Below are 56,633 nucleotides of genomic sequence, written 5' to 3'. Positions count from 1 at the left end.
TTTTCCAGCAGTTTGGCGAGACGCTCGCGTTCTTCGGCAGACAACTCATTGGCGCCCTGCACGGCCGTACCACGGCGCCGGCGCACGATCACCGCCAACACCACGAAGCCACCGGCCAGCAAAATCCCCGGGCCAAACCACAGCAGCCAGGTACGCCCGCTGAGTGCCGGCTTGTAGCGCACGAAATCGCCATAGCGGTCGACCATGAAGTCGATGATCTGCTGATTGCTCTGGCCTTCGCCAAGCATGCGGAAAATTTCCCGGCGCAGGTCGGCGGCAATCGGTGCGTTGGAGTCGGCAATGTCCTGGTTCTGGCACTTGGGGCAGCGCAGTTCCTTGGTCAATTGCTGGTAACGCTCGCGCTCGGCCTCATCGCGGAACTGGTAGGTGTCGATGGCCGCCTTGGCCACACCGGCCAGGCTCAGGCCCAGCACGGCAGCTGCCAACCAGCGCTTCATGGCTTGGCCTCGTCGACCAGGCCCTGGTACAGCGGTGCCAACTGCTCACGCCATACGGTGGCGTCGACAATGCCCACGTGCTTGTAACGGATGATGCCCTTGGCATCGATCAGGAAGGTTTCCGGCGCGCCATACACGCCCAGGTCCAGGCCCAGGCTGCCCTGCTCGTCACGGATATCCAGCTGGTAGGGGTTATGGAACTCGGCCAGCCATTTCTGCGCGGCGGCGTTGTCGTCCTTGTAGTTGACCCCATGAATCACCACGCCCTGCTGGGCCAGCTGGTTCAGGTACGGGTGCTCGACCTTGCACGACGGGCACCAGGTGGCCCATACGTTGACCAGTGCCGGGCGCCCCTGCAAGTCCGCCTGGGTCAAGGTACGGTCGCCCTGGGTCGAGGCCAGGGAAAACGCCGGGAACGGTTTGCCGATCATTGCCGAGGGCAGCTCGTCGGGCTTGAGGAACAACCCTTTGTAGAGGAACACCGCCACCAGCAGGAACACTGCCAGGGGGACTACCATGATCCAACGCTTCATGCAGCTGCTCCAGACACGCCCAGGGCATCACGCACCCGGGTCTTGACCTTGACGCGGTAGCGCCGGTCGAGGGCCGCCAGCAACCCGCCCAGGCCGGTCAACAGACCGCCCAGCCAGATCCAGCGGACGTAAGGCTTGATATGCACGCGCACGGCCCAGGCGCCGTTCTCCAGCGGCTCGCCAAGGGCGACGTACAGGTCGCGGGTAAAGCCGGCGTCGATGCCTGCTTCGGTCATCATCGACTGCTGCACGGTGTACAGGCGCTTCTCCGGGTGCAAGGTGGTCACTTCGCGGCCATCGCGGCTGACCACGACAGTGCCCTTGTCAGAGATGAAGTTCGGCCCTTCGAAGTGCTTGGCGCCCTGGAACAGGAAGTGGTAGCCACCCAGCTCCACACTTTCGCCCGGAGCCATACGCAGGTCGCGTTCGGCGCTGTTGTTGCTCGACAGCACCACGCCCAGCGCACATACCGCCAGCCCCAGGTGCGCCAACTGCATGCCCCAATAGCTGCGCCCCAAGCCCGGCAGGCCCTTGACCAGGCCTTTGTGACGGGTTTTGTCGAGAATGTCACGCAGCCCGCCAAGCACCACCCAGGCGGCCAGGGCGAAGGCCGTCAGGGTCGGCCAGTCGAAGTCGTCGACGATAAAGCCGGCAACCGGGGCAAGGATGGCACTGCCGATCAGCACCGGGGTCATCATGCTAACCAGCCATTTGCCAGGGGTGTCTTTCCAGCGCACCACCACGCCAATGCTCAGCACCACCATAAGCAGCGCCATCAGCGGCAGGAACAAGGCATCGAAGTACGGCGGGCCGACCGACAGCTTGGCGCCCGTCAAGGCATCGAGCACCAGCGGGTACAGGGTGCCGAGCAGAATCATCGAAGCCGCTACCACCAGCACCAGGTTGTTGGCCAGCAGCAGGGTTTCCCGCGACCACAGGGCGAAACCGACCTGGCTCTTGACCACCGGCGCGCGCAGGGCGAACAGGGTAAGCGAACCACCGACCACGAACAGCAGGAAGATCAGAATGAAAATGCCCCGCGACGGGTCGGCGGCAAATGCGTGCACCGAGGTCAACACACCGGAGCGCACCAGGAACGTACCCAACAGGCTCAGCGAGAATGCGGCAATCGCCAACAGCACGGTCCAGCTCTTGAACACCCCGCGCTTTTCCGTCACTGCCAGCGAGTGGATCAGCGCCGTACCCACCAGCCAAGGCATGAACGAAGCGTTTTCCACCGGGTCCCAGAACCACCAGCCACCCCAGCCCAGCTCGTAGTAGGCCCACCATGAGCCCAGCGTGATACCCACGCCAAGGAAGGCCCAGGCGACAATGGTCCACGGCCGCGACCAGCGCGCCCAGGCGGCGTCCAGGCGGCCACCGAGCAAGGCGGCAATGGCGAAGGCGAAGGCCACCGAGAAGCCCACGTAGCCCATGTACAACATCGGCGGGTGAACGATCAGGCCAAAGTCCTGCAGCAGCGGGTTGAGGTCACGGCCATCGGTGGGCACCTGCGGCAGCAGGCGCTGGAACGGGTTGGACGTGATGATCAAAAAACTCAGGAAGCCCACGCTGATCATGCCCATGACCGCCAGCACCCGGGCCAGCATCACCTGCGGCAACTGCCGCGAGAACACCGACACGGCAAAGGTCCAGCCGCCAAGGATCAGTGCCCACAGCAGCAACGAGCCTTCGTGGGCGCCCCATACCGCACTGAACTTGTAGTACCAAGGTAAGGCGCTGTTGGAGTTGCTGGCCACATAGGCGACCGAGAAGTTGTCGGTCATGAAGGCATGGGTCAGGCAGGCGAAGGCAAACGCCAGGAAGGCAAACTGCCCCCATGCCGCCGGCCGTGCCAGGCTCATCCACAGGCTGTCGCCACGCCAGGCGCCGAGCAGCGGCACACTGGCCTGCACGGCGGCGAAACAGATGGCCAGGATCATTGCCAACTGGCCCAGTTCAGGGATCACCAACGCCGCGTTCATGGCTTGACCTCCCCGCCCGTGGCGGCCTGGCCGCTTTCCTTCAAGGCTTTGCTGACCTCGGGCGGCATGTACTTCTCGTCGTGCTTGGCCAGCACTTCATCGGCCACCACCACGCCATCGGCGTTGACCTTGCCAAGGGCGACGATGCCCTGCCCTTCACGGAACAGGTCGGGCAGGATGCCACGGTAGGTGATGGCTACCGACTTGTTGAAGTCGGTGACCACGAAGCGCACGTCCAGCGAGTCGGACGAGCGCTGCACCGAGCCTTTCTCGACCATGCCACCCGCGCGGATACGCGTGTCCAGCGGTGCTTCGCCGTTGGCGATCTGGGTCGGTGTGTAGAACAGGTTGATGTTCTGCTGCAATGCGCTCAAGGCAAAGCCGACGGCAACCCCGACGCCGACCAGCAGGCCGACGATGAGCAACAGGCGTTTCTTGCGCTGCGGATTCACTGGTTGTTCTCCCGGCGCAAACGGCGCGCCTCTTCTTGCAGGTAGCGACGGCGGGCCAGCAGTGGCGCGGCGACGTTCAGCGCCAGCACCGCCAGGCAGATGCCATAGGCCGACCACACGTACAGGCCATGGTGGCCCATGGCGAGAAAGTCACCGAAGGTGGCAAAGCTCATTGTGCGGCCCTCCGCCCCAGGCTGTTCAACACTTCATCCTTGACCCAACTGGCGCGCGCCTCGCGCTTGAGCACTTCAAGGCGCATGCGCAGCAGCAGCACGGCACCGAAGAAGCAGTAGAAGCCCAGCGCCGTGCACAGCAGCGGCAGCCACATTTCTGCAGGCATCGCCGGCTTTTCGGTCAGGGTGAACGTGGCGCCCTGGTGCAGGGTGTTCCACCACTCCACCGAATACTTGATGATCGGAATGTTCACCACGCCGACAATCGCCAGCACCGCACAGGCCTTGGCCGCACTGTCACGATTACTGATCGCCTGGCCCAGCGCAATGATGCCGAAGTACAGAAACAGCAGGATGAGCATGGACGTAAGGCGGGCATCCCACACCCACCAGCTACCCCACGTCGGCTTGCCCCAAATGGCACCGGTCACCAGCGCCACGGCGGTCATCCAGGCACCGATGGGCGCGGCGCATTGCAGGGCGACGTCGGCCAGTTTCATCTTCCACACCAGCCCTACCACGCCGGCCACGGCCAGCAGCACGTAGCAGGATTGCGCCAGCATCGCCGCCGGCACGTGAATGTAGATGATGCGGAAGCTGTTGCCTTGCTGGTAGTCCTGGGGCGCGAAGGCCAGGCCCCAGGTGATACCGACCAGCAGCAGGAGCACGGCAGCGCCGGCCAGCCATGGCAGCATGCGGCCGCTGATGGCATAGAACCATTTCGGGGAGCCCAGCTTGTGGAACCACGTCCAGCTTATTTTCATCAGGGTACATCCAGGGTATTTGCCGGGCTTGAGAGCCCGGGACTCGTTATTCGCCAACGCTGATTTTCAGGCCGGCCGCTATCGCAAAGGGTGCCAGGGTCACGGCCAGTGCCGTGAGGCTGGCGAGCCAGAGCAGGTGGCCGGTTGCCGGCATATTTTGCAACGCCGCTTGCAACGCACCACTGCCCAGGATCAATACAGGGATATACAACGGCAGAATCAGCAACGCCAGTAACAAACCACCGCGTTTCAGGCCGACCGTCAGCGCCGCGCCCACTGCACCCAGCAGGCTCAATACCGGCGTGCCCAGCAGCAGAGAGCCAAGCAGCACCGGCAGGCAATGGCTCGGCAGCCCCAGCATCAGCGCCAGCAACGGCGCCAACAATACCAGCGCCAGCCCGGAAAAGATCCAGTGCGCCAGCACCTTGGCCAGCACCAGCAGCGCCAGTGGGTGTGGCGACAGCACCCATTGCTCCAGCGAGCCGTCTTCGAAATCGCTGCGGAACAGGCCGTCCAGCGACAGCAGTACCGCCAGCAATGCCGCCACCCAGACCAGGCCCGGCGACAAGGTTTGCAACAATTGGCTTTCCGGGCCGACCGCCAGCGGGAACAAGGCTACGACGATGGCGAAGAACACCAGTGGGTTGGCCAGCTCGGCCGGGCGACGGAACAGCAAGCGCGCTTCGCGGCGCAGCAACAAGATGAATACACTCATGCCGCCCATTGCCCCAGGTTCAGTTCACGGTAACCGGAGGGCTTGCGTTCCAGCGTGTGGTGGGTGGTCAGCACCACTGTGCCGCCCTGCTCGCAATGGGCCGCCAGGTGCGCTTCAAGCTGCGCCACACCTTGCTTGTCGAGGGCGGTGAATGGCTCGTCGAGAATCCACAGCGGCGGGCAGGCCAGGTGCAAGCGGGCCAAGGCCACACGGCGCTGCTGGCCGGCCGACAGGGTATGGCAGGGTACGTCTTCGAAACCGCGCAGGCCGACGGCCTCCAGCGCCGCCCAGATCGCCTCGCGACTGGCCGGTTGGTGCAGGGCGCACAACCAGGTGAGGTTTTCCTCGGCGGTGAGCAGGTCCTTGATGCCGGCGGCGTGGCCAATCCACAGCAGGATGCTGGCCAACGCATGGCGCTGCTCGGCCAGGGGCTTGCCGCCCAGCAGGATCTGCCCGGCGGTCGGCTGCATCAGCCCGGCCAAAAGGCGCAGCAGGCTGGTCTTGCCGCTGCCGTTGGGGCCGCTGATCTGCAGCATGTCGCCGGCGCCCAGCTCGAAATCGAGCTGCTCGAACAGCAGGCGCCAGTCGCGCTCGCAGGCCAGGCCCGCGGCTTGGAGGTGAAGGGTCACGGTTTCGCCTTATCTTTGTAGGGCTTCGGGCCGGCGTCGCCTGCTTCAAAGCCCTTGTGTCTCAAGTCGCCCCACGCGCTGCCGTTATACTGGCAACCACGGGCGCTCGGCATTATTACACGCGCCGCCGCGCTGCCAAGAGGCCGGGCTCGACAGGTTGTATACAATCATGACTGAAATCAATAGTCTCGGCGCACAAACCGCGACAAACAGCCAAGCCCTGAAGGCAGGCATGACCGGCGAACTGCTGCGCCTGATCCAGGCGCAGCCCGGCTTGCTGGCCCCCGGCGAGACCGCGCAGGCTGAAGTGGTGTCGTTGCGCCAGACGGGTCAGGAATTTCAGCTGGTGTTGCGCTTGATACAGGCCAACGGCGTGCAGACCCAGCTACAGGCCAGCGCCAGTCAACCCTTGCCCCAGGGTAGCCAGGTCACGGTCAGCCAGACCGAAAGCAACCGCCTGGCGATCATGCTGCAGCAGGCCAATGCCAGCCAGATCGCCACCCTCACTCGCCTGGACACCAATAAAGTGCCGGTCGGCACCCTGCTGCAAGGCAAAGTCCTGACCAATCAGGCATTGGCCCAGGCGCCCGGCCAACCCACGGTCTACCGGGCGCTGGTCAGCCTGCTCAACAGCACGCAAGCCGGTGCCACCCTGAGCGTCGACAGCCCGCGCCCCTTGGCCATTGGCAGCCTGCTCAGCGCGCTGGTGCAGGGTGACCAATCGCTGCGTTTTGTGCCGCTTAGCGGCAGGCAGGACCAACTGAGCATTGCCCAGCAGTTGCTGACCCAGCAAAACCGCCAGGCCTCGCTGCCTGGCCTGCTCAACGCTCTGCAGCAGCTCACCCGCGACCCGAGCGCCGATGGCGACCTGCGCGCCAGTGCCGAACGCCTGCTGGCTGGCCTGCCGGACGCCCGGCAACTGGGCGATGCCAAGGGTATGGCCCAGGCCCTGAACAACAGCGGTGCCTTCCTCGAAGCGAAATTGCTGGGTGGCTTCCCCACCAGCGTCGCCACCGACCTCAAGGCACACTTGCTACGGCTGGTCGCCCAGGCGCCGGCCCTTCCGGCGGGTACCCCAAGCCTGGCCCCCGCCAGCCTGGCCGTGACCATGCCGGGGCTGGCGCGCAGTGCCTTGGGCATGCTTGAGCGGGTCAGCCCGAAACCGCAGCCCGGGGCCTTTCCGTTACCTTCGCGCCTGCTCAAGGCCCTGGAAGACGAAGGCGACCTGCAGCAGCTGCTGCGCCTGGCCGCAGCTGCCGTTTCTCGCCTGCAAAGCCACGCCATGAGCAGCCTGCAACAAACCGGTACGCTGGAAAACGGTAACCTGCAAACCACCTGGCAAACCGAAGTACCGATCCGTCACGGCCAGGAATTCGTCCCGCTGCAGGTCAAACTGCAACGTGAGGAAACCCCGCAACAGCAGGCCGACCGCCAACATGAAGCACAAGACCCACTGCAAGCCTTGTGGCGCATCGAGCTGGCCTTCGATCTATCACCACTGGGCCCCATGCAGGTGCAGGCGCAACTGAGCCAGGGCCGGCTGAACGGGCAACTGTGGGCGGAGCGCGAGCAAACCGCGCGGCTGATCGACACCCAGCTCGGGGCATTGCGCGAGCGCCTGCTGGCACGCGGCCTGGATGTTGGGGACCTGGAATGCCACCCTGGCACCCCGCCACAAGGCCCGCGCACACGCTTGGAACAACGCTGGGTGGATGAAAACGCATGAGCCAGAAGCACACACGCCAGGCCATTGCCCTGAGCTACGATGGCCAGCAGGCCCCTACCCTCAGCGCCAAAGGTGACGATGCGCTGGCCGAGGCCATCCTGGCCCTGGCCCGCGAGCACGAGGTGCCGATCTACGAAAACGCCGAGCTGGTGCGGCTGCTTGCGCGCCTGGAGTTGGGTGAGCAGATTCCAGAGGCACTGTACCTGACCATTGCCGAAATCATTGCCTTCGCCTGGCAACTGCGCGGCAAAGTGCCTGTTGGCTTCAGCGACGAACCCGATGGGCCGCGCGACATCACCCCGGTAACCGCGCTACTGCCACCGGGCAAGCACCGATAGTTATCTACCACCGCGCCTGGCGTCAGCCATTCAGCCTTGCCATTCCCGTCAATGAGCAAGGTGAACACCATGTCCACAAGCCGCATCAACGCTGCCGGCGAGCAGTACGTTCGCAACCACCTGCGCCACATCCCCCGCCCTGACCGCGAAGCCAACCGTGCAATCCACCAATGGCTGGCGCAGCACGGTCATGACCTTGACCCCGACCAGACCGACGTCGTCACCCTGCATTACCGTGACAACCAGGCAGTCATCGTCCAGCGCCTTTCACTTACCCAAGCAGTGCTTTCGGACTGGCAAGGTGAAACAGCCAAAAACCTGATCGGCCAGTTGCTCCCGGGCCACTGGGCGGGCACTTTGCCAAGTGGCCCGCTGGCTATCGTCGAGCGTTTGCCGGAACCCGGAGTATTTGACAACAGCGCCCGTTTCTCGGTGTTCAACGGCCTGTTTCGCAGGACTGCACCGGCCCGCTACGACAGCAGCACTCACCTGCCGGTCGACGTCGAAGCCATGCAGCAATTCATCTGGAATCTGGACTTTCACAGCCGCTTCGTCGCCATGCTCGATGATTACTGGCAACAGGCTGAAGCCACACACCAACAATCACTGCAAATCAGTTTCATCGCGGCCTGCAACAAACAGGTTCAGGAAGGCTCGTTGAGCGATGCAGGCCGCCGACTGGCCTGGCAAGCGGCAGGGCTCATGGCAAAAGCGCCCGGCCTGCAGGCAAGGCCCTTGAACGTTTACGGCTACGCTGCCACCGACCTGATCTACATCACTGACAAGGCACAGCCACACGTACTGTTGTACCTGCCAGGCAATGCATCGCCCTTGCACGCGTTCGACAGCATGCCTGCCATGCAGGGCTGGTTCGCCGAACAGTGCCGCAACCCACACAAGCGCCTGAGCCTACGCCAGTATTTCAAACTGGCCGATACCCCCGACGGCCTGGATTTCAGTGGCCTGGATACCGCACTGGACGGCCTTGGCGCCTATCCGGGCTTTCACACGCGCTCGCCCAACCGCCCAGGCTTCACCGTCGACGGTCGCTGGCCCCCCAGCGAGTACATCAACTACAAGGCGGATAAGTACAGCCCGTCGCTCGAAGGTGACCTGTTCGCAGCCCTTACCCAACGCCAGCGCGAGCGCAGCTATGCCGATGCCGACTTCATCGTCACCAGCGATACGCAAGTGACCAAGGCGCGCTGGCGTGGCTACCTGGTGACCTCGCTCAACCTGCTGGCCCCCCTGGCCCTGGTCGTACCCGAGCTCGTACCGCTACTGGCTGTAGGCGGTGCAGCACAATTCGGCCTGGGGCTCGATCAGGCGATCAACGGCAAAACACTTGAGGACAAGGACGCAGGCGTCGGCAACATCACCTTCGGCCTGCTCAATGCCGCGCCATTGGCGTTGCTGCCAGCGACCGGCCCGCGAATGCTGTTCCCTGGCAAAAGTTCGCGATTCGTCATGCCCACACGACTGAACGATCAGTGGGGCTACCCGCTGAGCCCTGTCAGCCCTCCCCTGTTACCTGGCGAAGCGCTGGCGGATTACTTCTCGCCGCCTGAGCCCGCAGTGCCGGCCACACGCATTATCAGAGGAGCGTTGAATCGAGCAACCGGCATCAACCCGCTGCTGGCGCTGCGGGGCGAAAATGAAGTCAAAGTACTGTATGACACTGAACACGATGCGTTCATCCTTGAATCGGATGCCAACGAGGTGCTGCCGACCTACTATCAAGTCTCCGACGAGGGGCGTGGTCTGGCTGCAGTGGACCCGGCCAACCGCCCCGTCACCAACCAGATGCGCATGGACACGCTGCGCGCATTGGGTGTGAACATAGAACTGCCCATCACGATACCCACCGTCAACAGCGCAGAAGTACGACCAACTCCCAAGCAAATCCTCAGCATCTGGGTCGGCGACAAGAGCATCCCCGATGAACTGCTGGACACCGTTGCCACCAACGCACAGCGCCTGGAGCACACCCAGTTTTCCTACCGGTTATACCTGTCGAAGTCCAATCCGAAAGTGTTCAAGAGCAACTACGCCAGGCTGACCGGAAAAGCCCCCCCGGCTGCAGGTACTTACGCTGGAAGAGCAACCCCTCTTCGATGACTTCAGGGCAACCGCGCACTTCCAGCAATATGAACAGGCCCTGGAGGGCTCCGGGGCAAACTTCTCTTCGGCGTGCGACATATTGCGCTACCCACTGCTTCACGCGGAGGGCGGCATCTATATGGACATCGATGACACCTTGCGCACCTTGGGTGACAACCCGCAAGCCTACGCGGTGATCGACTCAACCCCGCTGGCCACGACGCCTGACGGCTTGGTACTGGGTGGCCCGGTGAACAACGAACTGCTGGGCATGCACTGCGCCTACAACACCAACATGATCGGCAGCCATGCAGGCAACCCGACCCTGCGCCTGATCGCAGACACGATGCACCAACGTTTTCTGGACAACCTTGGGTTCTATGACACCCGGCCGCTACGCGGCGATGCCGGATACGAAGCATACGCCCTGGCATTGAGCCGAATGACCGGACCCGGCGTGTTCAACGACGTGGTTGACCTGCAACTGCCGAGGCTGCGCACCCTGCGCCAGATCAGCAACTTGGAGTCAACGCCGCTCAACGATCCCGGGTTCATATTCGCAGACCAGACCTTTGCGATTTTCCAGGCCAGACACCGCGATCAGGCGCTGAGTTACGTCGCGAACATCGGTAACTACCATTCGTGGAGCAAGCCCTGAAAAAAAAGCGGGCGACTTGCGTCGCCCGTTTCATCAGCCGCTGCGATGCAGCTTGCTCATCAATTCCGCCTCGGCCTGGGTCAGCCCGCAGCTTTCGGTGAGCTCGGCCACACTGGCGCCCATCCCGACCAGCTTGGCCGCCTGGGAAAACGTGACGTTATTGGGGTCGCGCTGCTCCAGCTGCTGGATCTTGTCGGGCAGCGGGGCCATCGTCACACTCAGCTCGTGCAGCGCCTCGCCCATGCGCACGGTACCGTTCTGGTAGTCGTCCAAACGCTTGGCCAAGTCCTTGATGCGCTGGTCACGCAGCGCATCGCCCTCGGCCTGCTGCGCTGCCAGCTCGCGCTGGCGCTTGCTGTAGTTGAGGAAGAACCACAGGCTCAGCGCCCAAACCAGCGCCAGGAAGATGACAGCAACCTGTAGGATCAACTCAGATGTTCTCCAGCTCGGACCACTCTTCCTCGGTCATCATCTTGTCCAGTTCGACCAGAATCAGCAGTTCGCCATTCTTGTTGCACACGCCTTGGATGAACTTGGCCGACTCCTCGTTACCCACGTTCGGCGCGGTCTCGATTTCCGACTGACGCAGGTAGACCACCTCGGCCACGCTGTCGACCAGGATGCCGACCACTTGCTTGTCGGCTTCGATGATGACGATACGGGTATTGTCGGTGACTTCGGTCGGCATCAGGCCAAAACGCTGACGGGTGTCGATCACCGTCACCACGTTGCCGCGCAGGTTGATGATGCCCAGCACATAGCTTGGCGCGCCAGGCACCGGGGCGATCTCGGTGTAGCGCAGCACTTCCTGCACCTGCATCACATTGATGCCGTAGGACTCGTTGTCCAGACGGAAGGTAACCCACTGCAGGATCGGATCTTCAGAACCTTGTGCAGACGACTTTTTCATTCCCCTACCCTCAAAATCCGCCGTTGGCGGTGTGTTCGGTGTCATTTCTGTTTGGCATGCATCTGCTTGACCGCACCGCTGGCGATCAGCTCGGCCAGTGCGGCGACGTCGAGCAGTGCACACATGTGTTCGATTACGGTGCCGGCCAGCCACGGGCGCTGGCCACGCTGGCTGCGCCACTTGATCTCGGACGGGTCCAGGCGCAACGAGCGGCTGACCTGGTGCACCGCCAGGCCCCACTCGTAGCCCTGCACGGAGATCACGTATTGCAGGCCCTGGCGAAAATCATCGCGGTAGCGGTCGGGCATCACCCAGCGCGCGGTGTCCAGCACCTTCAGGTTGCCAGCCTGGCAGGTCAGGATGCCGAGGAACCAGTCAGGCTGGCCGAACAGCGGCGTCAGCTCCTGACCGGCCAGGGTGTAGATCGAGCCCAGGCACACCAACGGCACCGCCAGGGTCAGGCCGGCAACGTCGAACAACAGGCATTCGAACGGCTCGGCTGCCCACACCGGGCGACCGTCGACAGTGGCCGGGGGCACAGGCAGGCTGGGTGCAGGCAGGTGCACATCGACCAGCGGCACAGCGGGTTCCACGGTTGTTTCTTCGACGGTTTCCTCGACCAGAACCGCAATGGTGGCCTCGGCCACCACCGCCTGCTCGACCACCGTCACCACCGGCGCTTGAACCGACATGACGCTGGGCAGTGCCGCCAATTTGGGCTCAGCGAACGGCCGCTGGGTAAGCTTGGCAGCGGCCTCGGCTGGCTCCGGCTGGGCCGGCAGGCGGGCATCGCGTGCCTGCTCCTCGCGCACCGCCTCGGCGAACTCATCCGCCACTGCCGGCGACTCGCTCAGGCCTTCTGCCTCGGTGGCCTCCTGCAGCAGGCCGTCAAGATACGATTGCAGTGCCATCTGTGGCCGGCTGCTGGCTTGCCGAATCTGGGTCATCAGGCCACCTGCACTGCGGTCTTGTAAGTCAGCAGGTGCTTGAGCAGCGCCCGGTAGGCAATCAACCCGCGGCTCTTGCTGTCGAACTGCGAAGGGGTAACGCCTTTGCGGCTGGCATCGCGCAGACGCGTATCCACCGGGATGTAGCCCTGCCACACATGCTGCCCGTAAGTGTCACGCAGCAGCTTGAGCGTGCCCAGCGAAGCCTGGGTACGGCGGTCGAACAGGGTTGGGACGATCTGGTACGGCAGCGCCTGTTTGCGTGAGCGGTTGACCATGGCCAGGGTGCCGGCCATGCGTTCCAGGCCTTTCACCGCGAGAAATTCGGTTTGCACCGGGATCACCAACTGTTGGCTGGCGGCCAAGGCATTGACCATCAGCACCCCCAGCAAAGGTGGGCTGTCGATCAGGGCGAAGTCGAAATCCTGCCACAGCTGCGCCAGACTCTTGGCGATGACCAGGCCCAGGCCATTCTGCCCCGGCGACTGGCGCTCCAGCACCGCCAGCGCGGTGCTCGACGGCAGCAGCGAAATACGCTCATCGCTGGTGGGCAGCAGCAATTGCCCGGGCAAGCCCTCGGGCACCGCGCCCTTGTGCAGGAACAAGTCGTAGCAGCTGTGCTCCAGGGCATCGGGGTTATGCCCGAAATAACTGGTCATCGAGCCGTGCGGGTCGAGGTCGACGACGACCACACGCTTGCCGGCCTCGGCCAGCAGGCCGGCCAGGGCGATGGTAGTGGTGGTCTTGCCGACGCCACCTTTTTGATTGGCTACTGCCCAGACTCTCATAGGACAAATTCTATCTCATTGATCTTGCGCGAGACTCTGTAGGAGCGGGCTTGCCCGCGAACACCGGCGAAGCCGGTGCCATTCACTGTGTCGCCTGATTCGCGGGCAAGCCCGCTCCTACAGGGGGGCGGCAGCAACCTTCCGAACCCATTTCACGGTGACAGAGAATTGACGAGTTACTGCCCCGCCACCGTTGCTGGCGTTGCCGGTGCACTTTGTGTGCCAGCCCGGCGCAATGCGGCATCCGGCGTAGCATTGGCACTGCCCGAACCGGTCAGGCTGCGACGTACTTCGAGGTTACGGGAAATCACCAGTACCACTCGGCGGTTGCGTGCGCGGCCATCGGCGGTGTCGTTGCTGGCCACCGGCTGGTACTCGCCATAGCCAACCGAGGCCATGCGCGCCGGGTTGACCCCTTCCATGGCCAGCAGGCGCACGATGCTCGCCGCCCGCGCCGACGACAGCTCCCAGTTGGTCGGGTACTGCGCGGTGCGGATCGGCAAGTTGTCGGTGAACCCTTCGACATGCACCGGGTTGGCGAACGGCTTGAGAATGTTGCCCACCTTGTCGATGATGGCGAACGCCTTGTCACTGGGCATGGCATCGCCACTGCCAAACAGCAGCGACGAACTCAATTCGATCTCGATCCACAGTTCGTTGCCGCGTACGGTCATCTGGTTACTGTTGATCAGGTCGCCAAAAGCGTCGCGCACATCATCGCTGATGGTTTTCAGCGGGTCGACATTGGTCGCCGCCAGGCCCGCCTCGGTCTGCTCGCTGTCTTTGACCAGCGGTTCGGCCGGGCGCACGCTCAGCGGCCGCTCATCGCCAATGGGGATTGGCTTGACGCTGCGCTCGGGGTCGTTGAAAACCCCGAGCAAGGCCTGGGAAATGACCTTGTACTTACCCTCGTTGATCGAGGAAATCGAGTACATCACCACGAAAAAGGCGAACAGCAAGGTGATGAAGTCGGCGTACGACACCAGCCAGCGTTCGTGGTTTTCGTGTTCCTCGGTATGACGACGGCGACGCATGGGTTACTCCATGAAGCCTTGCAGCTTCAGCTCGATCGAGCGCGGGTTTTCACCCTCGGCAATCGACAGCAGGCCTTCGAGCAGCATTTCGCGATAGCGCGACTGGCGCATGACGATGGCTTTGAGCTTGTTGGCGACCGGCAACAGCACCAGGTTGGCACTGGCCACACCGTAGATGGTGGCGACGAAGGCCACGGCAATGCCGTTACCCAGTTGCGACGGGTCGGCCAGGTTGCCCATCACATGAATCAGGCCCATTACCGCACCGATGATGCCGATGGTCGGCGCATAGCCGCCCATGCTTTCGAATACCTTGGCCGCCTGGATGTCACGGCCTTCCTGGGTCAGGAAGTCGACCTCAAGGATGCTGCGGATGGCTTCCGGCTCAGCGCCGTCCACCAACAGCTGCAAGCCCTTGCGCGCATACGGGTCGGGCTCGCTGTCGGCTACCCCTTCCAGGCCCAGCAGGCCTTCCTTGCGTGCGGTCAGGCTCCAGTTCACCACGCGGTCGATGCCGCCCGCCAAGTCGACCCGTGGCGGGAAGAGAATCCAGCGCAAAATCTGCAAGGCGCGCTTGAACGACGACAGCGGCGACTGCAGCAACGCCGCCGCCAGTGTGCCACCCAACACGATCAGTGCGGCCGGGCCGTTGATCAGGGCCCCGACATGGCCGCCTTCGAGGAAGTTGCCACCGACGATGGCAACAAAGGCGAGGATCAGGCCGATGAGGCTGAGGACGTCCATCAGACGCACGCCTCCACCAAGTGCTTGCCGATCTCGTCCAGGCTGTACACCGCATCGGCCAGGTTGGCCTTGACGATGGCCATGGGCATGCCATAAATCACGCAGCTGGCTTCATCCTGGGCCCACACCGTGCTGCCACCCTGCTTGAGCAGGCGCGCGCCTTCGCGGCCATCGGCGCCCATGCCGGTGAGCACCACCGACAACACTTTGTCGCCGTAGGACTTGGCCGCCGAACCGAAGGTGATGTCCACGCACGGTTTGTAGTTCAGGCGCTCGTCACCGGGCAGGATTTTCACCGTGCCACGACCGTCGATCATCATCTGCTTGCCACCGGGAGCCAGCAGCGCCAGACCCGGGCGCAGCATGTCGCCGTCCTCGGCTTCCTTGACGCTGATGCGGCACAGCTTGTCCAGGCGCTCGGCGAAGGCCTTGGTGAAAGCCGCCGGCATGTGCTGGATCAGCACGATCGGCGCCGGGAAGTTGGCAGGCAATTGGGTCAGCACCCGCTGCAGAGCGACCGGGCCACCTGTGGAGGTGCCGATGGCCACCAGCTTGTAGGGTTTGCGCTTGGGGGCTGGTGAGTGCGAGGCCGCCGGGGCCGGGGCTGCTGCACGCGCAGGCGCAGCCGGGCGCGCCTGCCCCTGGCTGGCCAGGGTGCTGGCGGGCACGTGGCTGCTTACAGGCGCAGGCGTGCTGAGCGGTGCCGTTCTGGCATAGCTGCCGATCCGGCGGTTGCTGCGGGAAATGGTGTGCACCTTCTCGCACAGCAGTTGCTTGACCTTGTCGGGGTTGCGCGAGATGTCTTCAAAGTTTTTCGGCAGGTAATCCACCGCGCCGGCATCCAGCGCGTCGAGGGTGACGCGGGCACCTTCATGGGTCAGCGAAGAGAACATCAACACCGGCGTCGGGCAGCGCTGCATGATGTGCCGCACGGCGGTAATGCCATCCATCATGGGCATTTCGTAGTCCATGGTGATGACATCCGGCTTGAGCGCCAGCGCCTGGTCGATTGCTTCCTTGCCGTTGGTCGCGGTACCCACTACCTGGATCGTCGGATCCGCCGAGAGGATTTCCGAGACGCGGCGGCGGAAGAAACCGGAATCATCCACCACCAGGACCTTGACTGCCATAAACACTCCATTAGGCGGCGCAACCCGCCAGGGTGCGCCACCGAAATCAAATACGCCGCGCGGCGTAACGCTTGAGCATGCTCGGGACGTCGAGAATCAACGCGATGCGACCGTCACCGGTGATGGTGGCCCCGGACATGCCCGGGGTGCCCTGCAGCATCTTGCCCAGCGGCTTGATTACCACTTCTTCCTGGCCAACCAGTTGATCGACGACAAAGCCGATGCGTTGGGTGCCAACCGACAGGATCACCACGTGGCCCTCGTGCTGCTCTTCGTGCACCTGGCCCTGCACCAGCCAACGCTTGAGGTAGAACAACGGCAGTGCCTTGTCGCGCACGATCACCACTTCCTGGCCGTCGACCACGTTGGTACGCGACAAGTCGAGGTGGAAGATTTCGTTGACGTTGACCAGCGGGAAGGCAAATGCCTGGTTGCCCAGCATCACCATCAGGGTGGGCATGATCGCCAGGGTCAGCGGCACCTTGATGACGATCTTCGAACCCTGGCCCTTGGCCGAGAAGATGTTGATCGAACCGTTGAGCTGGGAGATCTTGGTTTTCACCACGTCCATGCCCACACCACGGCCCGACACATCGGAAATCTCGGTCTTGGTCGAGAAGCCAGGGGCGAAGATCAGGTTGTAGCAATCCGACTCGCTCAGGCGCTCGGCGGCGTCCTTGTCCATCAGGCCCTTTTCCACGGCCTTGGCACGCAGGATGTTGGGGTCCATGCCCTTGCCGTCGTCCGAGATCGACAACAGGATGTGGTCGCCTTCCTGTTCGGCCGACAGCACGACGCGGCCAGTGCGCGCCTTGCCAGAGCCTTCACGCTCATCGGGCATCTCGATACCGTGGTCGACGGCGTTGCGCACCAAGTGCACCAACGGGTCGGCCAGGGCCTCGACCAGGTTCTTGTCCAGGTCGGTTTCTTCACCGACCAGTTCCAGGTTGATCTCTTTTTTCAACTGACGAGCCAGGTCGCGGACCAGGCGCGGGAAGCGGCCGAACACTTTCTTGATCGGCTGCATGCGGGTTTTCATCACCGCGGTCTGCAGGTCGGCGGTGACCACGTCGAGGTTGGACACGGCCTTGGACATGGCTTCGTCGCCGCTGTTCAGGCCCAGGCGCACCAGGCGGTTACGCACCAGAACCAGTTCGCCGACCATGTTCATGATCTCGTCCAGGCGCGCGGTATCGACGCGCACGGTGGTTTCTGCCTCGCTGACGGCATGCTTGTCGGCGCTCGGCGCTGGTGCGCGCGGTGCGGAAGCAGGCTTGCTGACCGGCGCGGGCGCGGCGGCTGGCTTGGCCAACGGCTGGCTGTCGACCTTGGCGGCAGCTGGCGCTTGCACGCTGGCCGCAGCCGGGGCTTCGGCAGCGGCGACATCGCCCCCGAACTTGCCCTTGCCGTGCAACTGGTCCAACAGGGCTTCGAACTCGTGTTCGCTGATTTCATCGCTGGCGACGCTGTCGTCAACCACGACAGGTGCCGGCACCGGCGCTTTGGCGGCCGGCAAGGCGTCGGCCTGGAAGGTGCCCTTGCCGTGCAGCTGGTCGAGCAGCGATTCGAATTCGGCGTCGGTGATTTCGTCACTGAGCGGTTCGGCGCTGACGGCGGCCGGCGGCGCAGCGACCTCGACACTGAACTGGCCTTTGCCGTGCAACTGGTCGAGCAGCGATTCGAACTCGGCGTCGGTGATTTCGTCACCGCCGCCACTGACGGCCTCGCCCTGCATCTGCTCGTCGGCCGCGGCTTGTGCCTTGACCGCATCGAGTGAATCGAGCAGCTGTTCGAACTCGCTGTCGGTGATGTCCTGGTGCTGCTCCTCGGCCTCGGCCGGGGCCGCCACCGCCACCTCGGCAACCGGCGCCGGCGCTGCAACAGCTGGCGCCCCACCCGGTTCGGCCAGGCGCGACAACGCCGCCAGCAGCTCGGGGGTGGCCGGGGTCACTTCGGCGCGCTCGCGCACCTGCCCAAACATGCTGTTGACCGTATCCAGTGCCTCGAGCACTACGTCCATCAGTTCCGCGTCGACCCGGCGCTCACCTTTGCGCAGGACGTCGAACACGTTCTCGGCGATATGGCAGCACTCCACCAGCTCGTTCAGCTGAAGGAAGCCGGCGCCCCCTTTTACAGTGTGGAAACCGCGAAAGATCGCATTGAGCAGGTCGGCATCGTCGGGCCGGCTTTCCAGCTCGACCAGTTGCTCGGACAGTTGCTCAAGAATTTCGCCGGCTTCTACCAGGAAATCCTGGAGGATTTCTTCATCGGCGCCGAAGCTCATCAAACGTGCTCCTTAAAAACCCAGGCTGGACAGCAGATCATCGACATCGTCCTGACCGGACACGACGTCTTCACGCTTATCGGCATGAATCTGCGGACCTTCACCCCGAGTCGGATGTTTTTCTCGATCTTTTTCTGCGCGCAATTGATCGTGGTCATGCTGAATGCCCGCAAAACGGTCGACCTGGCTAGCCATCAGCACCAGTTTCAGCAGGTTGCTTTCCACTTCGGTCACCAGGCTGGTAACGCGCTTGATCACCTGGCCGGTCAGGTCCTGATAGTCCTGGGCCAGCAAAATGTCATTGAGGTGGCCGGCGACCTTGCGGTTACCTTCAGCGCTGTGCGTCAGGAAACTGTCGACACGCTTGACCAGATCACGGAATTCCGGCGCAGCCACTTCGCGGCGCATGAAACGCTGCCAATCGGTACTCAAGGCCTTGGCCTCGCTGGCCAGGTCGTTGAGCACCGGGGTGCTTTCCTCGACCAGGTCCATGGTGCGGTTGGCCGCGCCTTCGGTCAGCTTGACCACATACGACAGGCGCTCGGTGGCGTCGGTAATCTGCGACACCTCTTCGGCTTGCGGTATGGTCGGGTCGATCTGGAAGCTGACGATGGCGCTGTGCAGCTCACGGGTCAGCTTGCCGACTTCCTGGTACAGGCCGCGGTCGCGGGTCTGGTTCAGCTCGTGAATCAGCTGCACCGCCTCGCCGAAACGGCCCCGCTCCAGGCTTTCGACCAACTCCTGGGCATGCTTCTTCAGGGTCGATTCGAACTCGCCCAAAGACGTTTGTGATGAATCCATGGCGCGCCCCCTGACGTGACTCAGCCGTTGACGCGTTCGAAGATCTTCTCGATCTTTTCTTTGAGCACCTGAGCGGTGAACGGCTTGACCACGTAACCATTGACGCCGGCCTGGGCCGCTTCGATGATCTGGTCACGCTTGGCTTCAGCGGTCACCATCAGTACCGGCATGCTTTTCAACTTGTCGCTGGCACGCACTTTACGCAGCAGGTCGATGCCGGACATGCCCGGCATGTTCCAGTCGGTCACCAGGAAATCGTAGTGGCCGTTTTCCAGCATCGGCAGCGCCGTGGTGCCGTCATCGGCTTCGTCGGTGTTGGTGAAGCCCAGGTCACGCAACAGGTTCTTGATGATCCGCCGCATCGTCGAAAAGTCGTCAACGATGAGGATTTTCATGTTCTTGTCCAATTAGACCTCCAAGCAGTCTCAAACGCGCTCGGCCTACCGAGCACGCACTCATTCAATTCGGTACAACGTGGAAAACGACTGCAACGACAGCGGGCTCAACGCGCCCGCCATTCCCCCAGGCGGCTGCGCAGACGCGCGGCACACTGGCTGTGCAACTGGCTGACCCGCGACTCGCTGACACCCAGCACCTCACCGATTTCCTTGAGGTTCAGCTCTTCGTCGTAGTACAGCGCCAGCACCAGGCGCTCGCGCTCCGGCAGGTTGGCGATCGCCTCGGTCAAGGCAACCTGGAAGCGCTCGTCTTCCAGGCCACGCGCAGGTTCGACATGGCCACTGGCGCCATCCTCATGCAGCCCTTCGTGCTCGCCGTCCTGCAACAGGTCGTCGAAGCTGAACAGGCGGCTGCCCAGGGTATCGTTCAAGATCCCGTAGTAATCATCGAGACTCAATTGGAGTTCGGCAGCAACTTCATGATCTTTAGCGTCGCGGCCCGTTCTGGCTTCAACCGCACGCATCGCGTCACTGACCATACGGGTGTTGCGGTGGACCGAACGCGGCGCCCAATCGCCTTTGCGCACCTCGTCCAGCATGGCCCCGCGGATACGGATGCCGGCGTAGGTTTCAAAGCTGGCGCCCTTGCTGGCGTCGTACTTGTTGGCCACTTCCAGCAGGCCGATCATGCCGGCCTGGATCAAGTCCTCGACCTGCACGTTGGCCGGCAAGCGCGCCAGCAAGTGGTAAGCAATGCGCTTGACCAGCGGGGCGTAGCGTTCGATCAGCTCATACTGGGCGTCTTTCGCCGCCCGGCTGTACATCTTGAAGCCGCTGGCGTTCATAGCACGGGTCCCGCGCTGGTGGGTTGCACCAAGCGCTCGACGAAGAACTCCAGGTGGCCGCGCGGATTGGCCGGCAGCGGCCAGCTGTCGACCTTCTGCGCAATCGCCTTGAAGGCCAGCGCACACTTGGAGCGAGGGAAGGCTTCGTAGACAGCGCGCTGCTTCTGCACCGCCTTGCGCACGCACTCGTCGTACGGCACGGCGCCCACGTACTGCAGGGCAACGTCAAGGAAGCGGTCGGTGACCTTGGTCAGCTTGGCGAACAGGTTGCGCCCTTCTTGCGGGCTCTGCGCCATGTTGGCCAACACGCGGAAACGATTCATGCCGTAATCGCGGTTGAGCAGCTTGATCAGGGCGTAGGCGTCGGTGATCGAGGTAGGCTCGTCACACACCACCAGCAGCACTTCCTGGGCGGCGCGAACGAAGCTGACCACCGAGTCACCGATACCCGCAGCGGTATCGATCACCAGCACATCGAGGTTGTCGCCGATTTCGCTGAACGCCTGGATCAGCCCGGCATGCTGGGCCGGGGCCAGGTGCACCATGCTCTGGGTGCCCGAGGCCGCCGGCACGATGCGCACACCGCCGGGCCCCTGCAGCATCACGTCACGCAGCTCGCAGCGCCCTTCGATGACATCGGCCAGGGTGCGTTTGGGCGTAAGGCCCAGCAACACGTCGACATTGGCCAGGCCCAGGTCGGCGTCCAGCAGCATGACCCTGCGGCCAAGCTCGGCCAGCGCCAGGGACAAGTTCACTGAAACGTTAGTCTTGCCGACGCCACCTTTGCCACCGGTCACGGCGATCACCTGTACGGGATGCATGCTACCCATGTCTGTTCTTTACCTTGTCTCGCTGGGACTCAGGCCACACGTAGGGCAATTCTGCGTGCCCCTTGGCATAGCTACTTTGCACACGCTTCATGCTCAACCCGCTCGCCGTGGGTTGTGATAGAGATCAGCGAACATGTCGGCCATGGCCTCTTCGCTGGGCTCGTCCTGCTGCTGCACATTCACCGCCCGGGTCACCAACTGGTGGCCCCGTGGCAGGTGCAGGTCGTCAGGAATGCGCGGGCCGTCGGTCAGGTAGGCCACGGGCAGTTCATGACTGATGGCAAGGCTCAGCACATCGCCAAGGCTCGCCGTTTCATCGAGTTTGGTCAGGATGCAGCCGGCCAGGCCACAGCGTTTGTAGCTGTGGTAGGCGGCGGTCAGCACCTGCTTCTGGCTGGTGGTGGCCAGCACCAGGTAGTTCTTCGCGGCAATGCCACGCCCGGCCAGGGTTTCCAGTTGCATGCGCAGCGCCGGGTCACTGGCCTGCAGGCCGGCGGTATCGATCAGTACCACGCGCTTGCGCAGCAGCGGCTCCAGCGCGGCGGCCAGCGACTGGCCCGGGTCGACGTAGGTCACCGGCACATTGAGAATGCGACCGAGGGTCTTGAGCTGCTCCTGGGCACCGATGCGGAAGCTGTCCATGCTGACCAGCGCCAGGTTCTGCGCGCCGTACTTGAGCACGTAGCGCGCAGCCAGCTTGGCCAGGGTGGTGGTCTTGCCCATGCCGGCCGGGCCGACCATGGCGATGACCCCGCCCTCCTCGATCGGCTCGATTTCAGGAATCTCGATCATCCGCGCCAGGTGCGCCAGCAGCATGCGCCAGGCCTGACGCGGCTCTTCGATCTCGGCGGTCAGGTCCAGCAATTCGCGGGCGATCGGCCCGGACAGGCCGATGCGCTGCAGGCGGCGCCAGAGGTTGGCCTGCTGCGGCTTGCTGCCCTGCAGCTGGGTCCAGGCCAGCGAGCCAAGCTGCACTTCCAGCAGTTCGCGCAGGCCCGACAGCTCGGAGCGCATGGCATCGAACAGACGCGGGTCGACCGGCGCGGCCGCCGGTGCGGCGACAGCCTCAGGCGCATCGACGTGCGGCTCGATCAGCGGTTCGGCGGCGGTCAGCGACTGCCCGGCGAACAGTTGGCGGTTGTTGTCGCTGCTGTCCTGGCGGTGGTCCAGCTCGGCCTGGGCAGTGGCGATGCGCGTATGGGTCTTGCGCAGCTCTTCTTCCAGCTCGGCGTTGGGCACACGTGGGGCCAGGGCGGACAGCTTGTAGTCCAGCGCGGCCGTCAGTTCGACACCACCGGCAATGCGGCGGTTGCCAATGATCGCGGCATCGGCGCCCAGCTCGTCACGGACCAGTTTCATGGCCTGACGCATATCGGCGGCGAAAAATCGCTTAACTTGCATTATCCACTACCTCAGCCGTTAGGGCCCACGGTGGCAACGATGGTGACTTGCTTGTTGTCCGGTATTTCCTGATACGCCAGAACATGCAAATTCGGTACAGCCAGGCGACCGAAACGCGACAGCATGGCGCGGATCGGGCCGGCGACCAGCAGGATGGCCGGTTGGCCCTGCATTTCCTGGCGCTGGGCCGCTTCGATCAGCGAACGTTGCAGCTTCTCGGCCATGCTCGGTTCCAGAAGAACACCCTCTTCCTGACCCTGCCCGGCCCTTTGCAGACTATTCAGCAAAATCTGTTCCAACCTTGGCTCCAGGGTAATCACTGGCAGCTCCGACTCAACGCCGACAATGCTTTGCACGATGGCGCGACACAATCCGACGCGCACCACCGCCACCAGCGCGGCGGTATCTTGACTCTTGCCGGCATTGTTCGCGATGGCCTCGGCAATACTGCGAATATCGCGCACAGGCACCTGCTCCGACAACAGCGCTTGCAGCACCTTGAGCAGCCCCGACAAGGAAATGACACCCGGCACGAGCTCCTCTGCCAGTTTAGGCGATGCCTTGGCCAACACCTGCAGCAGTTGCTGCACCTCTTCATGGCCGATCAGCTCGTGGCAGTGCTTCTGCAGAATCTGGTTCAGGTGGGTGGCCACCACGGTGCTGGCGTCGACCACGGTGTAGCCCAGCGACTGCGCCTGCGAACGCTGGCCGACGTCGATCCACACGGCTTCCAGGCCGAACGCCGGGTCGCGCGCGGCAATGCCGTTGAGGGTGCCGAACACCTGCCCCGGGTTGATCGCCAGCTCGCGGTCCGGGTAGATCTCCGCCTCGGCCAGGATCACGCCCATCAGCGTCAAGCGGTAGGCACTGGGTTGCAGGTCGAGGTTGTCACGAATATGCACGGTGGGCATGAGGAAACCCAGGTCCTGCGACAGCTTCTTGCGCACGCCCTTGATCCGCGCCAACAACTGGCCGCCCTGGTTGCGGTCGACCAACGGGATCAGCCGGTAGCCGACCTCCAGGCCGATCATGTCGATCGGCGTGACGTCATCCCAGCCCAGCTCCTTGGTTTCCAGCGCACGCTGTGGCGAAGGCAGCAGGTCCTGCTGGCGCTGCGCCTCTTCCTGGGCCTTGGCCTTGACCTGTTGCTGCTTCTTCCACACCAGGTAGGCGCCGCCACCGGCCAGAAGGCCGAGGCTGAGGAACGCCACATGCGGCATGCCCGGCACCAACCCCATGACGATCATCAGCGCACCGGACACCGCCAGGGCCTTGGGCGAATCGAACATCTGCCGATTGATCAGCTTGCCCATGTCCTCGGAGCCCGAGGCACGGGTGACCATGATCGCAGCGGCGGTGGACAGCAACAGTGATGGCAATTGCGCCACCAAACCGTCACCGATGGTCAGCAGGGCGTAGACCTTGCCGGCGTCGCCGAAGCTCATGCCGTGCTGCAGCATGCCGATCAGCATGCCACCAATCAGGTTGATGAACAGGATCAGCAAGCCGGCGATGGCGTCGCCGCGCACAAACTTGCTGGCACCGTCCATCGAACCGTAGAACTCGGCCTCCTGGGCCACTTCGGCACGGCGGTGCTTGGCCTGGGCCTGGTCGATCAGGCCGGCGTTGAGGTCGGCGTCGATAGCCATCTGCTTGCCGGGCATGGCGTCGAGGGTGAAACGCGCGCTCACTTCCGAGATACGCCCGGCGCCCTTGGTCACTACCACGAAGTTGATGATCATGAGGATGGCGAACACCACGCCACCGACCACGTAGTTGCCGCCGATCACCACCTCACCGAACGCCTGGATCACCTTGCCGGCGGCGCCATGGCCTTCCTGGCCATGCAGCATGACCACGCGCGTGGAGGCCACGTTCAGCGCCAGCCTTAGCAACGTGGCCACCAGCAGGATGGTGGGGAAGGCAGCGAAGTCGAGCGGGCGCAGGGCATACACACAGACCAGCAGGACCACGATCGACAGGGCGATGTTGAAGGTGAAGAACACGTCGAGCAGGAACGGCGGTATCGGCAACATCATCATTGCCAACATCACCAGCAGCAACAGCGGCACACCCAGGTTGCCCCGGCCGAGCCCGGCCAGGTTGTTACGGGCGTTGCTGATTAACTGAGTGCGATCCACCGCGAGTCCTCTTGATGCAAAACTTTGACGCCCAGGGGGCGCCTGGGCGTGGCTTTGCAAGAAGCCTTCCAACTTTGCATGGTGGGTGCTCGCCTTGAGATTTTTTGCGCCCTTGAGATCGAGCGCCGCCCGCGCGGCGCATCGCGAGCAAGCTCGCTCCTACATCTGTTTCGGGCCAGTAACGCCTGCGGCAGGCGCGCGCGACCGCCCGGTTTGTACCACGCGATATCGCGCCATGCGCCAAGGCGTTCGCGCGCAAATCCCACAGGCAAAACTGGCCCGAAACAGATGTAGGAGCGAGCTTGCTCGCGATGCGCCGCGCGGGCGGCGCTCGATCTCACAGGCACTGCAAAACCACCGACAAGCCCATCAGCTGTCGCGGCGCAGGTCCGGCGGGATCGGCAGGTCGTCGTTGAGCGGCTCGGGCCGCTTGCCCTTGCCAGCGCGGTACTGGCGGATCTGGAACACATAGGCCAGCACCTGCGCCACCGCCAGGTACAAGCCCGCGGGAATTTCCTGCTCAAGCTCGGTGGAGTAATAGATCGCCCGCGCCAGCGCCGGCGATTCGAGAATCTGGATCTTGTGCTCCACGCCAATTTCGCGAATTTTCAACGCCATGAAGTCGCTGCCCTTGGCCAGCAGCAACGGCGCCGCACCACCCTTCTCCGGGTCGTACTGCAAAGCCACCGCATAGTGCGTCGGGTTGGTGATGATCACGTCGGCCTGCGGCACCGCCGCCATCATGCGCCGCTGCGACACCTCGCGCTGCAGCTGACGAATGCGCTGCTTGACCTCCGGCTTGCCCTCGCTGTCCTTGTACTCGTCGCGCACTTCCTGCTTGGTCATCTTCATTTTCTTGTGCGTCTGGTACAGCTGGAACGGCACGTCCGCCGCGGCGATCAGCAACAGCCCGGCCGACATCCACAAGGCACTCCAGCCCACCACCTGCAGGCTGTGAATGATCGCCTGCTCCAGCGGCTCATTGGCAATCGACAGCAAGGCCTGACGATCGTTGGACAGCACCACCACCGCCACGATCAGGATCACGAAGAACTTGGCCAGCGCCTTGAGCAGCTCGGTCAGGCTGTTCATCGAGAACATGCGCTTGATCCCCGACAGCGGGTTCATGCGGCTGAATTTTGGCTGCAGCAGGCTACCGGAGAACAGGAAGCCACTGAGGGCGATGGGGGCCACGAAGGAAATCACGAACAGCAGGATCAAAACCGGCTGCACGGCCCATATCGCCATCTTGCCCGAGGCCAGCAGGAAGGCACCCATGGCCCGCTCGTCGACGATGATCTCGCGGGTCAGGCTGAAGTTCATGCGCATCATGGTCAGCAACGTCTCGGCCAGATGGCCGCCGAACGCCAACAGGCCACCCGCGCCAGCCAAGGTCACCGCCACCGTGTTCAGCTCCTTGGAGCGGGCGATCTCGCCTTTCTCGCGCGCATCGCGTTTGCGCTTTTCGGTGGGGTCTTCTGTCTTGTCCTGACCGCTCTCGCTTTCCGCCATGCTCAGCGCGCCCTCGCCAGTTCACGCAGCCATTGCAGCGCTTCGCTGGCCAATGCCTGGTAATGGGACAACACATCGGCCAGGCCGACCCAAAAGATGAACATGCCCAGCACCAAGGTGAGCGGGAAGCCGATGGAGAAGATATTCAGCTGCGGCGCGGCACGGGTCATCACGCCAAAGGCGATGTTCACCACCAGCAAGGCGGCGATCACCGGCAAAATCAACAGCAGGCCGGCGGCGAACACCCAGCCCATGCGCCCGGCCAGCTCCCAGAAATGGTTGACCATCAGCGCACTGCCCACCGGCAGGGTGGTGAAGCTTTCGGTCAGCACCTCGAACACCACCAGGTGGCCGTTCATCAACAGGAACAGCACACTCACCAGCATGGTCATGAATTGGCTGATCACCGTGACGTTGACGCCGTTGGCGGGGTCGACCATCGAGGCGAAGGCCATGCCCATCTGCACCGCGACGATCTGCCCGGCAATCACGAAGGCCTGGAACAACAGCTGCAAGGCCAGGCCGAACAGCGCGCCGACGATGATCTGCTCGGCGCACAGCAGCAAACCGCGCAGGCTCAGCGGGTCGAACTCAGGCAGCGGCGGCAGTGCCGGCACGATCACCACGGTAATCGCCACCGCCACGTACAGGCGCACCCGCGCCGGCAACATGCGAGTACCGAAGATCGGCATGGTCATCAGCACCGCCGTCACCCTGAACAGCGGCAGGATGAAGGTGGCGACCCAGGTGCCGATCTGCGTGTCGGTCAGCTCCAGCATCGGCGCATCAACCAATGAGCTGCGGGATGTTGGTGTAGAGGGTGGTGATGTACTCCATGAACTTCTGCACCAGCCACGGCCCGGCGACGATCAGGGTAATCAGCATCACCAGCAGGCGCGGCAGAAAGCTCAAGGTCTGTTCGTTGATCTGCGTGGCAGCCTGGAACATCGCCACCACCAGGCCCACCAACAGGCTCGGCACCACCAGCACAGCGACCATCAGGGTGGTCAGCCAGAGGGCATCACGGAACAGGTCGACAGCTACTTCAGGTGTCATCGGCGGCTCTCCTTGACGGCGTCAGACGCCGCCGAAACTGCTGGCCAGGGTACCCATGATCAGCGCCCAGCCATCGACCAGCACGAACAGCATGATCTTGAACGGCAGCGAGATGATCAGCGGCGACAGCATCATCATACCCATGGCCATCAGCACACTGGCCACCACCATGTCGATGATCAGGAACGGGATGAAGATCATGAAACCGATCTGGAACGCCGTTTTCAGCTCGGATGTGACGAACGCTGGCACCAGAATGGTCAGCGGCACCTGGTCGGGGCCTGCGATGTCGGTACGCTTGGACAAGCGCATGAACAAGTCGAGGTCGCTTTGCCGGGTTTGCGCCAACATGAAGTCCTTGAGCGGGCCCTGGGCTTTGTCGATGGCCTGCTGGGCAGTCATCTGCTCTTTCAGGTAGGGCTGCAGGGCGTCCTGGTTCACCCGGTCGAACACCGGGGCCATGATGAACATGGTCAGGAACAGTGCCATGCCGGTCAGCAGTTGGTTCGACGGTGTCTGCTGCAAGCCCAGGGCCTGGCGCAGAATAGAGAACACGATGATGATGCGGGTGAAGCTGGTCATAAGGATGACGAACGCCGGGATGAAACTCAGCGCAGTCATGATCAGCAGGATTTGCAGGCTGACCGAATATTCCTGCTGCCCGTCCGGGGTATTGGACAGGGTAATGGCCGGGATCGACAGTGGGTCGGCGGCCAGGGCCAGCGGCGCGGCCAGCAGCAGCGCCAGAGTCAACAACGTACGCAGCGCGCCGCTCATCACTTGTTGTCCTTAGGGTCCTTGCCCATCAGCTCCATCAGCCGTTGGGCAAACTCCGGCGCCGCCTGACGGGCGCTTGCCGGCACTTCCACGGGTTCGGCCAGCACATGCAGGGCCTCGATGCTGCCGGGGCTATGGCCGATCAGGATCTGCTCCTTGCCCACCTGCACCAGCAGCAGGCGATCACGCGGGCCGATGGCACGGCTGCCGACGATCTCGATCACCTGCCCACCCTTCACCGCCGTGCTCTGCAGGCGCCGCAGCAGCCAGGCCAGGAAGAAGATCAGGCCCACGACCAGCAGCAGGCCGAAGACCATCTGCGCCAACTGCCCACCGAGGCTGCCTGGTGCCGCTGCCGGGGTCGCCGCCGGCGTGGCCGCAGCCAGGCAGGCGTGGCTGGCAAGCAGTGCCGCAAGCGCCGCGATGGCGCGCATCGTGCCCTTCACTCAGCGCAGCTTCTTGATACGTTCGCTGGGGCTGATCACGTCAGTCAGGCGAATGCCGAACTTTTCGTTGACCACGACCACTTCGCCATGGGCGATCAGCGTGCCGTTGACCAGCACATCGAGTGGCTCGCCGGCCAGGCGGTCGAGCTCGATCACCGAACCCTGGTTGAGTTGCAGCAGGTTGCGAATGTTGATCTCGGTGCTGCCCACTTCCATGGAGATGTTCACCGGGATGTCCAGGATCACGTCCAGGTTCGGCCCTTCGAGGCTGACGTTTTCGTTCGGCTTTGGCGAGCTGGCGAACTCTTCCATCGGCAGGCGGCCCGGGCCGCCAGCGCTACCGGAGTCACCGCCCAGCAGCGCATCGATGTCGGCCTGCCCGGCCGAGCCGGTTTCTTCAAGGGCCGCAGCCCACTCATCGGCCAGCGCCTGGTCCTCTGCGGAGGTGATCTCGTTTTCGTTAGCCATGGTTTCCTCGACAGGCATTCAATTCGTTATGAGCGACCGGCACGCCATCAACGGCGTTCGATCGGGTCGATGATCTGCAGGGCCAGGTTGCCCTTGTGCGAACCCAGGCGCGCCTTGAACGCCGGCACGCCGTTGGCGCGCAGCACCAGGTGCTCGGGCAGCTCCACCGGGATCACGTCACCCGGCTGCATGTGCAGGATGTCACGCAGCTTCAGCTGACGCCGGGCGACCGTGGCGGTCATTGGCACGGCCACGTCCAGCACGTCCTCGCGCAAGGCCTTGACCCAGCGCTCGTCCTGGTCGTCCAGGTCGGACTGGAAGCCGGCATCGAGCATTTCCCGCACCGGCTCGATCATCGAGTACGGCATGGTCACGTGCAGGTCGCCGCCACCGCCGTCCAGCTCGATGTGGAAGGTGGACACCACCACCGCCTCGCTGGGGCCGACGATGTTGGCCATGGCCGGGTTGACCTCGGAGTTCATGTACTCGAAGGTGACCGGCATGATTGCCTGCCAGGCCTCCTTGAGGTCGACGAAGCACTGATCCAGCACCATGCGTACCACGCGCAGCTCGGTCGGCGTGAACTCACGGCCTTCGATCTTGGCATGACGGCCATCGCCACCGAAGAAGTTGTCCACCAGCTTGAACACCAGTTTGGCGTCGAGGATGAACAGCGCGGTACCGCGCAGCGGTTTGATCTTGACCAGGTTGAGGCTGGTCGGCACATACAACGAGTGCACGTATTCGCCGAATTTCATCACCTGCACGCCACCCACGGCCACGTCGGCGGAGCGGCGCAACAGGTTGAACATGCTGATGCGGGTGTAACGGGCGAAACGCTCGTTGATCATTTCCAGGGTCGGCATGCGACCCCGCACGATACGGTCCTGGCTGGTCAGGTCGTAGCTTTTGATGCTGCCAGGCTCGGATGCACTTTCGGTCTGCACCAGCCCGTCGTCGACGCCGTGCAACAGGGCATCGATTTCATCCTGGGACAGCAGGTCCTGTACGGCCATTGCGGACTCCTACTGCAATACGAAATTGGTGAACAGCAACTGGTCGATGACCGGCTTGCCGACTTCCTTCTGCGCTACTTCCTGGACCACCGCGGTGGCCTTCTGGCGCAGCATCTCCTGCCCGACCGGGCTGCTGGCGAGGGTGTCGAAGCCTTGCCCGGAGAACATCATCACCAGGTTGTTGCGGATCACCGGCATGTGCACCTTGAGTGCATCCAGGTCGGCCTGGTTACGCGCCTGCATGGTGATGCTCAGCTGCATGTAGCGCTGGCGGCCGTTCTGGTTGAAGTTGACCACGAAGGCCGGGGTCAGCGCCTCGTAGATGGCCGCAGGCTTGACGTTGCCGGCCGCAGCCTCGGCGGCCGGGGCCGGCTCGCTCTTGTGCATGATGAACCAGGTAGCGCCCACCGAAAGGCCGATCGCCAGCAACAGGCCTACGACGGCCAGCAGGATCAGCTTGAGTTTGCCTTTAGTGGCGGGGTCTTTGACTGCTTCGCTCTTCGCCATGCCAATAATCCGTCGTCCATCGGGGGTTCAAGGGAGGATGGCTTGGCTTGAGCAAGTGTTATGCCAGATTTCGTCTTGCGAGATGTTGCGCTTGTGAGATCGAGCGCCGCCCGCGCGGCGCATCGCGAGCGAAGCTCGCTCCTACATTTGTTTCGGGCCAATTATTCCTGTGAAGGTCGCGCGCGCGCCCTTTGCGTATGGCGCGATATCGCGTCGTACAAACAAGGCGGTCGCGCGCGCCTGCCACAGGCGATACTGGCCCGAAACAAATGTAGGAGCGAGCTTCGCTCGCGATGCGCCGCGCGGGCGGCGCTCGATCTCACAGACACCAAAAAACCCGAGCCATACACCCGGCATCAGGCGTAATAATCGACCGCGCTGTCGCCGATAACCACCTGCTGCTCCACAGGCCGCACACTGTCGGCAACCTCACCCCCTCCCTGTTCGCCCCGGCGCGCCGCCACCCCGGACAGATTGCTGCCCTGCGCCTGCCCCTGCTGCTGTTGCTGCCCGCGCGACTGGTCGGCCACGTTCACATCCGGCTGCGCCAGCCCTTGCTGGGCAAACAGTTCGCGCAGGCGGTGCACCTGGCTGTCGAGGGCATCCCGCACGCCGGCGTGGCCGCTGATGAAGGTCACCTGGGTGGCCTGGTCCGCCGCAACATTGACGCGAATGTCCAGGCGGCCCAGCTCTGCGGGCTCCAGCTGGATATCTGCCGACTTGAGGTTCTGGCTGGACAGGTACATGACCCGATTGACCAGGCCTTCGGCCCAGGCATTCTGATTCATCGGCAACGGTTGATGCAGCGGGCTGGCATTGGCCGGCACGGCGTTGGCGGTCTTGGCCGTGGCGGCCTGGGTCAAACTGGCCAGACGGTTGGCGAAATCATCGACACGGGTGTCGCTGCTGGCACTCTTGGTGTCCTTCAAACCATCTTCGAGCAAGGCACCAAAGGCCTTGTCACCGGATTCGGTGCTATCGCCCTCGGCATTCTCGACCAAATTCGCCAAGGTATTGACGGCTGCCCGCCCCTCTTCGCCCTGGGCCTGGGCGGGGTCCAAGGCATGTGCCGAAGTAGCGCCCTTGGCCTGAGCACTGTGCTCCAGCGCCAAGCGCAGGGTCGGCAGGTTGGCCAGGGGGTCTGCATCCGGGTCGAAAGCTTCCTCGGCAGAGGGCTCTTCAGGCAACGTTGCGGCAACCTGGGTTTGCGCGGTGGCGGCCTGCAGCACGGGTGCCACCGTCTCGGCCTGGGCCTGGATCAGTTGCGCGCCGGGCTGGGCATCGGTGACCTGGCCGGCCACCAAGCTGGCATCGCGCAACCCGGTGTCAGCTTGAGCCGCATCGTCCGCAGGCAATTTGTTGCCGTCATCGGCAACCGCCGTTTTGTCAGCCGGGTCTTTCTTGCCGCTCGCGGCCGTTTCAGGTTTATCCTTGGGCTTGGCTTGGGCGAGCTTGTCCTCCTGCCCGGCAACCTTGTCGCGCCCTTGCCTGGCCATCACCTGGCCAAAGCCGTCACCCTTGCCGCCCAGTGCCTGCAACGGTTTGTCCGCCTGCACGGCGGCCGAACGCGAGGTGTTGGTAACGCCATTGGCTTGCAACAAGGGGTTGGGTGCGACAGGCATCGAGCGGTCTCCGCGCCAGAAACAAAAAAATCATCCGGGCAGAGACAGGCAAGACTCGCGCCAACTCGCGTATCAGCCTGCGGAAATACGCTGTTGCTCACCACGGTAGAAGCGTTGCACCTCGACGAACTCCAGGTCGATACGGCGGATCAGGTCCTCGATGCCGTACAGCGGGGGCCGCCGCGCGCGCTCTTCCAGCTGCTGACACAGGTTGGCCAAGGCCACTGCGCCCATGTTGCTGCTGCTGCCCTTGAAACTGTGAGCGGCGGCGCCGAGTTCTTCGGCACTTTTGGCCGCGTGCAGTTGACCCAGGCGCCGCTCGGAGTCGTCGAGAAAGGTTTGTACCAACTGCAGGTAGCCGTCTTCCATGACTTCACGCAGGTCACTGAGTACCTTGTGGTCAATATGCAGGTCAGTCACTTGTTCACTCCTTGATCAAGCCAGATTATGCCCGAGCCAGCCCGTGGCTCACCATACGAACGCCACATGCGCGCAACGCCCACCCTCACTCCAGCGCGCGTCGCTGGCCAGCCGCCGCACCAGGTTCAGACCGCGACCGCTCAGCCCCTGGTCCCGCGAGGGCCGCGCAAGCACCCGCTGCACATCGAAGCCGGCACCGCTGTCGCGGACCTGAATCATCAGACGGCCACCGTCGCCATGGGGTTCAACCTTGAAATCGATGCTTACAAAGCCGTCGGTCAGCGAGCCCAGCCGCCGGGCGCGCTCCTGATAATAGTCGGCAAAGCCCTGCACATCGCGCTTGAGCTGAGAATCCAGGCCCAGCACGCCATGCTCCAGGGCGTTGGAGTACAACTCGCTGAGCACACTGTGCAGGTTGCCGGTACGCGCGCGCAGCCCGTGAATCTCTTGCAACAACTGCACCAGGTACGGCACCGGGTTGAAGCGCTTCAGGCTCTCGCCTCGCACCTCGAAGCCTAGCGACCAATCCAGTGGGCTGGAGCGGCCGCTATCAGAGTAGATCATCGGCGCCGGTACGCGCTCCTCGGCAGTGAACATACGAATATCACACAAGCTGATGTCGTCGCGCGGGCGCCCGCCAAAGCGCTCCAGGGCCTGCATCAGCTCATCGAACAAGCGGGCCGGCTCACGGTTGTCGGCCAGCACCGCGCGCAGGCGCTTTACGCCAAACAGGCGCTCCTGGTCGTCGGCGGTATCGAGCACGCCGTCCGACAGCAGCAATAGGCGCTCGCCCGGCGCCAGCGGCAGCACCTCGGTGCTGTCATCGAAGCGCTCGGCAGCCAGAATGCCCAGCGGCAGGTGCCGCGAACTCAGCGTCGACAATACCTGGCCATCCACCGACAGGCGATAGCCATCAGGCATGCCGCCATTCCACACCTCCACCGAGCCACGCTGCATGCTCAGGTTGAGCAGCAATGCGCAGCAGAACATGTCCACCGGCAGGATGCGTTTGAGCTTGGCGTTCATCTCCCGCAGGATCTGTGCCATGCCGTAGCCCTTGGCGGTCATGCCGTAGAACACCTCGGCCATTGGCATGGCGCCGACCGCCGCCGGCAAGCCGTGGCCGGTGAAATCGCCGAGCAGCACGCGCATGTCGCCGGCCGGGGTGAATGCCGCCAGCATCAGGTCGCCATTGAACAGCGCGTAGGGCGATTGCAGGTAGCGGATGTTGGGCGCGGAAAGGCAGCCGGAGTGGGCCACCTTGTCGAACACCGCCTTGGCCACCCGCTGCTCGTTGAGCAGGTGGTGATGGTGCCGGGTGATCTGGTCGCGCTGCTCCAGCACGGTGGCCTGCAACCTGCGCAGGCGGTCCATGGCGCGTATCTTGGCCGCGAGGATCACTGCGCTGTAGGGCTTGGCCATGAAGTCATCGCCGCCGGCCTCCAGGCAGCGCACCAGGCCCTCCTCCTCGTTCAGCGAGGTCAGGAAAATGATCGGCACCAGCGCTTCGCCAGCCAAGGCCTTGATCCGCCGTGCCGCCTCGAAGCCGTCCATTACCGGCATCAACGCATCCAACAACACCAGTTGCGGGCGCCGCTCGATGAACAACGCTACCGCCTGCTCGCCGTTTTCCGCGGTGACTACCTGGTGGCCCTGGCGACGAACGATCTGTGCGAGCAGCAGGCGGTCGGCGGCGCCGTCTTCGGCGACCAGCACGGTCAATGCCTGTTCGACCGGCATGTCGGTGCTCAACTGATATCGAAGAGTTTTTCGAAATTGGAGATAGCGAGGATCTTGCGCACGTCGGAGCTGGCATGTACCACGCGCACATCCGACTCATCGCCGCCCGCGTGATCGCGCAGCAACAGCAGCATGCCGAGCGCGGAACTGTCGAGGTAGGTGGTGTCCTTCAGGTCAACGACCACCGAATCGGGCCGGTTGGGCTGGCGCTCGTAGGCGTCACGAAACTCCTGGTGCTTGCCGAAATCGAAGCGCCCCTTGATCTTGATCGTCAGCTTTTTCCCGTCCTGCGAAAAATCAGTCTCGACTGCCATGCTAGCGATTCCTTCGATGATGGCGGATGCAACTCCTTAAAGGTTTAGCAGGCGATACCGGGGGTAGCAAGCCGCGACCTGGAGGCAGGCCAGGCTCTTGTGTAGGAGCAGCCTTGTGCTGCGAAGAGGCCAGTGCATGGAGGGAAGTTATCGGCACTCGCCACTGGCCTCTTCGCAGCACAAGGCTGCTCCTACAGGCCAGTGTCAGATTCAGAGGTGGTTCTGCCGCGGCAGGCGCTGGGACAGCTCGTCGAGCAACCGCTGCTCGCGCTTGTCTTCAGCGCGCCGGGCCTCATCCATGTAGCGCTGCACCAGCTTGCGCAAGCCCTCGACCCGGGCATAGGCCTGCTGCCAGACACCACGGGCGTTGTTGAGGTTGTTCTGGTGCCAGACCAGGCTCTGGCGCTGCTGGGTCATGGCCGTTTCCAACTGCCCGAGAAAACGCTGGTAGTTGACCAACCAGCTGCCATTGACGCCCTGCCCGCCGCGGTTGATCCACTGCAACTGGTAATCCTCGCGAAAGCGTTCCAGCTCGGCCAGCTTGGCCTGGGCCGTGGCCACCTGCTGCTGGAAGTGCCCAAGGCGCTGGGCGGCCTTGCGCTCGGCCTCTTCGGCCATGTCCACCACCGGCGCCAGGCGCGCGGCGCGACCGGGCAGCGCCATGGCTTATCAGCCTGCCGGGGGCGTGAAAATCGCCCCCAGCTGTTCGCGACTTTGCGCCATGCCCACGTTCTCGCGCAGCCCTTGGCGCAGAAACTCCACCAACTTCGATTGCAAGGCGATGGCCAGGTCGGTCTCCGGATCACCGCCAGCCACGTAGGCACCCACGCTGATCAGGTCGCGGCTTTGCGACAGGCGTGACCACAGCTGCTTGAACTTCTGCGCCTGACGCAAATGATCGGCATCGACCACTTGCGGCATGACCCGGCTGATCGACGCTTCGATGTCGATGGCCGGGTAATGGCCTTCCTCGGCCAACCGGCGCGACAGCACGAAGTGGCCATCGAGCACACCCCGCGCCGAGTCGGCGATCGGGTCCTGCTGGTCGTCGCCCTCCGACAGCACGGTATAGAACGCCGTGATCGACCCACCGCCCGGCTCGCCATTGCCCGCCCGTTCCACCAGCTTGGGCAGTTTGGCGAACACCGATGGCGGGTAACCGCGGGTGGCCGGCGGCTCGCCGATGGCCAGGGCAATTTCCCGCTGGGCCTGGGCGAAACGGGTCAACGAGTCCATCAGCAACAGCACATTCTTGCCTTTGTCGCGGAAGTACTCGGCGATACGCGTGCAGTACATGGCGGCACGCAGGCGCATCAGCGGCGCATCGTCGGCCGGTGAGGCCACCACCACCGAGCGCTTGAGGCCCTCTTCACCGAGGATATGCTCGATGAATTCCTTCACTTCGCGGCCCCGCTCACCAATCAGCCCGACCACGATGATCTCGGCTTCGGTGAAGCGGGTCATCATGCCCAGCAGCACCGACTTACCCACGCCAGTACCGGCAAACAGGCCCAACCGCTGGCCACGGCCGACGGTAAGCAGGCCATTGATGCTGCGAATGCCCACGTCCAGCGGCTTGCTGATAGGGTCGCGGTTGAGCGGGTTGATCACCGGGCCGTCCATCGGCACCCAGTCCTCGGCCTTCATCCCGCCCTTGCCATCCAGCGCGCGGCCGGCACCGTCGAGCACGCGGCCCAGCATGCTCATACCCATGGGCAGGCGGCCGCCGTCATCCAGCGGCACCACCCGCGCCCCTGGCGCAATACCGACGATGCTGCCCACCGGCATGAGGAACACCTTGGGCCCGGCAAAGCCCATGACTTCAGCCTCGACCTGTACCGGGTGGTAACTGTCGTCGTTGATCACCAGGCAACGGCTGCCTACTGCGGCGCGCAGGCCTTCGGCTTCCAGGGTGAGGCCGACCATGCGCAGCAGACGGCCTTCGACGGTAGGCTGGACCGGCAGCGCGATGGCCTCGGCGTAGCTGCCCAGGCGCTTGCCGAAACTGGTGCGATCAAGGCGCATCAGGGTCGCCCACAGCGCGCTCTACCGGAACATCCAGGTCTACCGACAGGTCTGGTGCCGCGGGGTGCAGGGAATGGTCGTGCAACTGGTCGAACAGTTGTGCAACAGCCTTCTCGATACGCGTTTCCATGCTCGCGTCGATGCGGCTATGGGCAGTCTCGATACGGCAGCCACCCGGCAGCAGCGCGCTGTCTTCCAACAGCCGCCAGTTTTCTTCGTGGCGTTCGCGCAGGGCCTTGGCCAGCTCGAAATCCTGCGGGTTGAGGTGGATGCGGATATTGTCCGCACCCATGGGCAGCAGCTTGAGCGCTTCGCGCAGCACTTGGGTGATCTGGCTGGAATCGTTGCGCAGCTCGCGGCCGATCACCTGGCGCGTCATGTGCGCCACCAAGTGCACCAGCGACTTCTCGATGTGCGTGTCCTGCTCGGCGATCGGCTCCATCAGGTTGGCCATCAGCCGCTCAAGGCTTTCCAGCTTGGCCTTCAGGGCCTCCTCGGCTTCCTGTCGAACCTTGAGCTGAGTGCTGTGGAAACCCTCGCGCTCACCGGTGGCGAAGCCCTCGTTGTAGGCCTCCTGGCGGATGGCTTCGAGTTCTTCCAGGGTCAGCGGCTGGACTTCTTCCAGCGGCACTTCCTCGACTTCTTCCTCGATGACTTCGGGCTCAGGCTCTGGTTCGGGCTCAGGCTCTGGTTCCGGGTCGAAGCTGGGCAGCGCCCACACGTCCACGCCCTCTAGGTCGCAGGCGCGGATCAGGTCGCTGGGATGATGTTCTTTGGTGGACATTGAAATGCCTGTTGGTCAAAGCGTGAAGCTTGCCGCTTAAATCATTTCCTCGGCGCCCTTGCCACCGAGCACGATCTCGCCGGCCTCAGCCATGCGGCGGGCGATGGTGAGGATTTCCTTCTGCGCCGTCTCCACGTCGCTGACCCGTACCGGCCCCTTGGCCTCCAGGTCGTCGCGCAGCAACTCCGAAGCACGTTTGGACATGTTCTTGAAGATCTTGTCCTTGACCCGCTCGTCGGCGCCCTTGAGCGACACCACCAGCACGTCGGACGACACTTCGCGCAGCAGAGCCTGGATACCGCGGTCGTCGACGTCGGCCAGGTTGTTGAAGACGAACATCAGGTCCTCGATCTGCTCCGACAGGTCGCTGTCGATTTCGCGGATCGCGTCCATCAGCGCACCTTCCACGGAGCTATCGAGGAAGTTCATGATGTCGGCAGCACGCTTGATACCACCCAGGGTGGTGCGCGCGGCGTTGGAGTTGCCCGAGAACTGCTTCTCGAGAATCTGGTTCAGTTCCTTCAGCGCCGCTGGCTGTACGGTGTTCAGCGACGACACGCGCAAGACGATGTCCAGGCGCACTTTGTGGTCGAAGTTGCTCAGCACTTCGCCGGCCTGGTCAGGGTCGAGGTAGGCCACCACGATGGCCTGGATCTGCGGGTGCTCGTAGCGGATCACGTCGGCCACGGCGCGTGGCTCCATCCACTTGAGGCTGTCCAGGCCGCTGGTGTTGCCGCCAAGCAGGATGCGGTCGACCAGGCCATTGGCCTTGTCCTCGCCCAACGCCTGGTTGAGCATCTTGCGGATGTACGCGTCAGAACCCACGCCCAGGCTGGTCTGGTCGCCGACGATGTCGACGAACTCGCTCATTACCTGTTCGACCTGGTCACGGTGCACATTGCCCATCTGCGCCATGGCCACACCCACCCGCTGCACTTCCTTGGGCCCCATGTGCCGCAGCACCTGGGCCGCATCGGTCTCGCCCAGCGAGAGCAGAAGGATCGCCGCCTTGTCGACGCGGCTCAGCTTGGCGGTAACGGCTCGGTTATCACTCATCGGCGTTGATCCAGTCTTTCACGACCTGGGCGACACGGCCCGGGTCTTCGGCCACCAGGCCTTTGATTGCGTTGAGCTGTGCCTCGTAACCCTCGCTCGGGCTAGGCAGCAGAATGCTTGTCGGGCCACCCAGGCTGACGCGGTCGTTGGCCAGTTCGCCATCCAGACCCATCATGCCGCCCAGCTCCATGTCGCTATCCGAGGCAGCCTGCTTGCCGCCCCCTGTAATGTTGTTCAACACCGGGCGCAGTACACCGAACACCAGCACCAGGATGAACACCACGCCCAACACCTGCTTGACGATGTCCCAGAACCACGGCTGCTGGTAGAAGGCGATGTCGGCGATTTCTTCGCCACGGTCAGCGGCGAACGGCACGTTGATTACCGTCACGCTGTCGCCACGGCTGGCGTCGAAGCCAACGGCGTCCTGCACCAGGCGGGTAAAGCGTGCCAGATCCTCGGCGGCCCACGGCGCACGGGTGGCGTCACCGGTGGCCGGATCGAGCTTGACCTGGTCGTCCACCACCACCGCCACCGACAGGCGGGTCATGCGCCCTTGCTGCTGGCGAGTGTGGCTGATGGAGCGGTCCAACTCGAAGTTCTTGGTGCTTTGCTGACGTTTATCCGACGGGTACGGCGCGAGCATCGGCTGGCCGGTGGCCGGGTCCATGATCTGTTGGCCGTTGGCATCCACCAGCGGCTGGCCAGGCTGAATGGCCGCAGCCGGGGTGGCGGCGCCACCGGTGGTCTGCGGTGCCGAAGCAGCGCCGGGCGGCTGGTTGCTCAGGGCACCGGGCACACCTTGCGGGCCTTGGCTGCTGGCGCGCTGTTCGTCGACCGACTGCTCGCTGCGCAGCGCCGGCTGGTCGGGGTTGAACTGTTCGGAAGTGGACTCGACCGCACTGAAGTCGAGGTCGGCGGACACTTCGGCCTTGTAGCGGTCGTTGCCCAGCACCGGCTGCAGGATATTGTGCACACGCTGGGTGAGCATGCTTTCCACCCGGCGGCTGTAGTCGAACTGCTTGCCGGCCTGGGTCAGCGAAGAGTCCTGGATCTGCTCGGACAGCAGGTTGCCCTTCTGGTCGACGACGGTGACCTGGGACTTGTCCAGCTCCGGCACACTGGTGGCGACCAGGTTGACGATGGCCATCACCTGCCCGGCTTCCAGGCCGCGGCCTGGGTACAGCTCGACCAGTACCGAGGCGCTGGGCTTGCGCTCGTCGCGCACGAACACCGAGCTTTTCGGAATGGCCAGGTGCACGCGCGCGGCCTTGACGTTGTTAAGGCTGGAAACGGTACGCGCCAACTCGCCTTCCAGGCCGCGGCGGTAGCGGGTGGCTTCCATGAACTGGCTGGTGCCCAGCCCCTGCTCCTTGTCGAGCAGCTCGAAGCCGACATTGCCGTCGCTCGGCGCCACACCCGCGGCTGCCAGTTTCAGGCGCGCACGGGAGAGGTCGTCGGCCTTGACCAGCAGTGCACCCGAGTTGGGCTCCACGTTATAAGGGATGTCAGCAGCGGCCAGGGTGTCCATGACCTGCTTGGTGTCCATGCCCGACAGGCTGCCGTACAGCGGACGGTAATCGGGTTGTTGCGACCACAGTACCACGGCAAAGCCGATGGCCACGCTGGCCGCCAAGCCGACCATGAGGCCGATCTGGCGCAGCATGGGCATCTGCGCGATGTTTTCCAGAAACGCCATGCCGAATAGCGGCGGTTTGGCCGCTGGCGAGCCAGCCTTGGCGGGGGCGTTTTCGACGACTGCTTCAGCCATGGGTTACATCCGTCCTCAAACCGGCATCTGCATGATGTCCTGGTACGCCTGGACCAGCTTGTTGCGTACCTGGGTCATGGCCTGCATCGACACGCTGGCCTTTTGCGAAGCGATCATCACGTCGGTCAGGTCGACGCCGCTCTTGCCGATTTCAAAGGCGTTGGCCAGCTGGGTCGAGGCCTGCTGCGTCTCATGCACCTTGCCGATGGCCTGGCCGAGCATGTCGGCGAAGGTACTTTGCCCAGGCGCCAGCTCGGGCGCGGCGGTGACCTTGGGCAGCGACATGGCATCGGCCTGCATGGCCCGCATGTCCAACATCAGACGATTGAATTCAACACCTTGGCTCATGACCCTTCTCTCTCCTGCGGCCGCATTTTTTTGACACTCATGCGGCGGATAGCCTACGTAAAGCAACAAAGGTGCCAGCCTCGTCGCGCCTGCTTCGATTCCCTGTAGGAGCAGCCTTGTGCTGCGAAGAGGCCCTTCCCGCCAACCCAGTTGCTGCGCCTGTAACGGCCTCTTCGCAGCACAAGGCTGCTCCTACAGCGGTTGCGCAGGTTTGCGGACATCAGCCGAACAGGCTGGCCTCGACGTCAAAGCCGGCATCACGCATCTGCGCCAGCTTGTAGCGCAAGGTACGCGGGCTGATCCCCAGGCGTTCGGCGGCCTCTTTGCGGCGGCCGCGCTCGGCGCGCAGGGTGTCGATGATCATCTGGTACTCGTGGCGACGCATGTCATCACCCAGGCCATTGGCTTCAACATCCACCTCAGGCGATGGCTCTGTGCCAGCTGACAATGGAATGGCGCCCGCCAGACAAAAATCCGCCGCCTCGATCACCCCGCCCTGCTGCAAAATCAGCGCCCGCTGCAGGGCGTTGTCCAGCTCGCGCACGTTACCTGGCCAGGCATGTGCCTGCAGGCAGGCGCGCGCCTGCGGCGACAGACGCACCGGGGCATGCTTCATCTTGGCCACATGCCGCGCCAGCAAGCGCTCGGCCAGTTGCAGAATATCGCCTGGGCGCTCGCGTAGCGGGCGCCAGGCCAGCGGGAACACCGACAGGCGGTAGTACAGGTCTTCGCGGAAGCGCCCGGCCGCCACTTCGCCCGCCAGGTCACGGTTGGTGGTGGCCAGCACACGAATATCCAGGCTGATTGGCTTGCGCCCGCCTACCCGCTCCACCTCGCGCTCCTGCAGCACACGCAGCAGCTTGGCCTGCAAGGCCATGGGCATTTCCGAGATTTCGTCAAGCAGCAGGGTGCCGCCTTCGGCCTGCTCGAACTTGCCCGCCTGGGCGGCGATAGCACCGGTGAAAGCGCCCTTTTCGTGGCCGAACAGGGTGGCCTCAAGCATATTGTCGGGGATCGCCGCGCAGTTGATCGCGACGAAGGGCTGCGCGGCACGTGGCGACTGCTGGTGAATGTAGCGCGCCAGCACTTCCTTGCCGGTACCGGACTCACCAGAAATCAGCACGGTCGAGTCGCTGCGCGCCACCCGAGCGGCCAACTCCAGCAACTGGCGGCTGGCCGGCTCGCAGGCCACCGGCCCTTCTTCGCCGGTCAAACGCCCGGCGGCATGCTGCTGCACAAGGCTGAGCAACGCCTTGGGCTCGAACGGTTTGACCAGGTAGTCGGCGGCGCCCTGGCGCATGGCCTCGACCGCACGCTCGACAGCGGCGTGCGCCGTCATCAACAACACCGGCAGCTGGGGTTGCTGGCGGCGCAGCTGGCTCAGCAACTGGTGCCCATCCATGCCGGGCATGTTCACGTCACTGACCACCAGGCTGAAGGCGTCATCCAGCACGGCCTCCAGCGCTTCTTCGGCACTGCCCACCGCGTGGTAGGCGAAACCGCCGATTTCCAGGGTATCGCCCAGCGCCTGGCGCAATACGCGGTCGTCCTCGACCAGCAGCACCTTGATTGCCATTACACACCCTCCGCCAATTGCCCGCCAATCAACGGCAGCTCAACCCGCACGCTCGTACCACGGCCCACTTTCGAGCGCAGGTTGAGCGTGCCCTGGTGCGCGCGCACCACTGCCTTGACCACGGCCAGGCCCAGGCCGGTACCGGTGGCCTTGGTGGTGAGGAACGGCTCACCCAGGCGACCGAGCAAGTCAGCCTCGATACCGCAGCCGGCATCGCTGACGCACAGGTGCAGGCTGCAATCGCGGCGGTACAGGTGCACCTTCAGCCGTGCCGGGCCATCGCTGGCCTGCAGGGCGTTTTCGATCAGGTTGAGCAAGGCACCGACCAGGGTATCGCGGTTGCACAGCAGCTCACCCAGGTGGCTATCGCACTGCCAGCGCACGGCGTGCCCCTGCACATGCGCCTGGGCTGCCTGCTGCAGGGCCTGGAACAAGGCTTTCGGGGTAACCCGATCGCCCAGGGGCAGCTCACCACGGGCGAACACCAGCATGTCGCGCACCTGGTGTTCCAGCTCGTGCAGGCGTTCCTTCAAGGTCGCGGCGAAGCGCTGGCGGGTTTCCGCGCTCAGCGCTTGCTCGCTATCGGCCAGGTGGCTGGCGTAGAGCATGGCGGCCGACAGCGGCGTGCGAATCTGATGGGCCAGCGAGGCGACCATGCGCCCCAGCGACGACAGGCGCTCGTGGCGCGCCAACTGGTCTTGCAGGCGACGGGTTTCAGTCAGGTCGTTGAGCAGCACCAACTGACCCGGCTCGGCATCCAGCGAGCGGGTGGCGATCGACAGGCGACGGCCGTCGCGCAGCGAGACTTCGTGGCCGTCGTCCTTGCGCGGGGCGAAGCTGCGGGCGATTACCTGGCGCCACAATTGGCCGATGAGCGGCTCGCCAAGCAGCTCGCAAGCGGCCGGGTTGGCTTCGCGTACCAGGCCTTGGCCATCGATCACGATCACTCCGCCGGGTAGCAGGTCCAACAGGTTTTGCAGGCGGTTGGCCAGGCGCTCCTTTTCGCTGAGTTCATCAATGCGCTGGGCGCTGACCACGGCCAGCTCGCCTTTGAGTTCACTGACCCGGGCTTCGAGCAGGCTGTAGGACTGGCTTAGCTGGCTGGACACCTGATTGAACAGGGTGAAGGCGTGCTCGATACCCAGGCGGCTGTCCTGCTCGACCGGGGTTTGCCCCTGTTGATCGGGGGCTCGGGTTACGTGGGCGGCCTGGGGCATCGTGCTCTCTCGCTTGGCTGACCGTCATAAAAACGGTGTGTTGCCAGCGGTGTAGCAATAGCCGTGCCGGAGATGGGGGTTAATGCATGACTGGGGATTTGTGGCGGGGCGGAGATCGAGCGCCGCCCGCGCGGCGCTTCGCGGGGCAAGCCCGCTCCCACATTTGTTGCAACGTGCCGAACCTGTCAGGCCATGGTTGCCAGCCTGGGTGGGCTGGCTGGATTTCTGAGGTGGCATCGCTGCCGCCCCACCTGCCTCAAGCCTTGCACCAAGGCTGACAACGCCTCTCCCACAGGCATGGCCACGTTGCAACAAATGTGGGAGCGGGCTTGCCCCGCGAAGCGCCGCGCGGGCGGCGCTCGATCTAACAGCCCCCAAAGAAGCCGAGGCGAGCACCCCGGCCCCAAGGTCAATCCTCTGCCTGGTCCTCGCCACCCTGGCGGCTCATGCCGTACTTGCGCATCTTCTCGACCAAGGTGGTGCGGCGAATACGCAAACGTTCAGCCGCGCGCGCAACGATACCGTTGGCGTCGTCCAGCGCTTGCTGGATCAGCCCCTGCTCCAGGCTGCCGAGGTAGTCCTTGAGGTCCAGGCCCTCGGGCGGCAGCATGGCGTGGTTGCTGAAGTTCGGCGTATGGCCATTGATCGCCACTCGCTCTTCCAGGTCGCTGCGCAGGCTGTCGACCATCTGCTCGTCTTCATCGTCGACGTAGCGGAATTTCTTCGGCAACTCGGACACGCCAATCACCCCGTACGGATGCATGATCGCCATGCGCTCCACCAGGTTGGCCAGCTCGCGCACATTGCCCGGCCAGCCGTGGCGACACAGCGACATGATCGATGCGGAGTTGAAACGGATGGACCCGCGCTTCTCGTGCTCCATGCGCGAAATCAGCTCGTTCATCAGCAACGGGATGTCTTCCACCCGCTCACGCAGCGGCGCCATCTCGATGGGGAACACGTTCAGGCGGTAGTACAGGTCTTCGCGGAAGGTGCCGTCCTCGATCATGGTCTCGAGGTTCTTGTGCGTCGCAGCGATGATGCGCACATCGATGCTCTGGGTCTTGTTGCTGCCCACACGCTCGAAGGTACGCTCCTGCAGTACGCGCAGCAGCTTGACCTGCATTGGCAACGGCATGTCGCCGATTTCGTCGAGGAACAGGGTACCGCCGTTGGCCAACTCGAAACGCCCGGCACGGCTGGTGATCGCCCCGGTGAAGGCGCCCTTCTCGTGGCCGAACAGTTCGCTTTCCAGCAGCTCGGCCGGGATCGCGCCACAGTTGACCGGCACGAACGGCGCTTCGCGGCGCTTGGAATGGTAGTGCAGGTTGCGCGCCACCACTTCCTTGCCAGTGCCCGACTCACCCAGGATCAGCACGCTGGCATCGGTATCGGCCACTTGCTGCATCATCTGCCGCACATGCTGGATGGCACGGCTGGTGCCGACCAGGCTGCGGAACAGGTTAGGCTCGCGCTGGCGACCACGCTCGCGCGCCTGGTCGTACATTTCGCGGTAGACCTGGGCACGGTGCAGCGAATCCAGCAGCTGGCTGTAGCTGGGCGGCATTTCCAGGTTGGACAGCACCCGACGGCGAAGGTCTTCCGGCAGTTCGGCAGAAGAAATTTCACCTAAAAGCAAAACCGGAAGGAACTCATCCCAGGCAGCCACTGTCTTAAGCAGCCCAAGAAGATTGCCCGGAGCATTTACGGTACCGATGAGCACGCACAGCACTTCGCGGCTCGAGGACAATGGCTCGACCGCCTGCTGCCAGTCATGGCTGGCGCACGCGAGGTTTTCTTCGCCGAGGAAGTTCAGCACCACCGCAAGGTCGCGGCGGCGCGCGCTGTCGTCATCGATCAGCAGAATCTTGGTTTCACGCCACATGCAATAGCAACTTCCCTAGTCATATCGGCGCCCTGCAGGGGCGTGCTCGACATCATTCCGACTGAATGGTCAGTGTTCGGACGTCTGAAAATTCGAAAACAGCCACTAGTAAAGTCAAAAAGGCCCACACAGTCAAATTTATGGCGCCTTTTGTTAAGTTGTGCGCATCTTAACTGAACAGATGGTAAACCTTCGAAGCATTTTTAGCTTGATTGATCTGCATCATCTCTTCGGCAATTGCCTGGCGTTCACCGGTTGTCACGTCGATCAGGTTGCGGTAGACCTGCAGCACCCCTTCCAGCTTCTCGCGCAGCAACGCCTGGTCCATCGCGTGGGTTTCCAGCACCTCGTCGATGCACGTGCGGCACGCCACATCCAGCTTGGCAATGGCTTCCCAGTCACGCTCACCCAAGGCGCCGATCAGGGCATCGCAGGTGTCATCGAGGCGTTGCAGTGCGGTCACGGTAATCTCCTTGCCGTCAGCTGGCAGGCTGGGCATCGGCAATGCCGTCCCAACCGCTTTTCACAGTGATCAGCAGCTGGGCAACTTCGTCGATAATGCTGGCATCGTTGTCGACGTTGGCCTGCATCAGGCGGTTGGTCATGTAGACGTAGAGGGCGTCGAGCCTCTCTACAGACTCAGGGTTTTCGCTTTTTTCGGGCTGCAGGCCGTCGCGAAGGCCGATGATGATGTCGATCGCCTTGCCGAGCATCAGGCCCTTCTCCGCGATGTCGCCACGCGCCATGGCACCCTTGGCCTGCGCCATGCGATCGAGGCCGCCTTCCATCAGCATCTGCACCAGGCGATGGGGCGTGGCTTCGGAAATCTGGGCATGGGAATTGACCTTCTGGTACTGACGAAGGGCTCTCATGGGATTCATTTTGCGACCTCGTGACGGGCAGGCTTAAGGGGGAGATATTCCTTGTATCGGGCAGGCGGCGAAAAACTTTACCGGCCGATGACATGAAGCCGGGCATCATGCCCGCACTTCATGCAATGTTCACGGATTAATCGTCGCTGTTCGACTTGTTCAGCGCGTTGAGGGTGCTCAGCACGGAACTCTGCTGCTGGCGCAGCTGGGTGACCAGGGTATCCATGTTGTTGTACTTGTCTTGCAGGCTCTTCTTCAGAGCTTCCATGCGGGTGTCCAGAGCATCCTGCTCGGTCTTGAGCTTGGTCAGGCTTTCGCTCAGGGTCTTGGAGCGCTCGGCAAGAGTACCGGTGCTGGCCTTGGCGAACGGCTCGGTCACCTTCTGCAGGCGCGCCAACAGGCCGTCTTTGCCATTGAAGATACTGGTCAGGTCCGCCGCATTGGTGGAGGCAACCTTGTCCCACTTCTTGTCATCCAGGCTCAGCGCACCGCCATCCTGGGCGGAGGTGACGCCAAAGGCAGCGAGTGATTTCAAGGTACCATTGCCGGCTACCGCGTTGATCTCCTCACGAATTGAAGTCATCAATGCCCGCATCGACGCATCACCGGTCAACGCTGCTGCCGTCATGGTACCGTCGGCATTCTTGGTGACCTTGGTTTCTGCGTTCATGACAGTGAGCAAGGCATTGTAGGTATCAATGAAACCCTTCAGGCCCGACTTCAACGTCGTAGAGCTGGTAGTCAGCGAAAGAATAGTCGCCGTAACTTCACCGGTCGTAGCGTTTTTCGGCGAAGTGCCAACCAACTTGATGTTGAGACCACTGACGGCGTCGGTGATGTCATTGGTCTTAGACTTCATGGCAATACCGTCCAGCGTGTACTCGGCGTCTGCCGGCTCTTCGACAACGGTATAGCCAGTATCGATGCCGGAGTTGCCCGATAGCGTGATATCGGAGCCGTCACCCATTTTGGTCGAAGTGACAATCAAGCGGGATCCATTGGCATCTGTCAGCACGTTAGCGCTCAGACCTGCTGCGCCGAATTGGCTATTGATGCTATCGCGCACCTGCTGCAATGTTGCGCCGGCGGGAACGCTAAGGTCGTAGTCCTTGCCACTCTGGCTTATGGTCAAGGTGGTCGGCGCGCTACCCGCATTGACAACAGAGCCGGCGCCGCTTGCATAAACCTTGGTCGAAACTTTCGAGGCAGTCGCCAGCTTGTCGACGATCAACTTGAACGAGCCGTTTGCAGCCCCTGTGCCCATGGTCACGGTCGCGACCTTCTCATCCGAAGACTTCAGGCTCAGGCCACCAAAGCTATTGGTGTCGGTCATGTTGGTCAAGGCGCCGCGGAACGCATCCAGGGCCGCCTGAATCTTGCCGATAGAGGACAACGTGGTGGTTGCCTTCAGTGTTTGGGTATTGATCTGCGCCTGCTTCGGCGCCTTCTGCGCGGCCACCAGCGAATCGACGATCGCCTGGGTATCGATGCCAGAGCCAATACCGCTGACTGTTGTACCTGCCATCATTGCTCTCCTTGTTCAGTAGCTGCCGGATCCTTGGCGGATAACTCCATCAAAGGGTCGACAGCAACAAAAATCATGCCAGCCTATGCCTGATCATCGAACAGCAGGCTGCTGGCTTCACTGAGGCTTTGCGCCAATTTCAGCGCAAGTTCCGACGGAAGCTGCCGGATCACCTCGCCGGACTGGGTGGCAATTACCTTGACCACAACCCGGCCCGTGGAATCATCAATGGAAAAATCCAGCTGACGCTGGCTCGACTGGACGAAATCACGAATCTCGCCAACCGCCTTTTCCAGGTCTTCGCGCGAGTGCGGCTGGTTATCGGGGGCAGCAGCTTCCTGCACTTTGGCAGGCACCGCAGGGTCCCGATCCCGATCAGCGACTGGCGCCTGGGGTAACACGGACGGATACACCTGGCTCAGCTTGACACTCATGTCCATGTTTCGAACTCCTCATGTCAAAAAGGGCGAAAGGGCACGTAAACGCACCCTTTCACCCTTTACTCAGGCGCCTGAATTACTGGAGCAGTTTCAGGACCGAGGATGGCAGCTGGTTGGCCTGCGACAGGATTGCGGTCGAAGCCTGTTGCAGAGTCTGCTGCTTGGTCAGCTCGGCAGTTTCCGAGGCGAAGTCCACGTCCTGCACGGTGGAGCGAGCAGCGGTGGAGTTCTTCTGGATGTTCTGCAGGTTGTCGACGGTGGTTTGCAGACGGTTCTGGGTAGCACCCAGGCCCGAACGGACGCTGTCGATCGAACCGATGGCCTTGTCGATAACGGCCAGAGCATTCTGTGCGTTAACAGCATCGGTTACATTGGTATCGGCGATAGTGGTCTTGACCGAAGTAGCGGCAGTACCAGTACCAGCAGCAAACAGCTTGGTTACGCCTGCACCAGTCAGGGAGTAGCCTTTGGCCGAGTCCAGCGATACCTGGCCGGTTACGGTCAGGTCAGTACCAAGCAGGGCAGTACCGGAAGCAGCGTAGTCACCGTTACCGTCTTTGACGTTGACCTTGATGCCAGCCTGAGCGGTAGCATCGCTGTTGCCGAAGACCAGGTTCTCACCGGTGTCGGACTTGATCGACAGCGAACCGCCGTTGCTTTCGTCGTAGTTAACGCTGATGCCCAGTTTGGCTGCGTTGGACTTCAGCTGGTCAGCCAGGCCTGCAGTGTCAGTCACGCCAACGAACTTGACGGTCTGGCCGCCCACGGTCAGCTCGAAGTTGGCCGATTTAGGAGTACCAAGTGCGATTGCAGCAGCATCAACCTCGAACTTGGCTTCGGTGCTGGCGCTAGCAGTCAGGCCGCCGATCGCACCGCTCATGTTGGCTGCGATGGTTTTAGCCGAATCGCCTTGGGCAACCTTGACCTTTGCCGACTGGCCGTTACCGGTGATGTCGATATCACCAGCATCAACACCATTCTGGGTCGGGGTGATGGCAACGCTCTTGATCTGCTGCGAACCAATGTTCTTGGCCGAAACGTTGTCCAGCGCCAGGTTGATGGTTTCGTTAGCGTTGGCGCCAACCTGGATGGCCTTGGTGCCATACGAGCCGTCCAGCAGCTTCTGGCCACCGAAGGTAGTGGTGTCCGAAATACGGTTCAGCTCAGCGGTCAGAGCCTGGTATTCGTCGTTGTTCGACTTACGGTCATCGGCGCTCAGCGAGCCAGTAGCCGAGGACAGGGCCAGGGTACGCATTTTTTGCAGGATGTCGGTCGAAGCCTGCATTGCACCTTCAGCGGTCTGAGCGATCGAGATACCGTCGTTGGCGTTCTTCACAGCTTGACCCAGGCCATTGATCTGGCTGGTCAGACGGTTGGCGATCTGCAGGCCAGCAGCGTCATCTTTGGCGCTGTTGATGCGCAGACCCGAGGACAGACGCTGCATCGAAGTGGTCTGGGCAGTGCTGGCCTTGGTCAGGTTGCCCTGGGTGGTGATCGACGCAATGTTGGTGTTTACAGTTAAAGCCATGACGAAATCCTCGTTGGATGGGTACTGCGGCTTCCGGCCTTGGCAACCGCCGGATTGGCCTAGAGAACCTTCGTAAAGGTTATCGTCGGGTGCGCGGGTTGCTTGAGGGCTTTTTCGAAAAAAAAATGCTGGCATGGGGCCAGCCCCGAGAAATCAAGGGGTTAAGGCCGGTTTATTGGCGTCAAAAACCCAGAACGAAGCGGACACGCCCCCCCTGTAGGAGCAGCCTTGCGCTGCGAAGTGGCCCGCACGACCACAGATATTCGTTTGCCTTGCTGGCCTCTTCGCAGCACACGGCTGCTCCTACAGGGCATCTGTGCCACATGCCGCAGACATGAAAAAAGCGCCGGGCGGTGGCCGCCGGGCGCTTTTTTTTGGACTGCAGGGGATCAGTCGCGATACAGGATGGCCGAGCCCCACGACAGGCCCACACCAAAGCCACTGATGGCCACGCGCTTCCAGCTGCCATCGAGCATGTGCTTCTGCAGCAGCAGCGGCACGCTGGAGGACACGGTATTGCCGGTTTCCAGCATGTCCTTGACGAACTTCTCCGGGTGCTGCTCTTCGAAACGTCGCGCCACGGCGTCGACAATCGCCGCACTGCCCTGGTGGATGCAGAAGGCGTCGATATCCGACGACTTCAGGCCACTGGCATCCAGCAGCTCGTGCAGGTGCGCCGGCACCTTGACCAGGGCGAAGTTGAACACCTGGCGGCCGTTCATGAAGAACTTGCCATCGGTGACTTTCAAGTGCTCGGCACCGGAACCGTCAGTGCCGAAACGCGCCTGGCCGAGGTTCCACACCGCATTTTCACCCATCCAGGTAGCCGTGGCGGCATCGCCGAACAGCATGGTGGTGTTGCGGTCTTCCGGGTCGACGATCTTCGAATACGGGTCGGCGGTGATCAGCAGGCCATTCTTCAGCCCTGCCGCCTCCATGAAGCCTTTGATCGCATACAGGCCATACACGTAGCCGGAGCAGCCCAGCGACACGTCGAACGCCGCCACGCGGGTCGACAGGCCAAGTTTGCTCTGGACGATGGCGGCGGTGTGCGGCAGGCCTTCTTCGTCACCGTTCTGGGTGACCACGATCAATGCGTCGATCGATTGCGGATCAAGATCAGGGTTGCTGGCGAACAGCGCCTGGGCGGCTTCCACGCACAGGTCGGAGGTTTCCTGTTCTTCGGCCTTGCGCGGCAGGAACGAGGCGCCGATCTTGCCGAACATGAACTCTTCGTCCTTGCCGAACTTCGCACCCTGGACGTAGTTGTCCAGGCCAGCGGTGGGCACGTAACTCGCGATGCTTTTGATGCCAATCATTCTGGCTTCCCAATGAAAACAGCCAAAGACCACCACTCGATGAATTGAGGGCGCCAAATACCGGAGCGGTCACCGCCAGGGGTTGAAGGCAGAGCTCGCCTGCGCACCGGTAACAAAATGCTGCAACAGCTGCTGCATAGAATACAGGGAAGATGACCGTTTTGACTCATTGGTCACATTGAATTGCTACGAAAGCCGCGCTGAGGGTGTGGGGAATGGGAATTCGGGGAATGACCAGGCGGACACAAGGCCAATGTAGGAGCGGCCTTGTGCCGCGAATGGGCCGCAATGCGGCCCCGGCGATGTAGGCTGCGAAGCTGATGACTTTGGGGGCGCTGCGCGCCCCATCGCGGCACAAGGCCGCTCCTACAAGGGACGCGCCAGCCTTTTAAAGCTTGTTGAACAGGCTCAACTGGGAGATGCGCGAGAAGGCCAGCTGCGAGGCCTCCAGCATGGCCTGCTGCAAGGTCAGGGTGATGGCGGCCTGCGACATGTCGGTGTTGCCGATGGCGTTCTGGGTGGTCTTGTTGGCCAGGCCCAGGCTGGTGTTTTCCTGGCGCTGGATCTCCAGGGAGTTACCACGGGCACCAATCGATCCACGGGTGATGTCGACCTGCTCACGGGCACTGGCCAGGTTGGCGATTGCCGAGGCGGCCGCATCCTTCAGCGCATTGGCCGCGCCAGCGCCGGTCACCGGCGTGTCCAGTGCAGCACGCAGCTGGCTGAGGGTTTCCAGCACGTTCTGGTTCTGGTGGGTATTGGCCGTGACCGCGAACTGGTCACCTGCCTCGGGCGAACCGGACACCTGGTAGGTCACCCCGGCCACCGTCAGCGACGGTGCGGTGAAGGTACCTGTGGCTATCGCCTTGCTATCGGCCGTCAGCGGCTGGGCATAGAGCTCGTAGGCGCCCGGGCCGGTGAACTTGATCACCGCACCATTGCTGGGGAAGGTGCTGCGATAGGCGGTTTCGTCGGTCACGCTGCTGCTGGTGATCTGGGCACTGGAGGTATTGTTGCCGTTACGCGTGGCATTGAACGAGTCCGGGCGCGCCGCCAGGGAAAACTCGCGCCCCGCCACCGCCGCATCGGCATCGGCGCCCTCCTCCAGGGTCACGGTGATTTCGAACTCCACGCCACGCAGGGCAATGCGGTTGGCCCCTTCGGTCTTGCTGTCGAACGTACCGTTGGTGGGGGTTTCAGACGTAACGTCGCGGCCACTGGCATCGGTGATGGTGTACTGGGTCGCGCTGGTGAAGGTCAGCTTGTACGGCTGGCCTGCGGTGAAGCTGTTGTTGTAGCTGGTGCTCGAGGTCATCAGGCCTGACGACACCCCGACCACGCTGTCGTCAGTTGCCGGCACCAGCAGAGTCGACTGGGTACGGCTCTTGTTGCTGGCCGAGTCGAAGATGCTGAAACCGGTGTCGTTGGTGGCCAGGTTCAGGGTATCGGACACCTGCAGGCTCAGTTGGGTCTGGTCACCGTGGTAGCTGTAGGTGCCATCGGAGTTGCGCACATAGGGTGGCGTGGTGCTTTTGGAGCCGCCAAACATGTAGTCGCCGTTGGCATCGCGCGAGTTGAGCAAACCGAAGATATTGGCCTCGATCTCTTTCAGCTCGGTGCTGATGGCCGTGCGATCAGAGTCAGTAACCCCAGCGCCACCGGCGCGAATCGCCAGCTCGCTGGCGCGCTGCATGGCGTCGTTGATGGTGGAGAGCACGCTCTCCTCCTGCAGCAGGGAGTTGCTGACGGTGTTGATGTTGCCGCTGTACTGGTCCAGCAGCGACTGCTGCTGTTGCAGCAGCAGCAGGCGCGCAGCCCCCACCGGATCATCGGCGGCGGTCTGGATACGGATACCCGACGTCACCTGATCGTTGGTCTTGTTCATGCTGGAGAAGTTCTTGGAGTAGCTACTGGCGCTGGCCTCATAGAACTGAGCAGTGGAAATACGCACGATAGTCTACTCCTTACAAGGCATTGATCAGGGTGCTGAAGGTTTCTTGCGCCGCCTTGATGATCTGCGACGACGCCGTGTAGTAGTGCTGGAACTTGACCAGGCTGGCCGCTTCGTCGTCCAGGTTGACCCCGGACACTGCGCTGCGGCTTTCACTGGCGCTCTTGAGCACCGCCTCGGTCGCGGTGGTGTCGATGGTCGCCTGGTTGGCCTTGGCGCCTACGCGCTCGACCAGCGAGGCATAGGCCGAGGTGAAGCTGGTACCGCCGCCGGACCCGGTGTTCACCGTCGACTTGGTCTGCAGGCCCAACAGTGCGGTGGCGTTGCGGTTGTCGGCCTTGCCGTCGGCATTGAACGACAGGGTAAAACTGTCATTGGCTGCCGGGCTGCCGCCGATGGTGGTCTCGACGCTGAATGTGCGCGGGTTGCCGCTGGCATCCTTGATTGGATTTCCGGCCGCATCGAGCATCGGCACGGCAATCGACAGTTTATTGTCCGTACCCGGCACCACGCTGCCGGTGCCGATCTGGGTGCCCTTGGCATCGAACAGCTTGTAGCCCTGGGAACCGCCACTGGCGGCATCGAACACCACGCGCACCGGCATCGAGTCGCGAATCGACTGCTGAATCAGCGCTGTATCGGCACCGCCGTATATGTCCAGCGATTCGCCCAAGGTCGGCTGGGTGATGGTGCCGGTGCCGCTGTTGCCGCTACCGGAGGTGGCGCTGATCGGCCCGGCGAAGGCCAGCTTGTTGGCATCTGTCAGGGTGGTGGTGATGCTACCAGCGGCCGCACGGGTGGGGATCACCTTGAAGCTGTCGCCTGCTGCCAGGCCGCCACCGTTCAGCGACAGGCTGAAGCCGTCGATCACCGGCGCCGGGTCGGCGTTGAGGTCGAAGCTGCCCATGTCGGTGCCGTCGGAACGGCGCACGCTGTACTGGTTGGCGCTGGTGAACTTGACCTCGTAGTCGTAGGTGGTCAGCGCACCGCTATTGGCGATGGTCACATCCAGGTTGCCGGAACCCGAACTGTTGTTCGACGAGGCCAGGCTGCGCTGGGCAATGGCAGTGGCACTGTTGATGCTGGAGAACAGCGAGCTACCGAACTGGCCATTGGCATCCAGGCCTTGCCCCAACTGGCTGTTGATGCTGTCGGCCACCACCAGGGCAACGCGCCCCAACTCGTTCATCGACGGCGTCAGCACATCCTGGCGATAGCGCAGCAGGCCGCCGATCGCGCCACCGGTCACCACCGAGGTCACATCGGAGCTGAACGACTCGTAGTTGATACGCAGGCTTGCCTGGCTCTTGTCGGCAGCGCCAGGCTCTACCGACAGGGTGTTGGCCTTGTTGCCGGTGACCAGCGACTGGCCGCTGCCCAGGTACACGTCGTAATTGCCGTCACGCTCCTGCACCGTAACGCCGACCAGCTCGTTGAGCTGGCGCACCGCTTCGCTGCGCGCATCCAGCAGGCTGTTGGGGGTGTTGCCGGTGCCGCTGGCCGCGGCGATCTGCTTGTTGTACTCGGCAATGCTGGCGGTCAGCTTGTTGACCTGGCCGGCCATGGTGTCGAGCTGGGAGTTGATCGTGGCGTTCTGCTGGGTGAGCTGGGTGCTCACCGCGTTGAAACGGTTGCTCAGGGTTTGTGCCTGAGTCAGCAGCAACTGGCGCGAAGCGACGTCACCGGGCTTTGCCGATGCGGTCTGCAGGGCCGAGAAGAATGCGGTAAGCACCGAGCTGATGCCGGTGTCACGGTCGGCCAGCAGCTTGTCGATGCTGGTGATCTGGTCCTGGAAGGCAACCGAGTCGGCCTGCAACGAGGTGGCGGTCTGCAACTGGTTGTCCAGGTAGGAGCTATAGATGCGGCGCACATCCGCCAGCGTGGTACCTGTACCCAGGAACCCGGCGCCGATGTTGTGCGAAGCCCCCGCTGCCTGAATCGTCTGCTGGCGCGAATAGCCACTGGTCGCGGCGTTGGCGATGTTGTTACTGGTTACCGACAAGGCCGCCTGGCTGGCACTCAGGCCACTCAGGCCGATCGAAATCAGGCTCGACATGATTTAGTCCTTTTATAGATTCGTGGTTCTGCCAGCCATGGCGTATTGCGGGGTTGACTGCATTTGCTGGGCGATGCTGATGATCTTTCGCGCATAGCCCGGGTCGGTCGCATAACCTGCCTTTTGCAGCTCTCTTGCAAACTGCTCAGGGTTATCGGCCGAGTCCAGCGCATCTTGATAGCGCGAATTGCTCTGCAACAGGCTCACCAGGTCGTGGAAGCTGTCCTGGTACGAGTCGTAGCTGCGGAACGCCGCCGTTTCCTTGACGAACTGGCCGTCGCGGAATTCGCTGGTGATCGCCCGCGCCTGCTCGCCCTGCCAACTGCCGGTGGCCTTGATGCCGAACAGGTTGTGGCTGCTGCTGCCATCGCTGTTGCGCATCACCGACTTGCCCCAGCCGGTTTCCAGGGCCGCCTGGGCCACCAGGTAGCGCGGGTCGATACCAATGCGCTTGGCGGCCTGCTCGGCCATCGGCAACATGGTGGCGACGAATTGATCGCTGTCGGCAAAGGCCTTGTTCGGCGCCAGCGGCGGCTGGGCCACGGCGCGGCCGACAATGCGCAGGCCGTTGTCGGGCACGGCGAAGGACTTGGCCACTTGCTGGCCGTCACGGGCCGGCACGGCGGCGCTATTGGCGGTGGCCGCCGATGGCACGATACCGGCCAGCAGGCGGTCGGTGAGCTTGCTCGGCAAGGCCAGGCGCCGCGAGTTGAGCGCGGCAACGTCGTTGCGGGTGGCGGACGCGCCCGTGGCATGCACCGGCTCCGCCACCTTGTTGCCCCACAATGCCGGGCCGCTGTTATCGACGCGTGGGAACGGGCTGGTGTTGACCGACGCACTGCGGCCTTTGGTCAACTGACGCACCAGCACGTCCTGCAGGCCGATACCGCCCCCTTCGCGGGACATGCTCACGGCCAGCTGCTGGTCGTACATGTCGCGGTACTGCTTGACCGTTTCGGTGTTCATCGGGTTGTCGTCGGCCAGCACGTCGCTGGCCTTGCGCGAGGCCTTGAGCATTTCGCTGATGAACAGCGACTCGAACTCCTGGGCCACCTTGCGCACGTTGGCTTCGCTGTCGCGGTCGCCGTGCTTGAGGGCGCTCAGACGGTTGAGGTCGGTGTAGGCACCACTGTCGGCACTGCCGGAAACCTGGCTTTTGATATTCATCCGCGCCGTCCTCAGATCACGATCAGGTCGGCCTGCAAGGCGCCGGCCTGTTTCAGGGCTTCGAGGATCGCCATCAGGTCGCCGGGCGCTGCGCCCACCTGGTTCACCGCGCGGACGATTTCATCCAGCGTGGTGCCCGGGCCGAACTTGAACATCGGCTTGGCTTCCTGCTCGGCATTGACCCGCGAGCGTGGCACCACGGCGGTCTGGCCATTGGAGAAGGCGCCTGGCTGGCTGACGATCGGGTCTTCGGTAATGGTCACGGTCAGGCTGCCGTGGGTGACCGCCGCCGGCGACACCTTGACGTTCTGGCCGATGACGATGGTGCCGGTACGCGAGTTGATGATGACCTTGGCCACTGCCTGGCCTGGATCGATTTCGAGGTTTTCGAGGATCGACAGGTAATCCACGCGCTGGCTGGGGTCCATCGGCGCACTGACCCGCACCGAAC

Annotated in this window: 55 protein-coding genes and 1 pseudogene (2 of these 56 only partly in view); 3 read left to right on the top strand and 53 right to left on the bottom strand. The window is 63.1% G+C overall.

The features are described 5' to 3' along the window. The 8 genes in view from ACNFBR_RS23875 to ccmA are tightly spaced (at most 46 nt apart) and all read right to left on the bottom strand, a layout consistent with a single transcriptional unit that may run on beyond the window. Positions 1-458: the 5' portion of a cytochrome c-type biogenesis protein gene (locus tag ACNFBR_RS23875; protein WP_416737063.1), read on the bottom strand. The gene continues 19 nt to the left of window position 1, outside the view; the window shows 458 of its 477 coding nt (coding positions 1-458); the start codon lies at positions 456-458; the stop codon falls past the left edge of the window. Next, complete coding sequence (locus ACNFBR_RS23870; protein ID WP_027615291.1) at positions 455-991, bottom strand: DsbE family thiol:disulfide interchange protein; 537 nt, start codon at positions 989-991, stop codon at positions 455-457. The genes ACNFBR_RS23875 and ACNFBR_RS23870 overlap by 4 nt, the downstream gene beginning before the upstream one ends. Then, the gene (locus tag ACNFBR_RS23865; protein WP_416737081.1) at positions 988-2,961 is read right to left on the bottom strand and encodes a heme lyase CcmF/NrfE family subunit; all 1,974 of its coding nucleotides are present in this window, start codon (positions 2,959-2,961) and stop codon (positions 988-990) included. The genes ACNFBR_RS23870 and ACNFBR_RS23865 overlap by 4 nt, the downstream gene beginning before the upstream one ends. 11 nt (positions 2,962-2,972) lie before the next feature. After that, positions 2,973-3,428: a cytochrome c maturation protein CcmE gene (gene ccmE / locus ACNFBR_RS23860; protein ID WP_416737062.1), complete on the bottom strand. Its 456-nt coding sequence runs from the start codon at positions 3,426-3,428 to the stop codon at positions 2,973-2,975. After that, entirely contained in the window at positions 3,425-3,601 is a 177-nt protein-coding gene (gene ccmD, locus ACNFBR_RS23855; protein WP_012273475.1) for a heme exporter protein CcmD, read from the bottom strand. Before ccmD ends, ccmE begins: the two co-directional genes overlap by 4 nt. Then, the gene (locus tag ACNFBR_RS23850) at positions 3,598-4,365 is read right to left on the bottom strand and encodes a heme ABC transporter permease (protein ID WP_012273476.1); all 768 of its coding nucleotides are present in this window, start codon (positions 4,363-4,365) and stop codon (positions 3,598-3,600) included. Before ACNFBR_RS23850 ends, ccmD begins: the two co-directional genes overlap by 4 nt. Before the next feature lie 46 nt (positions 4,366-4,411). Beyond that, the gene (gene ccmB, locus ACNFBR_RS23845; protein WP_013973563.1) at positions 4,412-5,089 is read right to left on the bottom strand and encodes a heme exporter protein CcmB; all 678 of its coding nucleotides are present in this window, start codon (positions 5,087-5,089) and stop codon (positions 4,412-4,414) included. Further along, entirely contained in the window at positions 5,077-5,709 is a 633-nt protein-coding gene (ccmA, locus tag ACNFBR_RS23840) for a cytochrome c biogenesis heme-transporting ATPase CcmA (RefSeq protein WP_012273478.1), read from the bottom strand. The genes ccmB and ccmA overlap by 13 nt, the downstream gene beginning before the upstream one ends. A gap of 169 nt (positions 5,710-5,878) precedes the next feature. Here ccmA and ACNFBR_RS23835 point away from each other — a divergent pair, with 169 nt between their 5' ends. From ACNFBR_RS23835 to ACNFBR_RS23825, 3 genes and pseudogenes are all read left to right on the top strand, one after another. Further along, positions 5,879-7,435, top strand: a complete 1,557-nt coding sequence (locus ACNFBR_RS23835; RefSeq protein WP_416737061.1) for a flagellar hook-length control protein FliK — start codon at positions 5,879-5,881, stop codon at positions 7,433-7,435. Beyond that, positions 7,432-7,773, top strand: coding sequence for an EscU/YscU/HrcU family type III secretion system export apparatus switch protein (locus ACNFBR_RS23830; protein ID WP_416737060.1), 342 nt, complete (start codon positions 7,432-7,434; stop codon positions 7,771-7,773). The genes ACNFBR_RS23835 and ACNFBR_RS23830 overlap by 4 nt, the downstream gene beginning before the upstream one ends. Before the next feature lie 69 nt (positions 7,774-7,842). Next, positions 7,843-10,531, top strand: a pseudogene (locus ACNFBR_RS23825) (dermonecrotic toxin domain-containing protein). A gap of 33 nt (positions 10,532-10,564) precedes the next feature. Here ACNFBR_RS23825 and ACNFBR_RS23820 read toward each other — a convergent pair. The 45 genes from ACNFBR_RS23820 to ACNFBR_RS23600 form a co-directional block, all read right to left on the bottom strand. Beyond that, complete coding sequence (locus ACNFBR_RS23820; RefSeq protein WP_012273482.1) at positions 10,565-10,960, bottom strand: DUF2802 domain-containing protein; 396 nt, start codon at positions 10,958-10,960, stop codon at positions 10,565-10,567. Position 10,961: 1 nt separating this feature from the next. Next, a complete protein-coding gene (locus tag ACNFBR_RS23815) occupies positions 10,962-11,441 on the bottom strand; it encodes a chemotaxis protein CheW (protein ID WP_003254393.1) in 480 nt (159 codons plus the stop codon). A gap of 41 nt (positions 11,442-11,482) precedes the next feature. Then, positions 11,483-12,388 (bottom strand): CheW domain-containing protein, encoded by a 906-nt coding sequence (locus ACNFBR_RS23810; RefSeq protein ID WP_416737059.1) that lies wholly within the window; start codon positions 12,386-12,388, stop codon positions 11,483-11,485. Next, on the bottom strand, positions 12,388-13,176 hold the full coding sequence (locus ACNFBR_RS23805) for a ParA family protein (RefSeq protein WP_416737058.1): 789 nt from the start codon (positions 13,174-13,176) through the stop codon (positions 12,388-12,390). Before ACNFBR_RS23805 ends, ACNFBR_RS23810 begins: the two co-directional genes overlap by 1 nt. A 176-nt stretch (positions 13,177-13,352) precedes the next feature. Beyond that, positions 13,353-14,210 (bottom strand): flagellar motor protein MotD, encoded by an 858-nt coding sequence (gene motD / locus ACNFBR_RS23800; RefSeq protein ID WP_416737057.1) that lies wholly within the window; start codon positions 14,208-14,210, stop codon positions 13,353-13,355. Positions 14,211-14,213: 3 nt separating this feature from the next. Then, positions 14,214-14,954, bottom strand: a complete 741-nt coding sequence (locus tag ACNFBR_RS23795) for a flagellar motor protein (protein ID WP_416737056.1) — start codon at positions 14,952-14,954, stop codon at positions 14,214-14,216. Beyond that, positions 14,954-16,084 (bottom strand): protein-glutamate methylesterase/protein-glutamine glutaminase, encoded by a 1,131-nt coding sequence (locus tag ACNFBR_RS23790; protein ID WP_416737055.1) that lies wholly within the window; start codon positions 16,082-16,084, stop codon positions 14,954-14,956. The genes ACNFBR_RS23795 and ACNFBR_RS23790 overlap by 1 nt, the downstream gene beginning before the upstream one ends. A gap of 46 nt (positions 16,085-16,130) precedes the next feature. Next, positions 16,131-18,368, bottom strand: coding sequence for a chemotaxis protein CheA (locus tag ACNFBR_RS23785; RefSeq protein WP_416737054.1), 2,238 nt, complete (start codon positions 18,366-18,368; stop codon positions 16,131-16,133). Positions 18,369-18,380: 12 nt separating this feature from the next. Continuing rightward, positions 18,381-19,169, bottom strand: coding sequence for a protein phosphatase CheZ (locus ACNFBR_RS23780; RefSeq protein WP_416737053.1), 789 nt, complete (start codon positions 19,167-19,169; stop codon positions 18,381-18,383). Between the two features lie 20 nt (positions 19,170-19,189). Continuing rightward, positions 19,190-19,564 carry a chemotaxis response regulator CheY gene (locus ACNFBR_RS23775; protein WP_010955070.1) on the bottom strand — a complete coding sequence of 125 codons (375 nt, stop codon included), beginning with the start codon at positions 19,562-19,564 and terminating at the stop codon, positions 19,190-19,192. A gap of 107 nt (positions 19,565-19,671) precedes the next feature. Next, positions 19,672-20,412 carry an RNA polymerase sigma factor FliA gene (gene fliA, locus ACNFBR_RS23770; protein WP_234228935.1) on the bottom strand — a complete coding sequence of 247 codons (741 nt, stop codon included), beginning with the start codon at positions 20,410-20,412 and terminating at the stop codon, positions 19,672-19,674. Then, on the bottom strand, positions 20,409-21,242 hold the full coding sequence (gene fleN / locus ACNFBR_RS23765; protein WP_003254408.1) for a flagellar synthesis regulator FleN: 834 nt from the start codon (positions 21,240-21,242) through the stop codon (positions 20,409-20,411). Before fleN ends, fliA begins: the two co-directional genes overlap by 4 nt. Positions 21,243-21,335: 93 nt before the next feature. Beyond that, on the bottom strand, positions 21,336-22,643 hold the full coding sequence (gene flhF, locus ACNFBR_RS23760) for a flagellar biosynthesis protein FlhF (protein WP_416737052.1): 1,308 nt from the start codon (positions 22,641-22,643) through the stop codon (positions 21,336-21,338). Between the two features lie 11 nt (positions 22,644-22,654). Then, positions 22,655-24,784: a flagellar biosynthesis protein FlhA gene (gene flhA, locus ACNFBR_RS23755; protein ID WP_012273494.1), complete on the bottom strand. Its 2,130-nt coding sequence runs from the start codon at positions 24,782-24,784 to the stop codon at positions 22,655-22,657. A gap of 369 nt (positions 24,785-25,153) precedes the next feature. Then, positions 25,154-26,296, bottom strand: coding sequence for a flagellar biosynthesis protein FlhB (gene flhB, locus ACNFBR_RS23750; RefSeq protein ID WP_416737051.1), 1,143 nt, complete (start codon positions 26,294-26,296; stop codon positions 25,154-25,156). 2 nt (positions 26,297-26,298) lie between these two features. Continuing rightward, a complete protein-coding gene (gene fliR, locus ACNFBR_RS23745) occupies positions 26,299-27,075 on the bottom strand; it encodes a flagellar biosynthetic protein FliR (protein WP_416737050.1) in 777 nt (258 codons plus the stop codon). A gap of 7 nt (positions 27,076-27,082) precedes the next feature. After that, positions 27,083-27,352 carry a flagellar biosynthesis protein FliQ gene (gene fliQ / locus ACNFBR_RS23740; RefSeq protein ID WP_012273497.1) on the bottom strand — a complete coding sequence of 90 codons (270 nt, stop codon included), beginning with the start codon at positions 27,350-27,352 and terminating at the stop codon, positions 27,083-27,085. Positions 27,353-27,373: 21 nt separating this feature from the next. Then, a complete protein-coding gene (fliP, locus tag ACNFBR_RS23735) occupies positions 27,374-28,129 on the bottom strand; it encodes a flagellar type III secretion system pore protein FliP (protein WP_003254415.1) in 756 nt (251 codons plus the stop codon). Then, on the bottom strand, positions 28,129-28,563 hold the full coding sequence (fliO, locus tag ACNFBR_RS23730; RefSeq protein ID WP_416737049.1) for a flagellar biosynthetic protein FliO: 435 nt from the start codon (positions 28,561-28,563) through the stop codon (positions 28,129-28,131). The genes fliP and fliO overlap by 1 nt, the downstream gene beginning before the upstream one ends. A gap of 12 nt (positions 28,564-28,575) precedes the next feature. Then, positions 28,576-29,043, bottom strand: coding sequence for a flagellar motor switch protein FliN (gene fliN, locus ACNFBR_RS23725; protein WP_416737048.1), 468 nt, complete (start codon positions 29,041-29,043; stop codon positions 28,576-28,578). A gap of 47 nt (positions 29,044-29,090) precedes the next feature. Further along, the gene (fliM, locus tag ACNFBR_RS23720; protein ID WP_416737047.1) at positions 29,091-30,059 is read right to left on the bottom strand and encodes a flagellar motor switch protein FliM; all 969 of its coding nucleotides are present in this window, start codon (positions 30,057-30,059) and stop codon (positions 29,091-29,093) included. Positions 30,060-30,068: 9 nt separating this feature from the next. Further along, entirely contained in the window at positions 30,069-30,566 is a 498-nt protein-coding gene (fliL, locus tag ACNFBR_RS23715; RefSeq protein WP_416737046.1) for a flagellar basal body-associated protein FliL, read from the bottom strand. A gap of 356 nt (positions 30,567-30,922) precedes the next feature. Beyond that, positions 30,923-32,188 carry a flagellar hook-length control protein FliK gene (locus ACNFBR_RS23710; RefSeq protein ID WP_416737045.1) on the bottom strand — a complete coding sequence of 422 codons (1,266 nt, stop codon included), beginning with the start codon at positions 32,186-32,188 and terminating at the stop codon, positions 30,923-30,925. Positions 32,189-32,260: 72 nt separating this feature from the next. After that, the gene (locus tag ACNFBR_RS23705) at positions 32,261-32,608 is read right to left on the bottom strand and encodes an Hpt domain-containing protein (protein WP_416737044.1); all 348 of its coding nucleotides are present in this window, start codon (positions 32,606-32,608) and stop codon (positions 32,261-32,263) included. 48 nt (positions 32,609-32,656) lie between these two features. Next, positions 32,657-34,348: a SpoIIE family protein phosphatase gene (locus ACNFBR_RS23700; protein WP_416737043.1), complete on the bottom strand. Its 1,692-nt coding sequence runs from the start codon at positions 34,346-34,348 to the stop codon at positions 32,657-32,659. 8 nt (positions 34,349-34,356) lie between these two features. Next, positions 34,357-34,662, bottom strand: coding sequence for an STAS domain-containing protein (locus ACNFBR_RS23695; protein ID WP_015271215.1), 306 nt, complete (start codon positions 34,660-34,662; stop codon positions 34,357-34,359). Between the two features lie 210 nt (positions 34,663-34,872). Beyond that, positions 34,873-35,325 carry a flagellar export protein FliJ gene (gene fliJ, locus ACNFBR_RS23690; RefSeq protein WP_416737042.1) on the bottom strand — a complete coding sequence of 151 codons (453 nt, stop codon included), beginning with the start codon at positions 35,323-35,325 and terminating at the stop codon, positions 34,873-34,875. A 6-nt stretch (positions 35,326-35,331) separates the two neighbouring features. After that, on the bottom strand, positions 35,332-36,687 hold the full coding sequence (gene fliI, locus ACNFBR_RS23685) for a flagellar protein export ATPase FliI (protein ID WP_416737041.1): 1,356 nt from the start codon (positions 36,685-36,687) through the stop codon (positions 35,332-35,334). Next, positions 36,677-37,471, bottom strand: a complete 795-nt coding sequence (gene fliH / locus ACNFBR_RS23680; protein WP_416737040.1) for a flagellar assembly protein FliH — start codon at positions 37,469-37,471, stop codon at positions 36,677-36,679. The genes fliI and fliH overlap by 11 nt, the downstream gene beginning before the upstream one ends. Before the next feature lie 36 nt (positions 37,472-37,507). Continuing rightward, the gene (gene fliG, locus ACNFBR_RS23675; RefSeq protein WP_003254434.1) at positions 37,508-38,527 is read right to left on the bottom strand and encodes a flagellar motor switch protein FliG; all 1,020 of its coding nucleotides are present in this window, start codon (positions 38,525-38,527) and stop codon (positions 37,508-37,510) included. Next, entirely contained in the window at positions 38,520-40,298 is a 1,779-nt protein-coding gene (gene fliF / locus ACNFBR_RS23670) for a flagellar basal-body MS-ring/collar protein FliF (protein ID WP_416737039.1), read from the bottom strand. The genes fliG and fliF overlap by 8 nt, the downstream gene beginning before the upstream one ends. A gap of 15 nt (positions 40,299-40,313) precedes the next feature. Further along, positions 40,314-40,646, bottom strand: a complete 333-nt coding sequence (gene fliE / locus ACNFBR_RS23665; protein ID WP_003254438.1) for a flagellar hook-basal body complex protein FliE — start codon at positions 40,644-40,646, stop codon at positions 40,314-40,316. 220 nt (positions 40,647-40,866) lie between these two features. Then, the gene (locus ACNFBR_RS23660; RefSeq protein ID WP_416737038.1) at positions 40,867-42,222 is read right to left on the bottom strand and encodes a sigma-54-dependent transcriptional regulator; all 1,356 of its coding nucleotides are present in this window, start codon (positions 42,220-42,222) and stop codon (positions 40,867-40,869) included. After that, the gene (locus tag ACNFBR_RS23655) at positions 42,222-43,439 is read right to left on the bottom strand and encodes a sensor histidine kinase (protein WP_416737037.1); all 1,218 of its coding nucleotides are present in this window, start codon (positions 43,437-43,439) and stop codon (positions 42,222-42,224) included. The genes ACNFBR_RS23660 and ACNFBR_RS23655 overlap by 1 nt, the downstream gene beginning before the upstream one ends. Positions 43,440-43,848: 409 nt before the next feature. Further along, positions 43,849-45,324 carry a transcriptional regulator FleQ gene (fleQ, locus tag ACNFBR_RS23650; RefSeq protein WP_234546633.1) on the bottom strand — a complete coding sequence of 492 codons (1,476 nt, stop codon included), beginning with the start codon at positions 45,322-45,324 and terminating at the stop codon, positions 43,849-43,851. A 169-nt stretch (positions 45,325-45,493) separates the two neighbouring features. Beyond that, entirely contained in the window at positions 45,494-45,823 is a 330-nt protein-coding gene (locus ACNFBR_RS23645) for a flagellar protein FliT (RefSeq protein WP_104834217.1), read from the bottom strand. Next, positions 45,804-46,205 (bottom strand): flagellar export chaperone FliS, encoded by a 402-nt coding sequence (gene fliS / locus ACNFBR_RS23640; protein WP_416737036.1) that lies wholly within the window; start codon positions 46,203-46,205, stop codon positions 45,804-45,806. The genes ACNFBR_RS23645 and fliS overlap by 20 nt, the downstream gene beginning before the upstream one ends. A gap of 127 nt (positions 46,206-46,332) precedes the next feature. Next, complete coding sequence (gene fliD / locus ACNFBR_RS23635) at positions 46,333-47,721, bottom strand: flagellar filament capping protein FliD (protein WP_416737080.1); 1,389 nt, start codon at positions 47,719-47,721, stop codon at positions 46,333-46,335. Positions 47,722-47,804: 83 nt separating this feature from the next. Then, positions 47,805-48,161, bottom strand: coding sequence for a flagellar protein FlaG (locus ACNFBR_RS23630; protein ID WP_416737035.1), 357 nt, complete (start codon positions 48,159-48,161; stop codon positions 47,805-47,807). A gap of 76 nt (positions 48,162-48,237) precedes the next feature. Beyond that, complete coding sequence (locus tag ACNFBR_RS23625; RefSeq protein WP_416737034.1) at positions 48,238-49,689, bottom strand: flagellin; 1,452 nt, start codon at positions 49,687-49,689, stop codon at positions 48,238-48,240. Between the two features lie 389 nt (positions 49,690-50,078). Continuing rightward, complete coding sequence (locus ACNFBR_RS23620) at positions 50,079-51,008, bottom strand: ketoacyl-ACP synthase III (protein ID WP_416737033.1); 930 nt, start codon at positions 51,006-51,008, stop codon at positions 50,079-50,081. Between the two features lie 388 nt (positions 51,009-51,396). Further along, positions 51,397-52,959, bottom strand: coding sequence for a flagellar hook-associated protein 3 (locus ACNFBR_RS23615; RefSeq protein ID WP_416737032.1), 1,563 nt, complete (start codon positions 52,957-52,959; stop codon positions 51,397-51,399). A 13-nt stretch (positions 52,960-52,972) separates the two neighbouring features. Beyond that, complete coding sequence (gene flgK, locus ACNFBR_RS23610) at positions 52,973-55,015, bottom strand: flagellar hook-associated protein FlgK (RefSeq protein WP_416737031.1); 2,043 nt, start codon at positions 55,013-55,015, stop codon at positions 52,973-52,975. A 12-nt stretch (positions 55,016-55,027) separates the two neighbouring features. After that, positions 55,028-56,182, bottom strand: a complete 1,155-nt coding sequence (flgJ, locus tag ACNFBR_RS23605; RefSeq protein WP_416737030.1) for a flagellar assembly peptidoglycan hydrolase FlgJ — start codon at positions 56,180-56,182, stop codon at positions 55,028-55,030. A gap of 11 nt (positions 56,183-56,193) precedes the next feature. Continuing rightward, positions 56,194-56,633 carry the final stretch of a flagellar basal body P-ring protein FlgI gene (locus ACNFBR_RS23600; protein ID WP_416737029.1) on the bottom strand. Its footprint extends 670 nt past the window's final position, so the window shows 440 of its 1,110 coding nt (coding positions 671-1,110); its start codon lies off the right edge, out of view; it ends in the stop codon at positions 56,194-56,196.

The organism is Pseudomonas sp. NY11955, assembly GCF_048068035.1.
GTDB lineage: Bacteria > Pseudomonadota > Gammaproteobacteria > Pseudomonadales > Pseudomonadaceae > Aquipseudomonas.
This window is presented reverse-complemented; position numbering and strand designations above follow the sequence as displayed.

What these genes read in the sequence shown, in the direction of transcription:
- fliQ (WP_012273497.1), bottom strand. Translation starts at nt 27,352, where the DNA reads ATGACACCTGAAGTAGCTGTCGACCTGTTCCGTGATGCCCTCTGGCTG.
- ACNFBR_RS23805 (WP_416737058.1), bottom strand. Translation starts at nt 13,176, where the DNA reads ATGAGAGTCTGGGCAGTAGCCAATCAAAAAGGTGGCGTCGGCAAGACC.
- ACNFBR_RS23795 (WP_416737056.1), bottom strand. Translation starts at nt 14,954, where the DNA reads ATGGACGTCCTCAGCCTCATCGGCCTGATCCTCGCCTTTGTTGCCATC.
- ACNFBR_RS23710 (WP_416737045.1), bottom strand. Translation starts at nt 32,188, where the DNA reads ATGCCTGTCGCACCCAACCCCTTGTTGCAAGCCAATGGCGTTACCAAC.
- fliM (WP_416737047.1), bottom strand. Translation starts at nt 30,059, where the DNA reads ATGGCCGTACAGGACCTGCTGTCCCAGGATGAAATCGATGCCCTGTTG.
- fliR (WP_416737050.1), bottom strand. Translation starts at nt 27,075, where the DNA reads ATGCTGGAGCTGACCGACACGCAGATCGGCACCTGGGTCGCCACCTTC.
- flhF (WP_416737052.1), bottom strand. Translation starts at nt 22,643, where the DNA reads ATGCAAGTTAAGCGATTTTTCGCCGCCGATATGCGTCAGGCCATGAAA.
- fliE (WP_003254438.1), bottom strand. Translation starts at nt 40,646, where the DNA reads ATGAGCCAAGGTGTTGAATTCAATCGTCTGATGTTGGACATGCGGGCC.
- fliG (WP_003254434.1), bottom strand. Translation starts at nt 38,527, where the DNA reads ATGAGTGATAACCGAGCCGTTACCGCCAAGCTGAGCCGCGTCGACAAG.
- fleN (WP_003254408.1), bottom strand. Translation starts at nt 21,242, where the DNA reads ATGGGTAGCATGCATCCCGTACAGGTGATCGCCGTGACCGGTGGCAAA.
- ccmD (WP_012273475.1), bottom strand. Translation starts at nt 3,601, where the DNA reads ATGAGCTTTGCCACCTTCGGTGACTTTCTCGCCATGGGCCACCATGGC.
- ACNFBR_RS23630 (WP_416737035.1), bottom strand. Translation starts at nt 48,161, where the DNA reads ATGGACATGAGTGTCAAGCTGAGCCAGGTGTATCCGTCCGTGTTACCC.
- ACNFBR_RS23780 (WP_416737053.1), bottom strand. Translation starts at nt 19,169, where the DNA reads ATGGATTCATCACAAACGTCTTTGGGCGAGTTCGAATCGACCCTGAAG.
- ACNFBR_RS23645 (WP_104834217.1), bottom strand. Translation starts at nt 45,823, where the DNA reads ATGCCCAGCCTGCCAGCTGACGGCAAGGAGATTACCGTGACCGCACTG.
- ACNFBR_RS23870 (WP_027615291.1), bottom strand. Translation starts at nt 991, where the DNA reads ATGAAGCGTTGGATCATGGTAGTCCCCCTGGCAGTGTTCCTGCTGGTG.
- fliL (WP_416737046.1), bottom strand. Translation starts at nt 30,566, where the DNA reads ATGGCGAAGAGCGAAGCAGTCAAAGACCCCGCCACTAAAGGCAAACTC.
- fliP (WP_003254415.1), bottom strand. Translation starts at nt 28,129, where the DNA reads ATGAGCGGCGCGCTGCGTACGTTGTTGACTCTGGCGCTGCTGCTGGCC.
- ACNFBR_RS23695 (WP_015271215.1), bottom strand. Translation starts at nt 34,662, where the DNA reads ATGGCAGTCGAGACTGATTTTTCGCAGGACGGGAAAAAGCTGACGATC.
- ACNFBR_RS23830 (WP_416737060.1), top strand. Translation starts at nt 7,432, where the DNA reads ATGAGCCAGAAGCACACACGCCAGGCCATTGCCCTGAGCTACGATGGC.
- ACNFBR_RS23850 (WP_012273476.1), bottom strand. Translation starts at nt 4,365, where the DNA reads ATGAAAATAAGCTGGACGTGGTTCCACAAGCTGGGCTCCCCGAAATGG.
- ACNFBR_RS23790 (WP_416737055.1), bottom strand. Translation starts at nt 16,084, where the DNA reads ATGGCAGTCAAGGTCCTGGTGGTGGATGATTCCGGTTTCTTCCGCCGC.
- ACNFBR_RS23700 (WP_416737043.1), bottom strand. Translation starts at nt 34,348, where the DNA reads ATGCCGGTCGAACAGGCATTGACCGTGCTGGTCGCCGAAGACGGCGCC.
- fliS (WP_416737036.1), bottom strand. Translation starts at nt 46,205, where the DNA reads ATGAATCCCATGAGAGCCCTTCGTCAGTACCAGAAGGTCAATTCCCAT.
- ACNFBR_RS23625 (WP_416737034.1), bottom strand. Translation starts at nt 49,689, where the DNA reads ATGGCTTTAACTGTAAACACCAACATTGCGTCGATCACCACCCAGGGC.
- fliO (WP_416737049.1), bottom strand. Translation starts at nt 28,563, where the DNA reads ATGCGCGCCATCGCGGCGCTTGCGGCACTGCTTGCCAGCCACGCCTGC.
- ACNFBR_RS23620 (WP_416737033.1), bottom strand. Translation starts at nt 51,008, where the DNA reads ATGATTGGCATCAAAAGCATCGCGAGTTACGTGCCCACCGCTGGCCTG.
- ACNFBR_RS23835 (WP_416737061.1), top strand. Translation starts at nt 5,879, where the DNA reads ATGACTGAAATCAATAGTCTCGGCGCACAAACCGCGACAAACAGCCAA.
- motD (WP_416737057.1), bottom strand. Translation starts at nt 14,210, where the DNA reads ATGCGTCGCCGTCGTCATACCGAGGAACACGAAAACCACGAACGCTGG.
- flhB (WP_416737051.1), bottom strand. Translation starts at nt 26,296, where the DNA reads ATGGCGGAAAGCGAGAGCGGTCAGGACAAGACAGAAGACCCCACCGAA.
- ACNFBR_RS23810 (WP_416737059.1), bottom strand. Translation starts at nt 12,388, where the DNA reads ATGACCCAGATTCGGCAAGCCAGCAGCCGGCCACAGATGGCACTGCAA.
- ccmB (WP_013973563.1), bottom strand. Translation starts at nt 5,089, where the DNA reads ATGGGCGGCATGAGTGTATTCATCTTGTTGCTGCGCCGCGAAGCGCGC.
- fliA (WP_234228935.1), bottom strand. Translation starts at nt 20,412, where the DNA reads ATGAACGCCAGCGGCTTCAAGATGTACAGCCGGGCGGCGAAAGACGCC.
- ACNFBR_RS23815 (WP_003254393.1), bottom strand. Translation starts at nt 11,441, where the DNA reads ATGAAAAAGTCGTCTGCACAAGGTTCTGAAGATCCGATCCTGCAGTGG.
- ACNFBR_RS23785 (WP_416737054.1), bottom strand. Translation starts at nt 18,368, where the DNA reads ATGAGCTTCGGCGCCGATGAAGAAATCCTCCAGGATTTCCTGGTAGAA.
- fliN (WP_416737048.1), bottom strand. Translation starts at nt 29,043, where the DNA reads ATGGCTAACGAAAACGAGATCACCTCCGCAGAGGACCAGGCGCTGGCC.
- fliJ (WP_416737042.1), bottom strand. Translation starts at nt 35,325, where the DNA reads ATGGCGCTGCCCGGTCGCGCCGCGCGCCTGGCGCCGGTGGTGGACATG.
- fliH (WP_416737040.1), bottom strand. Translation starts at nt 37,471, where the DNA reads ATGTCCACCAAAGAACATCATCCCAGCGACCTGATCCGCGCCTGCGAC.
- flgK (WP_416737031.1), bottom strand. Translation starts at nt 55,015, where the DNA reads ATGTCGAGCCTGATTTCGATCGGCCTGAGTGGCCTGAGTGCCAGCCAG.
- ACNFBR_RS23655 (WP_416737037.1), bottom strand. Translation starts at nt 43,439, where the DNA reads ATGCCCCAGGCCGCCCACGTAACCCGAGCCCCCGATCAACAGGGGCAA.
- fleQ (WP_234546633.1), bottom strand. Translation starts at nt 45,324, where the DNA reads ATGTGGCGTGAAACCAAGATTCTGCTGATCGATGACGACAGCGCGCGC.
- fliF (WP_416737039.1), bottom strand. Translation starts at nt 40,298, where the DNA reads ATGGCTGAAGCAGTCGTCGAAAACGCCCCCGCCAAGGCTGGCTCGCCA.
- ACNFBR_RS23775 (WP_010955070.1), bottom strand. Translation starts at nt 19,564, where the DNA reads ATGAAAATCCTCATCGTTGACGACTTTTCGACGATGCGGCGGATCATC.
- flgJ (WP_416737030.1), bottom strand. Translation starts at nt 56,182, where the DNA reads ATGAATATCAAAAGCCAGGTTTCCGGCAGTGCCGACAGTGGTGCCTAC.
- fliD (WP_416737080.1), bottom strand. Translation starts at nt 47,721, where the DNA reads ATGGCAGGTACAACAGTCAGCGGTATTGGCTCTGGCATCGATACCCAG.
- ACNFBR_RS23660 (WP_416737038.1), bottom strand. Translation starts at nt 42,222, where the DNA reads ATGGCAATCAAGGTGCTGCTGGTCGAGGACGACCGCGTATTGCGCCAG.
- fliI (WP_416737041.1), bottom strand. Translation starts at nt 36,687, where the DNA reads ATGCGCCTTGATCGCACCAGTTTCGGCAAGCGCCTGGGCAGCTACGCC.